Origin of the sequence: Flavobacterium sp., from assembly GCF_043756175.1 — a bacterium.
GTDB lineage: Bacteria > Bacteroidota > Bacteroidia > Flavobacteriales > Flavobacteriaceae > Flavobacterium.
Window position 1 is genome coordinate 1 of the sequence record NZ_JAYURN010000133.1, and the last position, 57,671, is coordinate 57,671.

Genomic DNA, 57,671 nt, shown 5'->3' on the forward strand with positions numbered 1-57,671 from the left:
AAACAACAAATACAATGATGCAAAATCATTTGTTATTGACAAGCTAAAAGATGCTAAAAACACAGAAGACATTCACCCAAAAGATGTTGTTTTATACGGCTTCGGACGTATTGGTCGTTTGTTAGCTAGAGAATTAATGTCAAAAATGGGCAAAGGAAATCAATTGCGTTTGCGTGCAATTGTTACTCGTGACAAAAATGACGCAAGTACTTTAGAAAAAAGAGCTTCTTTGTTACGTTACGATTCTATTCACGGAGATTTTCAAGGATCTGTTGTGGCTGATGTTGAAAATAATGCTTTAATCATCAACGGCACAACCGTTCATATTATTACAGCAAATCAGCCCGAAGACATCGATTATACTGCTTACGAAATTCATGACGCCTTAGTTATTGATAATACCGGAGCTTTTACAACTCAAGAAGCTTTGGCAAGACACTTAACATCTAAAGGAGTTGACAAAGTTTTATTAACTGCACCAGGAAAAGGAGTTCCAAATATTGTACATGGTGTAAATCAAAACGAATACAATCCTGACGAAGTAAATATTTTTTCTGCGGCATCTTGTACAACCAATGCAATTACACCAATTTTGAAAGCGGTAGAAGATACATTAGGTGTTGTAAAAGGACATTTAGAAACGATTCACGCTTATACAAATGACCAGAATTTAGTAGACAACATGCACAAAAAATACCGTCGTGGTCGTGCTGCTGCTTTAAACATGGTAATTACCGAAACTGGTGCTGGCAGTGCAGTAGCAAAAGCATTACCAAGTCTGGCTGGGAAATTAACATCTAATGCGATTCGTGTTCCTGTTCCTAATGGTTCATTGGTAGTTTTAAATCTTGAAGTAGGAAAAACAACTTCGATTGAAGACGTTAACAATATCATGAAAAAATACGCTTTAGAAGGTGAACTTGTTGAGCAAATTAAATATTCATTAAACAACGAATTGGTATCATCTGATATCGTAGGAACTTCAGCTCCTGCTATTTTCGATAGTAATGCAACGATTGTTTCTGCCGATGGTAAAAACATTGTATTATACGTTTGGTATGATAACGAATATGGTTACAGTCACCAAGTTATTCGTTTGGCAAAATATATTGCTAAAGTAAGAAGATATACTTATTATTAGTAACGAGGTCAGAATTTATAAAAATAGAGAATCCGCTTTGAGAAATTGAAGCGGATTTTTTTATAATTTTAATAGAAATGTTTTTTAAATTATGGAAACTAAAAAATATACTTCAATCGATGAATACATTGCCGATTTCCCAGAAAACGTAGCAATTATTTTGAACAAAATTCGAAATTGCATACAACTATCTGCTCCAAATGCGAAAGAAACCATCAGTTACAATATGCCTGCTTTTAAACAAAAAAAGGTGTTGGTATATTTTTCATCATTCAAAAATCATATAGGTTTTTATGCTTTACCATCAGGAAACAAAGCTTTTCAAGAAGAAATATCTAAATATAAAACTGAAAAAGGTTCTATTCAATTTCCATTGAATGATGAAATTCCTTACAAATTAATTAAAAAAATAGTTGGATTTAGAGTTAAAGAGATTGATGACTAAACATTAATTACTCTAAAACTCGATTTATTTTCACAAATCGTTTAGCGTAATATACTTCTTTATTAGAGGAAACAATTACGCCAGAGCTTGTTGATGAATGAATAAATTTTATTTCATCCCCAACTACTTCAACTACCATACCTACATGGCTCACACGACCTTTTCCCATAGTGGCAAAGAAAATTAAATCTCCTTTTTGCGCTTCGGAAGCATTAACATTACTACCAAATCTAGCCATTTCGCTCGAACTTCTTGGTAGTTTTATATCGTAAGTACTAAAAGTATTTATCATCAATCCCGAACAATCGAAACCTTCTTTACTTGTTCCGCCGCTTCTGTACCGAACTCCAATATTCTCCGAAGCTGTGGCTATTAGCAACTCTGCTTTAGTCATCCCTTCTGTCGATAATGGCTTCGCTGTAACTACTTCGTCATCTTTATGAGGAATAATTTCCAATATTTTTATCTGTGAAGTTGCTTCTTTTTTTTCTTCGATTTCTTCATCAGATTCTTCCTCAATTTGAGGTTTTACATCTTCTTTTTCCTTAATTTCTATCTTCTTTTTTATTTCTTTAATTACAGGAACTTCGATAATAACGGTTTCTTTTTTAATTCCATTTTTTATTAAAAGATTAAAACCAATAGGCAGTTCGCGAACAATTTCTGGGTTCAGTTTTTCCAATTCGGAAATAGTAACACCATATTTTTTCGAAATTCCATATTTTGTTTCTTTTGCCAAAACAAGGTGTGAAATTTCTTCTTCGTCAGAAATTATTTTTTGCTTTTCGGGTTCAATATTTTTTATTGGCTTCGATGATTCAGCAACGAGAACTTTTTCTGGTTTGTAATTTTTATCGACAGTAATAATTAATTGAAGTCCAATTTCTAAACCTTCTTTTTCGATAATTGGATTGGCTTTCTTAATATCATCAATAGAAACTTTATATTGTTTCGAAATCCCATAAAGTGTTTGTTTGGGCAAAACTTCGTGAGTAATTGTTGTCTCTTTTTTATCTAAAACAGTTTCCGCTTTTGGTATTAATAAAACCGAATTCAATTTTAATTTGCTTTTAGAATCAGGATTTAACCTAAAAATATCGTCTTGTTTTACGTTATATTTTTTAGCAATTTGGTAAATGCTTTCGCCTTTTGCAACAATATGTTTTATGTTATTTTCTTGTGAAAAAACATTTATAGTAATAAAAAATAGTAATAATGTAATATGTTTCATGATATGCTTTTTTTTCTTCCGAAAATGGAAAACGCTAAAATAACCTTTAAAACCCAATAGATAAAAAGAATAAAGATTTTTTTAACTAAATAAAACAATGAAATTGTAAATTTACATTCTCAAACAATCGAAAAATTACGATGAAAATAAAAGATATTCTTTCCTTTCTTGAAGAAATGGCGCCACTCGCCTACGCAGAAGATTTTGATAATGTGGGTTTGCTCGTTGGCGATTCGAGCAGCGAAACAACAGGCGTTTTAGTTTGTCATGATGCACTAGAAACAGTAATTGAAGAAGCTATTACTAAAAAATGTAATCTTGTGGTTTGCTTCCATCCTATTTTATTTTCAGGTTTAAAAAAGATTACGGGCAAGAATTATGTAGAACGAGCAATTATCAAAGCAATAAAAAATGACATAGCAATTTATGCTGTTCACACCGCTTTAGACAATCATCAGCAAGGCGTAAACAAGATTTTTTGTGATGCATTGGGATTAAAAAACAACAAAATTCTAATTCCAAAACAAAATTTTATTCAAAAATTAGTTACTTATACCATTCCAGAAAATGCTGATACTATTCGTGTTGCCATGCTTAATGCTGGAGCTGGAACAATAGGAAATTATAACAATTGCAGTTTTAATTCTGAAGGTTTTAGCACTTACCAAGGAAACGAAAATAGCAATCCAGTAATTGGCATTAAAGGAGAACTCACAAAAACCAGCGAAATAAAAATTGAAGTGGTTTTCGAAAAACATTTGCAAAGCAAAATTCTAAGCGCCTTATTTGCTACTCATATATATGAAGAAGTAGCTTACGAAATTTATGATTTACAAAATTCGCATCAAAATATAGGATTGGGAATGGTTGGCGAACTGGAAACTGAAATGGACGAAAAAGATTTTCTAGAATTGGTAAAAAACAAAATGCAATGCGGTGGCATTCGTCACAGTCAATTTTTGAATAAAAAAATAAAAAAAGTGGCCGTTCTTGGTGGAGCAGGAAGTTTTGCAATTAAAAATGCTATTATGGCTGGTGCCGATGCTTTTTTGACCGCTGATTTAAAATACCATCAGTTTTATGAAGCTGAAAATCAGTTACTTTTAGCCGATATTGGGCATTTTGAAAGCGAACGATACACAAAAAACTATATATTTGATTATCTTACGAAAAAAATCATTAATTTTGCACCCGATTCGGCTTTTAGTGGAATCGTTTTATCAGAAGAAAATACAAATCCAGTTAAGTACTTATAAATATGGCAGCTACAAAAGAATTGAACGTTGAAGAGAAGTTAAGAGCGTTATACGATTTACAGTTAATCGACACTCGTATTGACGAAATTAGAAATGTAAGAGGCGAATTACCACTAGAAGTGGAAGATTTAGAAGATGAAGTAGCAGGATTAAGCACTCGTTTAGAAAAACTAAAAGTTGATTTAGAGTCTATCGACGAAAAAATCAAGGAAAAGAAAAATGCTATTGATGAGCACAAAGAATCAATAAAAAAATACACAAAACAACAAGATAGTGTTCGTAACAACAGAGAATTTAACTCTTTAACAAAAGAAGTTGAATACCAAGAATTAGAAATTCAATTGTCTGAGAAGCACATCAAAGAAATGAAAGCTTCTATCGAGCACAAGAAAGAAGTTTACAATCAATCGAAAGAAAGATTAGAAGCTAAATCTAATCACTTGAAGCATAAAAAATCAGAATTAGAGGCAATTATGTCTGAAACTGAAAAAGAAGAAACATTCTTATCTGAAAAATCAACAGAATTCGAAGCAAAAATCGAAGAGCGTTTATTAATCGCTTACAAAAGAATTCGTTCTAGTGTAAGAAACGGATTAGCAGTAGTTTCTATCGAAAGAGGAGCTTCAGCTGGATCATTCTTTACAATTCCACCACAAATTCAAATGGAAATTGCTTCTCGTAAAAAAGTAATTACAGATGAGCACAGTGGTCGTATTTTAGTAGACAGCTCACTAGCCGAAGAAGAAAAAGAAAAAATGGAGAAATTATTCGCCAAAATGTAGTATATTAAGTCCCGCAAGAAGCGGGACTTTTTTTATGCAAAAAAATTTAAAATTCATACTCACAAAATCTATCGGGCTTTATATTAACTTACTCAGTTATATCATGCCAGATAAAGCATTGGTTATGGCTTACGGATATTTTAGTGAGCCTAGAGATGGTCGATTGTCACCTGATAATCTACCTGAAATTTTGCAAGAAGCCACAAAAAACACCATCAATCACGACCAACATTATTTCCAAACTTACACTTGGCAAGGAAATGAAAATAAAATATTACTGGTTCATGGTTGGGAAAGTAATGCCGCACGTTGGGAAAAGCTAATTCGTTTACTCATAAAATCAGGAAGTACCATTATAGCTATCGATGCACCAGCACACGGACTAAGTAGCGGCAAAGAATTTAATGTTCCTACTTATGCCGAGTTTATTAATGTACTTTCTAATACACATCAACCAAAATTCATCATCGGACACTCGATGGGCGGAGTAGCTTGTGCCTATTATCAGCACAATTACAAGCAAAACCATCTCGAAAAAATGATTTTATTAGGTTCACCATCAGATTTTAATGTTTTAATGCAAAATTACATTAATCTCTTGGGACTAAACTCTAAAGTGTGTCAACTCATCAAATCCCATATTACACAACGTTTTGGTGTAAATACTGATGAATTCACAAGTCAAAATTTTTTAAAAGACGCTACCATTTCAGGCATCATAGCACACGATATTCACGATGATGTAATCGCTTTTTCGGAAGCAAAAAAAATTGCCTCCGCTTGGAAAAAAGCACAATTTATAGAAACTCAAAATCTGGGACACAGCATGCACGACGATAAATTGAACCAAACCATTTATCAATTTTTATTTGAAGCGTAATTTTTCGGGCATTTCTAGGAATGGTTTTTTCCTGCTCTCGCCTTTATTTTTGTTTGTTCCTCACAAAGGATATCGGCTCCATCAGGGCTAAAGTCAAAACTCAGGAATACTTGCAACCTTTGCAACTTTGAATCTCTGAACCTAACAAGAAATCCTTATCTTTGCAAAATGGAAGAAAACTTAACCCGTATTAATAAATTTCTGTCGGAAACAGGCTATTGTTCTCGCCGCGAAGCCGACAAATTACTCGACGAAGGTCGTATCACGATAAACGGAGTCGTTCCCGAAATGGGAACCAAAGTTTCGCATCGTGACGAAGTACGTGTTGATGGGAAATTAGTTCGAGAAAAAACTGAAAAACCAGTTTACCTCGCTTTCAACAAACCTGTAGGAATCGAATGTACGACAAACTTAGACGTACGTTACAATATTGTCGATTTCATTAATTATCCCAAACGAATTTTCCCAATTGGGCGATTAGACAAAGCCAGCGAAGGTCTTATTTTTATGACCAACGATGGTGATATTGTAAACAAAATCCTGCGCGCAAGAAACAACCACGAAAAAGAATATACTGTAACAGTAAACAAATTGATTACTGACAGATTCATTCAAAAAATGAGCAACGGAATCCCGATTTTAGATACGGTAACTAAGAAATGTAAGGTTGAGCAGATAAGCAAAACCACTTTCAAAATTGTTTTAACACAAGGTTTAAACCGACAAATTCGTAGAATGTGCGAATATCTAGGTTACGAAGTTACTTCGCTAAAAAGAATTCGAATCATAAATATTTCGTTAGATGTTCCTGTTGGTCGTTACCGAGATTTGACCGATGCTGAAATTGAAGAATTAAACAACCTTATCGAACCTTCTAGCAAAACCGAAGAAGCGAGTTTTCCTAAAGTGGAAGCACCAAAAAGAAGAATTGAATTTATAAAACGTGACGATTCTAGGTTTAAAAAATAAACTTTATATTGGTCAATTCACAAGTTATAGGAAAGCTTAAAAAAACTACGAAAAATGGACTTCACTCCTAAATTTATAAAAAATATCTACGATAATTATAGCTTAGAGAATGTTATAATATGGATACAGGAAATTTTTTTGTTTTTGTTTAAGCCTCAAAAGTTTGTAACTGTTTTTTATCATAAAAGCATAAAACTTCAAATACATCAGATAATATTTTATACAACTGTATTATTAATTACGTATTTTACTTTTGGCAATGTTGAAACTCAAAAAGAATATTACAAGTTTTTATTCTTAGTTTTATTCATGACAGCCCCTTTTATCATAATCAATTTTGCTTCATTTACAATATTGTCTGGGATAACAAATAAATACTGGAAAGTTTTTTCATTTATATATATTACTTGGGCTACTTTTTTTATTCCAATTTTATTTTTTCTGTATATATTCATAAAATCTGAAAATTATTCTTTTTATTTTCTATCTAATGTATTTACGATTATTGCAATTATATATAGTCTATTTATTATTTGGAATGTCTTTTTAAACTCCATAATAAAAATCATTTTAGGAAACCTTTTAAATGTCCTTTTTTTAAACATTTTATTTTTATTAATGGGGCTTATATTTCGAGATCCTCATTCAAATATAAATAATCTAGACCCAATTATAAATGAGTTCCAAACTTATGTTGGTGGTTTGGAATCATTTTCTGGAAAGCCTTATATTTTCAGACAAGAAGTTGATATTAAAAATAAAACAATTAAAAAATCAATTGGCTTTATAGAAAATGACACTATTAAATACCATGACAGCGAGAGTATTCTTTTCCTTAGAAAGGTCTACAAAAAAAATATCCATTACATTGACAGCGTAAAGACTACACTACATTTTGAAAGAAACAAAGAAATGTTTACAGACTTATCTGAACATTATAGATTAATAGATAGTTATTTTGATTACCCACAATGTGATACCTGCTTAGTTAGTTTTGAAAAAACCTTAAGCAAAAAAGATAGCTCCTTAATTAAATACAAAGCAGAATATATAATTGACAAACCATACTTTAAATACTATAATAGTTATCAAAAGAAATATGATAAAATTGCGAAAGGAAATGATTATGCTACTTCTCCACAACTATTATTTGATTTTTTATTAAAACCTTTGGAATGGTTTGTTGATTTAGTCGGTTGGAACTCTGATGAATCAGTAACGTTAAAAATACAATGATAAAGCCTTCCTAATAACAGGTTTCACAGAATTGCTAGTCCTTTACTGATTTTTCAAAACAATACCTGCAAGATGCAATTCGGTTTTACAGCTTTCTAAAGTTTCTGAGCAAACTGATGAAAAATCTTCATTATTTACCCAAGGACGAATCGTTAATTTTACTGAAACATCAGTAAGCGCAACAACATCGATTGATGGTTTTGGGTCTTTTAGTATTTTATCATTGGTATCTAAAATACGCTGAATAATTTCTTTTGTTTTTTTCAAATCAGCATCATACGACACTGAAATTTGTATATCAGCACGACGTGTTCCTTCCAACGAATGATTGATAATATTTCCGTTAGATAATGCTCCATTGGGAACAAATATCGTTTGGTTATTTCCTGTAATTAATTTGGTAACAAATATCTGAATTTCTAAAACCGTTCCCGAAACACCTTGCGCTTCGATTGAATCGCCAACTTCAAATGGTTTGAACAATATAATAAGAATTCCTCCCGCAAAATTAGATAAGGAACCTTGTAAAGACAATCCAATTGCCAAACCTGCAGCACCTATAATGGCTACAAAAGAAGCTGTTTCTATTCCTAACTTAGAAATGAAAGTTACAAAAAGTAAAACGCGTAATACCCAAATAAGTATATCTATAAGAAATTTAGAAAGTGTGGGTTCGAATTCTTTTTTTCGTACTTTTCTACTAATTAATTTTTTGAAAATTTTAATAGCATAATGACCTACAAAAAGAATAAAAAAAGCAGTAATTAGTTTAGGCGAATAGTCAATTAGCATATTCGCGTTTAATTCTAAATAACCTATAACATCATTTATTGCAATTGCCATTTTTTGATTTTAAAATTTATCAAATCTACAAAATAATTAAACTTTAATATTAGGAATTTATTGCAACAAACGCTCGCCAATTTTCAAAGCACATTTCTCACCATCAATAGCTGCCGAAATAATTCCACCTGCATATCCCGCTCCTTCACCGCAAGGATACAATCCTTTTATTTGCAAATGCTCTAAGGTGATTTCGTCTCTTGGAATTCGAACTGGCGATGAAGTTCTAGATTCTGGCGCATGCAAAATAGCTTCATTTGTCAAATAGCCTTTCATCGATTTTCCGAATTCAGAAAAGCCTTCACGCAAAATTTGTGATAAAAAACCTGGGAAAACCTGACCCATTTCTACCGAAGTTGTTCCAGGAACATAAGAGGTTTTTGGTATTTCTTTTGATACTTTATTCTGTGTAAAATCGATCATTCGTTGTGCCGGTACTTTTTGAGTTTGCTCAGACAAATGCCAGGCGCGTTGCTCGATACTTTTTTGAAATTCCATTCCAGCCAAAGCACCAAATTTAGCAAATGGCTTAAAATCTTCTAATTTTAATTCGATTACAATCCCAGAATTTGCAGTCGCTTGATCTCGTTTAGATGGCGACCAACCATTGGTTACAACTTCACCAGGGCTTGTTGCGCAAGGAGCAATTACACCACCTGGACACATACAAAACGAATACATACCGCGACCATTTACTTGTTTCACGATAGAATATGGCGCTGGCGGTAAATATTCCCCACGATAATCACACGAATATTGAATCTGATCTATCAAACTTTGTGGATGTTCAGCTCGAACGCCCAATGCAAAAGGTTTGGCTTCGATAAATATCTTTTTTCTGTCTAATAATTCGAAAACATCACGAGCAGAATGTCCTGTAGCCAAGATTATTTTATTAGCAACAATGGTATCTCCGTTTTGAATGACAACCCCTTGCACTTCATTATTCTTGACTAAAATATCCGTTACACGGGTTTCAAAAAGGACTTTTCCTCCCATTTCGATGATTTTCTCTCGAATATCCTGAATAATTTGGGGCAATTTATTGGTTCCAATATGCGGATGTGCTTCTACCAAAATGTCTGGTGTGGCACCAAAAGCGACTAGTAACTTTAAAATTCTATCTATGTCTCCACGTTTTTTAGAACGTGTGTATAATTTCCCGTCAGAATAAGTTCCTGCTCCGCCTTCGCCAAAACAATAATTAGAATCTTCATTTACAATATGATCTACATTAATGGCTTTTAAATCTCGACGGCGACCACGAACATCTTTTCCTCGTTCGATAAGGATTGGTTTTAATCCTAATTCTATCAATTGCAAAGCAGCAAAAAGACCTGCTGGCCCTGCTCCTATTACAATTACTTCTTGAGAGTTTGAAACGTCTTTATATTCTGGAAGTTCTATTTTTTGCTCGACAAAATTTTCTCCTTGAAGATAAATGTTGATTTTTAAGTTGATTTTTATGGCTTTCTGACGAGCATCGATAGAACGTTTTAAAATCGAAATATGCTGAATGTCTTTTACAGAAACTTTTATTTGTTTCGATAAATGTTCTTTTAGCAAATTTTCATTTGCAGCGATTTCGGGAGTAACTTGAAGTAAAAGTTCTTTTGGCATTTAATTTTTCTAAATATTTATGGAAATAATTTATAAATATCATCACGTTTGGCAAATCTAGCTAACTCGACAGTTTCTCCGTCAAAATAAAAACCCAATCTATATTTACCAACCCTAAGTCTATAAGCTTCTGGATGTCCTTTCAGTTTTTTAATATTAGGAACTGAATTTAGTCCTTCAGTATTTTTCAGAATAAGAATAGTTTCAAATACGGTATCTTTCAATCTTTCATCTGTCACTTTAGATAAATCTCTTAAAAAGGGTTTTAAGTATTCAACTTTCATTTACCCAAAATTTTGAAGATTTCTTCTTCGCTTACTTTATCATTTCTATCCACTTCTTGCATCAGCATCAACAGTCCCAAATCTTCCTTTTCCTCATCGGTGAGTTTATCGAAACGTTCTTTTTCTTTGTTTTTAACATAATCATGTACCGCATTTTCTATTAATGCTTTTACACTCAAATGCTCAAAAACAGACAAAAACTTTAACTTGGTTAATGTAGTTTGGTCTAGATCAATTAGTTTTCTCATTGGAATTAAAATTTGACACAAACATACATGATATATACTTTATATACAAATACCTAAATTAAAATAATACTTTGTAAATTTGCATCTTACAAAATAAAAATGTCTAGACAAATAAAACTAATTTGGGATTTTCGTGGACAAGCTGCTGCAAAAACTGCCGAACACCACGAAATTCATCTTAAAGAATATATTGTTATCGAAAAATTTCCTTTGAATATTACAGGTTTTGAAGTGATAAGCGATATGCATGCCATCGCTTTTATGGTCGTTACCGATGATAATATGATTGCTGTTCGTGATACTTTGAAACCGCATCGTGGAGAAGTTTATTTAGTCTAATGTCTTAAAATCGAAAGTCATAAAGTCTAAAAAAATAATTCTTTGAACTTATGACTTTCGATATTTGACTTTTCAACTTTATGACTAATTCGCAACTTCGCTAATAAACTTTATTCGCATGAGTCGCAATTCATTAATATCATAATCGCCATCAAATTCCTTGAGCGCGTCTTCTATGTCATCAGATTCGGATTCCATAAAATAATCATGAATTTCTTCTTGCTGATCGTCGTCTAGCATATCGTCAATCCAATATTTTATGTTTAGTTTGGTACCAGAATTTACAATTTGCTCCATTTCTTTAAGCAAAGTATTCATATCCAAACCTTTTGCTCTGGCAATATCTTTGAGCGATAATTTCCTGTCGATATTCTGAATAATGTACAGTTTATTAACTGAATTTGCTCCAGTAGATTTTACCACCAAATCGTCTGGACGCATAACCTCATTATCTTCTACATAACTAGAAATTAGCTCTATAAAGTCTTTTCCGTATTTCTTAGCCTTCCCTTCTCCTACTCCGTGAACATTACTTAATTCATCTAAAGTTATAGGATATTTTAAAGCCATATCTTCTAAAGATGGATCTTGAAACACTACAAACGGAGGTACACCTAGTTTTTTAGCTACTTTTTTACGCAAATCACGTAACATAGACATTAGTGCTTCATCTGCAGTCCCTGATACTTTCGATGCTGAAACAATAGCTTCGTCTTCGGTTTCATTATATTCGTGGTCTTCGGACATCATAAAGGATTGTGGGTTTTTAATAAAATTTAGTCCTTTATCTGTAACCTTGACAATACCGTAAGTTTCTATATCTTTCGACAATAATCCGTCGACTAAAGCTAGTCTTAAAACTGCCATCCAATAACGTTCATCGTGATCTTTACCACTACCAAAAAGTTTTTGAGTATCGGTTTTATGCGCCTTAATCATGGCATTTATTTTCCCCATAAGCGTATATACAATTTCTTTCGATTTGTAAATATGCTTCGTATCACGAATTACTTCTATCAGTTTTACGACTTGATCTTTGGCTTCAACTTGTACTTTTGGATTACGCATATTGTCATCCATATCGCCGCCGTCACCTGTTTCACTGTCAAATTCTTCACCAAAATAATGCAATAAAAATTTGCGCCTTGACATAGAAGTTTCGGCATAAGCCACCACTTCTTGTAGTAATGCAAAACCAACTTCTTGTTCGGCAACTGGTTTCCCAGACATGAATTTTTCTAATTTTTCGACATCTTTATAAGAATAGTAAGCCAAACAATGACCTTCTCCACCATCTCGACCCGCACGACCAGTTTCTTGATAATAACTTTCGAGTGATTTTGGAATATCGTGGTGTATCACAAAACGAACATCTGGTTTGTCTATTCCCATACCAAAGGCAATGGTTGCTACTACTACGTCGACATCTTCCATTAAGAACATATCTTGGTGTTTGGCTCTGGTCTTTGCATCTAATCCTGCATGATAAGGCACTGCCGAAATTCCGTTTACTTGTAAAACTTGTGCAATCGCTTCAACTTTTTTGCGACTTAGGCAGTATATAATTCCTGATTTACCTTTATGTTGTTTGATAAAACGTATTATATCCGATTCGACATTTTTAGTTTTGGTACGTATTTCGTAGTATAAATTGGGTCTATTAAATGATGCTTTAAATGTATTGGCATCAGCCATATCCAAATTTTTCAGGATATCTTCTTGCACTTTTGGCGTAGCGGTAGCTGTTAGTCCAATGATTGGAACATCGCCGAGCAATTTTATGATGTTTTTTAAATTCCTATATTCTGGTCTAAAATCGTGCCCCCATTCTGAGATGCAATGTGCTTCATCGATTGCCACGAAAGAGATTGTTTCTTTTTGAAGAAAGGCAATATATTCGTCTTTTGTAAGAGATTCTGGAGCAACATATAATAATTTGGTTAAGCCAGAAGAAATATCTTTTTTTACTTGAGCAATTTCGGTTTTTGTTAAAGAAGAATTGAGTACATGAGCAATTCCTGCTTCCGAAGACAAACTTCGTATAGCATCTACTTGATTCTTCATTAAAGCAATAAGTGGCGAAACAACGATTGCAGTCCCTTCTTGCATCAATGCAGGCAACTGATAGCATAAAGATTTACCACCACCAGTAGGCATAATTACAAAAGAATTGTGCTTGGCTACGATACTTTTTATGACTTGTTCTTGTAAACCTTTAAATTGGTTAAAACCAAAATATTTTTTTAACTCCTTGTGAATATCAATTTCGTGTGAATTCATTCTTTAGTAATAGTATTTTATATAAATTTGCGGGAACATAAAGATACAAATTTCTTTAACATACACAAATTTAAAATATTCTGTTTTGATATCAAAAGAAAACATATTGACTTCAGCAAAAAAAACGATATTATCAGAAAGCCAATCAATTGCTAAACTAACTGATTATCTTACCGATGACTTCGCAAAAGCTGTCGAAATTATTTATCAATCTAAAGGAAGGTTGGTAGTTACTGGAATAGGAAAAAGTGCGATTATTGCTCAAAAAATGGTAGCAACTTACAATTCGACAGGAACACCAAGTATGTTTTTACATGCTGCTGAAGCCATTCATGGTGATTTGGGTATGGTTCAGCCAGATGATGTAGTCATTTGTATTTCAAAAAGTGGCAATAGCCCAGAAATAAAAGCTCTGGTTCCAATCTTGAAACGTTTTGGAAACATCTTAATTGCAATTACTGGAAATATGACTTCCTTTTTGGCTAAAGAATCTGATTGTGTTTTAAACACTACGGTCGATGCCGAATCTTGCCCCATTAACTTAGCTCCTACAAATAGCACTACTGCACAACTAGTTATGGGTGATGCAATCGGAGTTTGTTTGATGGAAATGAGAAATTTCAAAAGTGAAGATTTTGCAAAATACCACCCAGGTGGCGCTTTAGGCAAAAAATTATTACTTCGTGTGAGCGACATGCTCGATATGAGTCATAAGCCGATGGTTTCTCCGGATTCATCTATTAAAAATGTGATTTTTGAAATTTCAGAAAAACGTTTGGGAGTGACTGCAGTTGTAGAAAACGAAAAAGTTATCGGAATTATTACCGATGGTGATATTCGTAGAATGCTAAATAATAATGATACTTTTTCGCATCTTACCGCTAAAGACATTATGACTAAAAATCCGAAAACGATTCAATATTCGGCTATGGTAGTTGATGCTTTTAATATTTTGGAAGATTTTGCTATCACACAGTTGGTTGTAGAAAACGAAGGAAAATATGCTGGTGTTTTACATTTACACGATATTTTAAAAGAAGGAATAGTATAATGGTAAAGAAAAATCTCAGCGAAATGTCATTTCTTGACCATCTTGAAGAATTAAGATGGTTGTTAGTACGAAGCACCATCGCCATTATTGTTATGGCGTGTGTTGTTTATTCTTTTAGTGGTTATGTGTTTGACACTATCATTTTTGGCCCAACGAACATTAACTTTGTTACTTATCGTTTTTTTTGTGATGCATCGCATTATCTTGGTTTTGCTGACAGTATTTGCATTACCGAATTACCATTTACCATTCAAAACACCAGCATGGAAGGGCAAGTAAATGTTTTTGTCTGGACATGTATTACTGCAGGATTTATTCTTGCATTCCCATTTATTTTATGGGAATTATGGAAATTTATTAGTCCCGCATTGTATGATACCGAAAAGAAAAATGCAAAATTATTTATATTCTCAGCATCCATATTGTTTTTTTTAGGGGTTTTGTTTGGTTATTTTGTGATTGTCCCGATGTCTATAAACTTTGTGGCAACCTTTCAAATAAGTACTGTTGTAAAAAATGAATTTAATCTCGATTCGTATATCGGAATGATAAAAACATCGGTTATTGCCAGTGGTTTGTTTTTCGAATTACCAATCCTTATTTATTTCTTAACCAAATTAGGATTAGTAACTCCGAATTTCTTAAGAACTTACAGAAAATATGCTGTTGTAATTGTTCTAATTATTGCAGCAATTGTCACGCCACCGGATGTTGTGAGTCAAATTACGGTCGCAATTCCTATGTTATTAATATATGAAGCCAGTATATTTATATCGGTATTTGTAGTAAAAAAAGAAAAGAAAAATGAGCAACTTAGTCAATGAATTCAATGATTACCGTTCTAAAATGAACGAAAAACTATTAGCCGACAACAACAAAGTCATCAAAAGGATTTTTAATCTCGACACCAATACTTATGCCGAAGGCGCACTTGATGTTCGTACCAAAGAATTGTTAGGACTTGTAGCATCAGCCGTTTTACGTTGCGATGATTGTATCAAATACCATTTAGAAACAGCTTACAAACTAGGCGTCACTAAAGAAGAAATGATGGAAACCATGAGTGTTGCCACTTTAGTGGGCGGAACTATCGTAATTCCACACTTGCGTCGTGCTTACGAATTTTGGGAAGCATTAGAAGAAAACTAAATAATTGTTAATGTGTTGATTTGGTCATTTGTTTATTCGTTAATTTACCGAACAAACAAATAACCAAATCAACAAATAACCATAAAGAATGATATTAAGAGCAGAAAACTTAGTGAAAACCTATAAAGGAAGAAGTGTTGTAAAAGGTATTTCGGTCGAAGTAAATCAAGGTGAAATCGTAGGTTTATTGGGTCCAAATGGTGCTGGAAAAACCACTTCTTTTTATATGATTGTAGGTTTAGTAAAACCAAATTCTGGAAATATCTATCTAGACGATATGAATATTACCGATTATCCTATGTACAAACGTGCACAAAACGGTATTGGATATTTAGCACAAGAAGCTTCTGTTTTTAGAAAATTGAGTATCGAAGATAATATTTTAAGTGTTTTGCAACTCACAAAATTGTCGAAAGCAGAGCAAGAAGCAAAAATGGAATCGCTAATTGATGAATTTAGTTTGCAACACATTCGTACCAATCGTGGTGATTTATTATCTGGTGGCGAACGTCGTCGTACCGAAATTGCACGTTGTTTAGCGACTGATCCTAAATTTATTTTACTAGATGAACCTTTTGCAGGAGTAGACCCCGTTGCAGTAGAAGACATTCAGAGAATTGTAGCCCAACTTAAAAATAAGAATATTGGTATCTTGATTACCGACCATAACGTACAGGAAACACTTGCTATTACCGATAAAACGTATTTGATGTTTGAAGGCGGAATCCTAAAAGCTGGAGTACCGGAAGAATTAGTAGAAGACGAAATGGTTCGAAGAGTTTATTTAGGTCAGAACTTTGAGTTAAGAAGAAAGAAATTGGAGTTTTAATGAATCCTAATTTAGAATTTAAAACAACAATTAAACGAAGTTTTTTAGACAATTGTAAAAGAGAACTCATTATTAATTCAGATTTCATTCAATTTGAAGATAAGGATTTAGTAACTGATTATTTTACTAAGTTTTACAATTCCGAAATTACAGATTATCGTTATGGAGTAAAATGGATTCAGGGAGCTAAGTTTACCATTGGCCGAGATTACCAAATTTTCATTAGAAATAACGAAAATAAAATTATTAAAATTAATTTTAAAAGTTTTTACGGAATTAATAAAAATTTACACTTCAATAATTATTTAGAAATTTTAACAACTTTATGGAATTTTCATTTCAATAAAATAGCAACAGACTTTATTGAAAAGTTTCAAAATAAAGTACAATTATCAATTGGCAATGTTCATTTCTCAGATGAAAACATTATAATTGAAACCAATTCTATTTTAAAGAAGAAACAAAATATTATTCTTTGGGAAAATGTACGAACAATAGATTACAGAACCTATTTTGCAATATATTCTCAAGAAAATCCAGTAAATATAAATCAATCTTATAGTTATAAAGATGATTGGAATACTGCAATTCTATATACTGTTATTAGAACTATTCTAAAAAACAAAGAAATCGAAACCTCTTGATTTACTTTATCAACAATTTCTTCAAATCTAAAGAAGTTCCGTTATAAATATTTACATCTACACAGCCTTTTATTCCGGTTACTTTTCCGTTTTCAGTTACTTGCCAAACAGACCAATCGGAATCAATATCAGTATAAAAAGCAGTATAATTTGCAATCCAGAAAGGATAATCTGAAAAATCTTCCTGTAGAAAATCGTTATAATAACTCTCCCCACTATAAATAATTGGTTTTACTCCATAATGTTTTTCGACAACATCGAGCCAACGTTGCAAACCTACTTTTAGTCTTTCGATAGATTGTTCTTTGGGTAATTTTTCAATATCTAAAACTGGTGGAAAATCACCTTTATGCAATCTGACATTTTTAATAAAATTATTCGCTTGTTCTATTGAGTTTTCGTTAGGACGATAATAATGATAAGCGCCACAAATAAGCTTTTTTTCTTTGGCTTTTTTCCAATATTTTTTAAACTTATAATCTCTTCTATCATTACCAACAGTGGCACGAATAAAAACAAATTCGATAGGAAAACCACCTTCTATTTCTTTGGGACTATCCCAATCGATTTTGTCTTGGTATTCAGAAATATCGATGCCAAAGGATTTCTCGATGTGTGCGTCTAATACTTTATCAAGCGGAGCGATTCTGGTTTCTACAACAATTTTATCGGTTTTAAAACCTAAATAATAGGCCAAAACATTTCGCTGACTATATATTATAATCAAAATAAATACAATGAAAATATATACGTAAAATGTATTGCTTTTAAAAAATGATTTTTTCTTTTTAGACTTAACTGATTTTCGTACAGCCATTAAAAAATTATTTTTTATTAATCATATTATTCACAACCGAAAGCAAAACATAAAAAATAATAATCATAGGAATTCCTAAATATCTAAAAACAAGCAATAACAATACCGATGAAGCCAAAAACAAAATTTGTAAGACATTTTTCTTGAAGGTAAAATCTTTTATTTTTAATGAAAACAAAGGAATTTCGGCATTCATAACATAAGCACTAACTATAGAAATCGTGATAAGAACCCAATGATTTTGAAGCGAATTTGCAATAAACTCTAAGTTTGGATTTAGCAAAACCAAAGGCAAACTCAAAATAAACAAAGCATTGGCAGGTGTTGGCAATCCTATAAATGAATCGGTTTGACGGGTGTCGATATTAAAATTTGCCAAACGATAACAAGCACCTAAAGTGATTATAAATCCTAAAAACGGTAAAACCATGACCGAATTATCCCAAGAAGAAACACTAATTACTTTCTCTTCTCCAAATGATTTCAACAACATTTGAAACATAATAACGCCAGGAACAACTCCACTGGTTATCATATCTGCTAATGAATCCAATTGCAATCCAAGCGGACTTGAAACCTTAAACAATCGAGCAAAAAAACCATCAAAAAAATCAAAGAAAATTCCCAAACAAACAAAATAAAATGCCAATAAAAATTCTTGTTGAAATGCAAAAACCAGAGCAATGCATCCACAAAAAAGGTTTAATAAAGTAATAATATTGGGAATATGTTTTTTAAAGTTCATTTTGAAAGGATTTAATTATCGATAACGCAAATTTAGCACAATAAGTTTATACATTGATGCGTTTATTATGTCAGATTTTTATTTAATCTTTGTAGAAATTTATTTTCATTGAAAAAACTCATATTTTTTATAATTTTAATCACGTTTAGCTTTACAAAAGCGCAAACGATTCGTAAATATTCGAACGAATTTATGAATATTGGTGTCGATGCTCGTGCATTTGGTATGGCAAATACTATGGTGGCACATACTAGCGATGTAAATTCTGGTTATTGGAACCCGACGGGTTTACTAAAAATTGAAGACAGCGAAGCATCTCTTATGCATGCTAATTATTTTGCAAATATTGCACAATATGATTATGCAGCTTATGCAAAAAAAATAGATGATCGTAGTGCTTGGGGAGCATCGATTATACGTTTTGGTGTTGATGATATTTTAAATACAACCCAATTGATTGACGCCAACGGTAACATAGATTATAACAGAATTAGTTTGTTTTCGACAGCAGATTATGGTTTTACCTTTTCTTATGCTCGGAAATTGCCTGTGCAAGGATTTCAATATGGTGCCAATGCTAAAGTAATTCGTAGAATTATTGGAGATTTTGCTAGTTCGTGGGGATTTGGTTTCGATTTGGGTTTACAATTCGAAAAAAATGATTGGCAATTGGGACTTATGGTTCGTGATATTACCACAACTTATAACATTTGGAATATTAATGAAAAAGAATATCAAAAAATAAAAGACGCACAAACATTAAGCCCATTACAAAATCAGGATTTACCAGAAAGCAGCGAAATTACTTTACCAAAAGTACAGTTTGGTGTCGCTAAAAAATACGAATTCCACAATGAAACAAGTTTGCTGGCTTCGGCAAATTTGAATATGCAATTTCAACAAACAAATGATTTAATCTCTACTAGTTTCGCGAGTATAGATCCTGCTTTAGGGTTTGAATATGGTTATAACAATTTAGCGTTTTTGAGAGCTGGTTTTGGTAATTTTCAGAAAATACTACAAATAGATGGTAGCAAAAAAATAGGATTTCAACCTAATTTGGGCGTCGGGTTTCAGTACAAAGGCATTGCTATCGATTATGCACTGACCGATTTAGGAAACCAAAGTGCCGCTTTATATTCAAACGTATTTTCGTTGAAAGTTGATTTAAGTATCTTCCGATAAATTTGTTTCGATGACAAAAAAAATACTTTTTCTGTTTTGTTTTATACAATTTTCGATGGGATATTGCCAACAATTTCCCATTTCCGAGAACACAAGAATTAGCATTATCACCGTAGGACTTGCTGACGAAGTGCATTCTTTATACGGACATACTGCATTGAGAATTCAAGATTCTAAATTGAATATCGACTTGGTTTACAACTACGGAATGTTTGATTTTGCTACCGAAAATTTTGTTGCAAAATTTACAAAAGGAGATTTACAATATTATGCAACATCTTATCCTTATATAGATTTTGAGTATAGTTACAGAGAAGACAATCGCTCTATTTACGAGCAGGTTTTAGACTTATCTCTTATTGAAAAACAGAATTTATTTAACAAATTAAACACTTCCCTTTTACCAGAAAACACATTTTACACCTATAAATTTATCGATAGAAATTGCACCACAAAAGTGGTTGACATTGTAAATGAAGTATTGGATAACAAACCCGTTGTTAAGAAAAATATTAATAGTTCAACATACAGAGAAGTTTTATATCCGTATGCAGAAAATCATTTTTACAATGAATTGGGGATCAATCTTATTTTTGGGCAAAAAGTAGACAAGCAAGCAACTACTATTTTTCTTCCGTTAGATTTATACAATAATTTAAAAATAATTTCATACAAGAGCAAACCTTTAGTTTCTGAAACAAATACTATTTTTGAAGCTGATAGAACAACTCCAACTTCTTATTTAGACAGTATTTATTCATTAATAGCTGTTTTATTATTATTTGTGATTTTGAATCAAAAAGCAACTAATATTATTTATTTTTCTGTGTTAGGAATAATAGGATTATTGTTTTCTTTTATGAGTATTTACTCTTTCCACAAAGAATTATACTGGAATTATAATATTTTACTACTCAATCCATTGTTTTTATTTCTTGTTTTTTTTATGATTAAAAACAACACAAAATGGATTAAAAAAGTGAGTTTAATAGGTTTATTATTCTTGGGGACTTATTGCTTTTATATGATAGGAAAAATTCATTTTCCAATCGTTTTACCTATTGTAATGGCAACATTTATATTGCTTTTACGATTGTTTTTTAAATCTAATCCGAGTCTAAAAGAGTCAACTGGCGGGAGCAATCTAAAATCTCAAGTCTAAAATCTTAAATCTTAAATTTATCTACTGTCCTTTATAAAAAAGTACTGTACTAATCGTTTTGACAATAATATTCAAATCAAGATAAACGCTTCTGTGTTTGATGTAATACAAATCATACTGCAATTTTATCAGACTATCTTCAATAGTTTCTCCGTAAGAATAATTTACTTGTGCCCAACCTGTAAGTCCGGGTTTCAAGACATGACGGGTTTCATAAAACGGCATAATTTGAGCAATTTCTTTAACAAAAATAGGTCTTTCTGGTCTTGGCCCAATTACTGACATATCTCCTTTTAGTACATTAATAAACTGCGGCACTTCATCTAATCTCGATTTTCTCAAAAATTTACCAAAAGGTGTTATCCTAGTGTCGTTTGCTGTTGCAAAAACGGCTCCAGAGGTTTCGGCATTGATAATCATAGAACGAAGTTTATAAATTTCGAATGTTTTCCCATTTTTTCCTACTCTTTCTTGAGTGTAAAATAGTGGACCACGATTTCCCAGTAGATTTCCCAGCAAGATAAATGGCAATATAAGAACACCTCCTAAAATCCCAAAAAGTGATATTGAAATCTCTAAAAACCTTGCTACTATTAAGTATAATTTATTTTGATTACTTCTTGAAAACGGAAAATATTTATAAAAATCTCGAGCTAAATATTGTACTGGAATACGTTGGGTAATACTCTCATAAACCTGCGTATATTCCCGTATTACAAAACCATTTTCCAGAAATTTTATGAGTTTATTATACAATTCGACTGTGATTCCTTCAGTTTTTTGTGAGGCAATAACAATTTCTGAAACACCTTTTTGAATTATAAAATCTTCAATATTATCTAAATCGATATGAGATACAAAATTGTATTCAAATCCTTTTGAGTCTCTTGCATCAGAATTTATATAACCTTCAATTTTGTAATGAGGATCTACACTTTGCAATCCTTTAACTAATCCTTCTAATTCTTCTTTATCACAAATTAAAATAACTTTTTTACCAAATCTTGTTGAAGCAAAAAACCTGACATAAATTATTCTCCATAAAAATAATGACAGCAAAATAGAGGTGTAAAAAAGTAATATTTGCAAACGCTTTTCCGGGAGTGTTGGTGTAATAATTGGCGTTAGTAAATACGATAATACAGTCGTAGAGGTTGCCAATACAATGCTTTTGGTGATTTGAAATTGGTTACTGGCTACTTGCAGATTATACATTTCAAAAACAGAACCAAAAAACAAAACATATACAGACAAGATAATCGTCCAATAAAAATTAGTTTCTGAAATTTTAAAATAATGAAAATCAAAAATAATTCCTAATAAATGTAATAATCCTAAAACAAAAACTACGTCAAAAAACCTAAGAAGAATTTTTCTTTCAGAAATTTCGAAATGCATTTTAGCTTTAGAAGTCATACTAACCCGTTTTTACAAATATCTAAAAATATATCTATTTTTCTTCAAAATTCTGATTTAGTTTCTTTTGTTCTTCAATACTATAAACATGCAATAAGGACAAGGCATATACAAAAGCTGGAGCTGCCAAACGCATCGCGGCGTGGTTTATAGTGAGTATCCAAAAAGCAAAGAACGATAATAAATATATATTTTTCCTATTATTCATATACAATGCTAACGGCGTTATGATTAAAATAAGTAATGCCAACACGCCTAACATCCCGTGTTCAGCTAGCATTCTTGTTATCTCGTTATGAGAAGCAACAGTATGCCCAAAAGTTTCCATTCTGTTTTCTTTAGCTTTACCAATACCAACACCTATAATTGGGTTTTCTAAAAACATATTTATTTCACCACCCATAATTTCTTCTCGACCAGTAAGCATACTAGATTTCGCCCTACCAGCCGCATCCTCATTTGCATAACGTTTATCTATAAATCCGTTAGTTTGATTAGAACTATAACTCCAAATAATTAAAAATGCAAAAATAGAAAATACAATAGTCCATAGAAGTTTTACCTTAGCCGAACGATTGGTTACAAAAAACAAGACCGTCATTAGCAAAATGATCATTACAATTGCGCAAATCATACCGCCTCGTGAAAAAGTTACAATACCTCGAAAGGTCATAATTAACAATATAACTATATTAGTAACAATTACCCATTTTTCTTTAGAATGGAATATTAGTCTCGTAAATATTAAAAAAACACCTAACCCTAAAATTGTTGATACCTGATTGGGACCAAAACCGCCGGATGTTTCAAAATTAGAGTCAGTTCCAGTTATCACTTCTTTTATACTAGGTGTATATAAATACATATAAGTAACTGTGGTTATAATAGGACAAAGCATTGCTAACATGACATTGTCTAATTCCTTTAAAGTGATTCTTCGTTGATAACAATACAATGCCGAAACACCCAGGCAAATAGGTCCTGATATGTTAAAGGAAATAGATTTTATTATATTAGCATTTAAATTTAAAGTGATTGATGCAACAATAATTCCGGGTATTAAAATAACAATATAGGTCCAATAGGGGAAAGAGTTTTTTGAAAACCCTGAAAAATATATACCCATAAGCATAAAAAAAATTATCGAATATTTCCCAATTTCATATAAAACAATACCACCTGTCATTCTTAAAATCACTTCACTACCCATAGCATAAGCAGCGATATATAAAACTTGATTTTTTGAATTTTGTGTTTTTAAAATTATTAAAAAACTGATTGATAAAATCCCTAAACCATATGGAACTGATAATTTTGAATAAAAAAAAATAACTACTCCGAATGCTATATGTAGCAATATAATAGAACTATAGCTTAAATTTTTAGTTTTCATTTTGCAACCAATTTATGTATTTTTTTATAATTGTCTCTTTGGAATAATCATCATAAACCGTTTTGTAAAGCGCTTCGCCAAACACATTCATTAAAACATGATCGTCTATTAATTTAACCAATGACGTATAGAACAAGTCTTCATCGTTTGAAACAACTGAGAAACCATTTTGATAATTAACAATCAATAAAGGTATTTCTCCAACATTTGTTACCACAACGGGCTTTTTATAAAGACCGTATTCTAACAAAGCAATAGGCAAACCTTCGGAACTTGAGGTGAGAATTCCTATTTGAGACTGGTCTAGAATATTTTTTATATCTTCTCTTGTTCCATAACAATATACATTGTTTTTCAGTTCATTCTTACTAATTAATTCTTTAATGTATTTTGAATAATCATCTTCAAAATCTTTACCTACAAGATGAAAAGTCCATTCTGTATGTGATTTTTTTAATTTTTCTGCTACTTTAAGTAACAACACATGATTTTTTTGCTCTCTTAAATTTGCCAAACAAACTATTCGCTTTTCATTGTTTCCTTTTAAAATTGTTTTCTCTAAGACTTCATTAGCTATTGTTGGAAAATTTGGTAAATAAACAACTTTTTTAAAATTCAATTTTTGTTCAACCCAATCTTTCAGTTTATGATTTACGGCAATAACTTTACTAAAAAAAGGAATTGTTATTTTTAAAACAAATGAAGGTCTTTTTGATAGAAACTCACTATCACCATAATGATCGTGCCAAATTAATTTTAAATTAGGACATAGTAATTTTAATAAAAAAGCGATAAAAAACGAAGTACTATGAGCATGTATAAACTTTACTTGATTTTCTCTAACAAATTTTTTTAAATAAAAAAGTGATTTAAAATCGAATGTCCCTTTTTTATTTAGACATAAATATTTGACTTTATCATCTATTTGACTTAATAATGGGCCTTCTTTTCTGGTTACAACCAAACCAGAAAAATCAATTTCATGAGCAAGTGCATTAGCATAATTTACTGCCATACGCTCTGCACCACCGGCATCTAAGGAATCTATGATTTGTAAAACTCTCATGATTGCAAAAGTAACTTTATTTCTTGTTCTAAATAATCTAAAGTATACTTTCTAGACCATTGCACTCCATTAGCAATAGTTTCCTGGTAAAATGCTTCATTACTAATTAGCTCTTGAATTGTCTGAGCATCTTTTTCTAAATCAACTTGTAATAACAAACCCCTATTACCATAATCTAACATATTAGGAACACAAGAAATAGGAGTCGAAATGGGAACACAACCCCAGAACATACCCTCGGCAATGACTTTTGGCCAACCTTCACTTTGTGAGGGCAACAGTATAAAATGACTTTCCTGATAAGCTTTTTGTATTATGGAAGTAGTTTTATTTCCATATAAAGTGACAGAATGTTCTAGCTTAAGTTTTGATATATAATCTTCAATATTTTTTCTTTCCACTCCTTCTCCAAAAATGGACAATTCAATTTGGAAACCGTTTTGAATTAATTTTTCTGTCAATTGAATAGCATACAATGGTCTTTTTCCTATCGATAAAGTACCTACAAACATTATTTTTATAATGCCCTGCAAATTCCTAGGCAAAATTGCTTCCTTTTCGAATTCTTTATAGGTTGCCGTAAAAAAAGGCTTGATGTTTCTGGTGCTATTTTCCCATTCGCCATAGACTAAAACTTGTATATTTCGAGTCAAAAAAGCATGACTCAAGATATACTTTTGCAAACGATAACTAAACGGATGTTTTGCTTTCGGATCCCAATTGCCCGCATATTTGGCGGTTTTTATTTTATGCGGGAAAAATAATTGTACTATCGAAGCTAACAAACCAACATTTCCTGGACATCGCAAATGAATATGATCTGCCCAAAACATCGCTTTAAATAGTATAAAAAAATTATAAAAGATTTGAAAAAAAGATTGAATCCCATTTGAAAAGGATTTGATATTAAAATCAGAAAGCAAAAATATTTTAGAAATTTTAAATGGAATTTCAGAAACTAACAGTCCGTTATCTTGCTTCCATTCTGGGCAACAAAAAGCTATTTCATCGGCATATTTTGCCCAAATTTCCATTTCTGTAACGTATGGACTATAAGCAAACCAATGGTTACTTTTATTAATTATCGGCGCATTAGAGACTACTAATAATTTCATTAAATATATCCTTTAGATCCTTTATTTGAAATCATAACCGCTGGAACACCAAGCACAACAGCACTTTCTTCGACACTACTAATCACTAGTGAGCAAGAACCTATTAATGCATTATTTCCAACATGAATTTTGCCAGCAATGACTGAATTTGCCCCTACATATACATTGTTTCCAATAATGGGAACACCGCGATTATCATCCTGACCAGAAACTCCAATAGTTACACCTTGAGAAATATTACAATTATCACCAATAATGGTATTTGCATTAAAAATAACACCTCCAAAATGACCTATATAAAATGAATGTCCAATTTTTGCCGAAGCAGGGATTGAAATTCCTGTTGTTATTTCGATGATTTTTTGCCAAAAAAACAATGGTATTTTAAATAAAACATTTATTGGAAACAAAGTAATTTTAGTCATACAAAAATGCGCTATTCGGTATTGAAAAATAGCCCAAAAACCTTGTGTAAAAAAAACGATGGAAAAGAAATGACCTCCATATTTTTTATATTTTTTATAGTCTGACGTGATCAGTTGGAAAACTGTCATAGTGGTTAAACATTTTATGGAGTAAATATAGCATTTCTAATCAAAAAGAATAAATTAATTATGTTTACTTTTAATTCAAATTAGGAAAGTTTTTATTTTTGAAATACCCAATTATTTCATACAAAAAAATTGAGCAGAAGTTTTTATTTATCACCTATAGAGTTGCTTATTTAATAATTCTCTTTAACTATAATTGATTTTAAAAAAAGACCTTTATATTTACAAAATATTTATTTTACTCTAATCTTATATTCTATGGACATAAAGGAAATTTCATCTTGCGTTGACCAAAATACGCATTGGTATTATCAAAGTAAAAAACTTCCTCTCTTAAATTATTTCAAGAAATTACCCTGTTCAATTAAATATGACATCATTGACGTTGGTTCGGGTTCAGGCTTTTTTGCAAAAGAAATATTAAATACTTTTCCAGATAAAATTAACATTTGTTACTTAATAGATACCGAATACACTGAAGAAGAAATTAATAATTCTTTAAACACACAATTGGTCAAACAAAATACAATACCAAATTCTATTTCTAATTCATTAATCATTTTAATGGATGTTTTAGAACATTTAGAAGATGATATTCAAATGTTAACTGATATAAAAAATAATGCAATCGGTAATAATAATTATTTTTTTATTACTGTCCCTGCATTTCAATCATTATGGTCAGCTCATGATGAATATTTATGCCATTATAGAAGATATACAATAACCTCCTTAAAAAAATTGTTTTTAAAAAGCCAATTTACTTTACAATCTATATATTATCTATATGGAACATTATTCCCTTTAGTGTGGATTAGCAGAAAAATATCTAATTTATTCCCACCTAAAGAATTCACTTCCGAAATGAAGCCTGTTCATCCCCTTTTAAATAAAATACTACTTTTCATCAGTAGCTTTGATGCAAATTATATTAACAAAAATAAATTAGCAGGAGTTTCATGTGTAGCATTTGGAAAAATAGACAAATAAATGATAGAAACTCAAAACATTTCATTTCAGATTGGAATCGTTGTACCATGTTATAATGAAGAAAATAGAATCTCATTACTAGAATTTGAAAAACATATAATTAAAAATAAAAATCATTTTTTTTGTTTTGTAAATGATGGAAGTACAGATAAAACTTTAAAAATATTACAAGCTTTTTTTTCTAAATATCCATTTCAAATCGCTGTTCTTGATAATAAAATTAATTTAGGTAAAGCAGAAACAGTCAGAAGTGGTATTAATTACCTATTATCTCAAAAAAAACATGATATTCTTGGATTTCTAGATGCTGATTTAGCAACACCGTTAGATGAAATAGATAGAATTTCAAAAATTTTTATTAACAATCAAAAACTTATTGTTTTCGGATCACGAATTAAACACGTAGGAGGTAATGTAGAACGAAAATTTATCAGATATGTTTTAGGAAGAATTTTCGCTACTGTTGTTAGTAATTGGCTTTTAAAAACTGCAGTATATGACACACAATGTGGTTTCAAGTTTTTTAGAATTAATATTATCAAATCCCTTTTTAAGGAAGAATTCAAATCCAAATGGTTTTTTGATATAGAATTATTCTGTCGTACAAAAATAAAACATCCTAATGTCGATATCAATGAAATTGCACAAGAATTCTTTGTTAACACATGGAAAGATCAAAAAGGATCAAAAATAAAATTATTAGACTATTTTAATGCTCCCTTAGAGTTAATAAAATTAAAATATCATTACAAAAATATAAAAAAGTAAAGACACGTCGAAAAAAGTTACTCCTAGTTATTAAAATCGGACTTGATTCTATTTGGAAACATATAAATTGAAATTTTATTGATTGCTTTTTGTATCCAATGAATTCGATACAAACCCGCAGCACTCATAATATATAAAGCCACTCTGGAAGGAAAAATATATCTTGGTTCCATATAAGTTAGTCCATGGAAGATAAGCAACGAAATAATAACCCCCCAAAAAATCCAATAATGAATTAAATTTTTCTCATTAAATAAAAATAATATTGCACCTACTACAATAATTAAATTAATAGAATTCACAATCAAAATAAAAATCCAATATCCAACAGGACCTTTTAATGGCCCTAAATCAAATTCATCAGGTTGGACACTGTTAATGAAATAAACGTGGCCATAAAAACACTTTACAAAAAACTGTCTTGTGAACCAATATGGATGTTCAATGGCATCGTCAATTAAAAATTTTCTATATACTTCATTGGAGCTCTTAGATGTTGTCACAACTGCAGACAACACTTCTGTGCTTTTTACCCAATTTTGATAATCTTTACTATCTGATCGAACTTCATTATCCCAAAAACGAAAATCGGTTGGCTCCTCTCTAAACTGAAATCTTCCTTGATGTGCCACATAATAAAGAAGTGAATCTTGACTGGATGAAAATTCATTTCCTGTTATGTTTTTTGCCAATTGCAAAACACCAATACCCATAATTGAAACAATCAAAACAGTGAGCCCCAATTTTTTTCCATATTTTTTGAAAAATAATTTATTCTTAAAAAAAGAATACAAAATCACTAAACAGATTAATCCTAAAAGTAACAATGTGTTCGGTCTGTTTAATATCAAAAACCACATACCTAGTGTTAGAATAATCCAACCAGATATTTTTTTAGGTTCAGCAAATGCAATTGACCATCCGTATATCGCTAAAGCCAAAGAAAAAAACGCAGGAGCTTCTGCTAATATCCCCAAAGAATAATAACAATGAATGGGGAAAATAAAAAACAACAAAACACTTAAAAGGCCTACTTCTTTGGAAAAAAAAGAAAAACCAATTCTAAAAATAAGTATTAAACTAATTGTAATAATAATGGATGTAAATACTACACCATAAACCCAAAGCTGATTATCAGTCGCATCATCTGGCGCCAATAAATAAACCGGTGTGTAAAAAATTATTGGACCTGGGGCTTTAGTTATAACAACTTTATCATAAGAGGTTTTTCCTTTTATAAACAAAGCCAGATTCTTTGATTCAATATGAAATGTTATATCTCCAAAAGGCTTCGCCTTAAAAGGAAGATTTAAGACGATTAACATCATTAAAGATGAGATTATGATAATGGCTAGATTAACCCTTTTAATAGAAAAATCAATTTTATTCATTTATTATTCTTTATTGTTAAATTTAAAAAAGGTGATTATTGAAAGTAGATTAAAATTAGATTGTAAATTTAGTATTTTTAGTGTTAAATTTATTTGAGATTCTGTTTTATAGAATTAAATATTCAGTAGAGATCATTTTAGATGACTTGTGAATTTGCCTTTACGTTCTTTTTTTCTTAAGAGTATGTTTCTTTTTATGAAATTGATATACGAGAGTTTATTCGAACTAATGCTTTTTAATTACATCGAATTTATAGATTTAATTATTTGTTTTTGGTCTATCAAACCACAAACTCCACCAACTAACAGTTCGGCCCAACGCTTCTGTAAATGCTTCTTTTGATTTTGATTTTGCAAATACATTACTAAATCTAATGAATGTCAATAATATTGTAATGCAATTCCATTTTAATTTATCAATTATACTGGGATTAGGATTTTTAATTCTCCATACATACCACCCATTTCTGACCACCATTTTACCGTATTGATATTGATTTGGTCTTCCGGCCGGATCGTGGTAGTGATTTAATTTAGCCGCAGTATTTATATAGAGTTGTCCTTTTTTGGAAACTCGAAGTGTAAAATCCGCATCTTCATACAAACCATATCCTTCGAAGTAGGTTGAAAATTGAAATGTATCAAACACTTCTTTTTTAAATGATGAAACACCTCCCATCAACTGTTCTACCATATATGTTTTATCAGAAGGAGGTAAAAAACCTACACTTCTACCATGTGAATAACCGGAGGAATACCCAGGTGGTTGATTGCTATCTAACCCTAACAATTTCCTTAATACGAATCGGCTTCCTTCTTTAATTTTCCAGCCATCGTAATAAAACTCTTTGAGAGCAGGTTTGTAATTATTACCAACAAAAGTCCAACTATTTTCATTGATAATATAACCTCCAACTCCTAACGCATTTTGATGCTTCGCATATGTCTTAAGAATTTCTTCAAAATAGTTGTGTTCTAAAACCGTATCATCATCTAAAAAACAAACAATTTCAGATGAACTAGCTACTTTTTTAATTCCAAAATTTCGTTGCTTGGTTAATCCTCTGTCATTATAAGAAACCAGAAAATATTTCAAATTTTGAAATGCATTTTTGGTGAGTATACTTTTCGTATCCTCATTTGTTGAACCATCAACAATAAGAATTTCATCAGGATAAACCGATTGCAAATGAACCGATTGCAACAATTTCAACAAGGGTAGTGGACGCTGATAAGTACATATGATTAGTGTAAACTTCATAGAATCGGTTATTTGTATATTATTCCTAAATCTATCAGTTTTTTTGCATAAAATATAGACTTTTTAAACTGCAAGTTTTTATAAGGAAGTCGTAATAATCTAAACAAAAAATACATTTTAGAACCACCAAATAAATAATAGCTAAAGTGTTTGTGTTTATATTCTATTAGTTGCTGTGGTGTAAACTGTTTCATTATTCCGTACATAACCGTAGGACTTGGCACAGGGCGAATAAATTTTACTGGCGTATCTAATTCCCATGGTTGTTGTTTTCTTTTTTTTCCCAGAATTTTAGCTTGTGCTCCCCACCATCTGTAACCACCACTTGGTGGCTTCAAATGCAAATTGGTCGCGTGAGGATTGAACATAACAGTTACTCCAATTTTTGCAAGCGATAATCCAAAATCGCCATCTTCACCATATCCTCCATCAAAATTGACATCGTTCCCTACTAATTTTTCGACATATTCTCTTTTAACACAAGAATTGGCGTTACTAAAACTAGAAGTTACGCCTGCTTTCCATCTAGAACTTCCATAATGTTGCAATTTATTTTCTAAATCGACAAAGTTTTGTTTGTGATGATCCGCTCTAATATCTAATCCGTTACATGCTCCCGTATTATAAGTTTGCAAAAACTTAATATGATTTCCTATAAAACTCGGTAATACTCTAACATCATCATCTCCAAAAACGATATAATCTCCAGTACATAATTCAATAGCTTCGTTTCTGGCTCTGCAACTTCCTTTAGATTGTTGCCAAACCACTTTTAACTCGAAGGGATATTCTCTCAATTGATATAGTGATTCGTCTCTCTCGCTTTCAGGAGTTGCATCGACCACAACCACTTGCGACAATGGATATTCTTGATTTGCTAAATCACCTAACAATTGTAAAGTATAATCTTGCCTGAACATGGTTGGAATAATATAACTCGCTGTTGGTTTTCCTTCAATTTCTTTTAATTCTCTAGAATTTACAACTTGAGATTTTGTGCGTTGTTTGAATAGTCTTTTTGCTCTAAAAAATGCCTTCCATTCGGAAATTTTCCAAAACCCTTTTCTGTAAATCATAAAAAGAGCGTGGTCTACTTTGAAATTTTTTATATAAAAAGCATATCTGTCTTTTTTAGAGATTTCAACAGATTCAGACTGATTGGATTCAAAAAGATTTTTAACATATAAAGGCACTATTCCTAAAAATATTAAACCTATATAGCCAAAATCTAAGGCTTGCATTTGAACAGATTCATAATCAGAATCGAAACCTTTTGTTTTTTCCCATACTGATTTTCTAACGGCAAACTGATGAGGATTAACCTTCCAGCTTACACATTGTTCTAAATTATCAAAATCATTGATATACCAAACAAAAACACATGCTTGATAGACCAGTTCGGGAAATACATTTTTATAACCCTGCTCAAAAGAGGAGTGCCAAACATCTCCAGCTCCATCTGCTAATTCATCTAACATCTTAAAATTAGGTGTTCCCATATACAAAATAGACTCACCTGACTTCGTGCAATATTCTTTTAATTCTAAACTCATTATTTTTTACGAATACTATTTTTATAAAATTCTACATTTTGAATAACCACTTTTTTAGCATCAAAAGCTTCTTCAATTCTCAAACGGGCATTGATTCCAATTTGATTTGCTAAATCCTTGTTTTCTAGAAGCAGATTTATTTTATCTGCATAACCTTGATGGTCTTTTGGGTTAGCCAAATAACCGTTAATTCCGTTTTGAATAATTTCTTCAGCCCAACCAATATCAGACGCTACAATTGCTTTTCTCATAGCCATTGCCTCTAGCCACGAAAGCGGCAAGGCTTCGGCAAAAGTAGGAAAAACACATATAGTGGCTCTGCTAATATATTCTTTTATTTCATTATGAGAAACCCCTCCGATATAAGTTACATTATTTAATGCCTTATTTGAAAACATTGCTTGCATCATAGACCATGTTGAGCTATTTCCCGATATAATATCTGGTGAGTCTCTACCGACTAGTTGTAATTGAACGTTAGGGTGCTTATCCATTATTTTATTAAAAATATAAGGCAATTCTAACAATCCTTTTTTCCGTATTAGTGTTCCAAAATACAATATTATTTGCTTAGATGAATCTTCTTCTAATAAAGTAAAATTAAAATTATTACAATTAATGCTATTAGGTATTATTGTAAATTTATTATTTTGATTAAATAACTGATTGGTCAATGAAGCTGTATATTTACTTACTGAAATATAGGCATCAGCTTTTTGTAAAGCCCTCTTTTCATGAAAACGATTTATCCATTTTACAGGCCTGTTATCTAAGTGACAAAAATAAGTGTCACTCCCATTTAAGCGTATAACGACTGGGCATTTTTCAGGCTGAATAAAAGAGGTAATCCCTGTCCAATCTGGGGCTTCCAACAGATCAATTTCTTTTTCAGCGTAAAGCTTATCAATTATTTTCTCGAGCTTTTTCCGAGTAAAATACCATGAAAGACCTTTTATCTTTACGCTATTTATCCTTTGAACCACAATATCTTTATCTGTAAAAAATTCTTCTTTATCTTGACCATAAACTAAAACACGTACGCTGTGTCCATTAGACACTAAGCTTTCAGCAAGATTTTTTATACTGGTACCTATTCCACCAGAGGCTCTGGTAATTTCATGCGGGTATTCGGGGGTTAGGAATGCTATTTTCATAAAATAGAAATATGTTGGTGTACCATTTTTTCAATGGAAAAATCATTTTTTCTCATATTAATAATAGAAAAATCATGAGGTATATGGTTTGACTCAATTACTTTATATATGATATTTCTTAACTGGCTTGTATTTCTAGCTTCGAATACATAACCATTTTCGTTATCCTTAACTAAATTTAATACATTCCCTTCTTTTTGGGTTGTAATCACAGGCAAATTAGAAAGCAAACTTTCTACCACCGTATAACAGAATGTTTCACCGTGAGATGGATGTATTAAATAGTCATATTTATGGTAGCATTCATATAAGTTACTCACGCTTCCTTCAAAATTAAAATACTTCTGAAGGGAATATTCCTTAATCATTTGCTTCAATACCATTTCATAATCTCCTTTTCCAAAAATGTCAATTTTGAAATCAATATCCTTACGTGAGCAAACAATATCCTTAACGGCTAAAATTAAATCCTGAATACCCTTTTCTTTTCTTAGATGACAGGCTACAATAAAATTGTTCGTTTTATTGAAATTATCCTTGAGGAGATATTTTTCAACATCAATCCCATTATAAATAATTTTGGCTTTTGGCGCTACCTGATTCCCGAAATCAATCATTAAACATTTCAATGTGCTTTCGGAAACACAAACAAAAATATCGATATATTTGGCATACAAAAATCCCTTTATCATTTTATTTATTTTCTTCTTTAAAGCATAACCTCCAATAGGTCTAGGATTATGGTCTACGCAAATGATTTTAGATGGATAATGTGATTTTATCTTTTTATAAAAAGGAGTGCACAACTCCACAAAATGAGTAACTATTGTGTCGTACTTTAAATCATTTTCTTTGATGTGTTCAATAAAGAAAGCTTCTAGCTGATTACCTTTTGAGTCAATCATGTTCAAATTCTCATATTGACCATATGAACTAGTATTTGGAAAATACCAAGAAACAGTATATCCTTCGGCTTTACATTTTTGATCAAAAAGCCAAAAAAAACGATCCATACCTCCTATTCTGTCTGGAGTTAGGACATAATTGCAAATAATTGCTGTTTTTTTATTACTCTTCATCAATTTAACCAATTTCTTAAGGCTTCTGAAATTCTTTTACTTGTATTTTCTAAAGGCTTACCAATTTGCAAATCTAAAAGTGCTTTTTGCTCTTTAAATTTATAATCTGGTGTCTCTAAACATTGATTGATGGCTGAAAGCAATTCTAATTCATTTTTTGCAATGGTCACGGCTCTACTTTCAACTACTTTTTGAATATGTGCATAGTTCAAAAATCGTTGGTCATCATACAGGCCGTTGTTTGCATTTCCAAAAACTGTGTTAATTACAGGTTTATCAAACAGCATATTATCTAAACTCATAGTAGAAAGCATATTGACACTTACATCAGTAAACATCAAAACAGATTTTAAATCTGTAACATCTTCTTCGGAAGGAATTCTTTGAGACCATGATTCTTGATGATTCGAACGTGCTTGTTTCCAATCAGGATAATTCCATTTAATAAAAGGATACTTTTCAGCTAAAGCGGCAAATCGAGTAGGCTCTTCTGCTGGAGAAGTTCGTACCAATAGATTTACTTTTTTAATTATTTTATTATTTTGAATTACTTTTGCTATCGTTTCTATATAAAGTGGGTCATTTTTACTTGTTGAAACATCTCCGCAACTAAACAACATTGTTGGCAAATTCGAATCTAAATTAAATCGCTTTAAGAAATTTTCTTTAGACATACCGTAACGATCTAGAATATAAGGTTCAAATTGAGGTGTTCCTACAATTTCAATCTGATTTGGCTTTATGGATTGATAGAAATGTAATAATTCTTGTTTCATCAAATCGCTCCAAACTAAATAATAATCAAAATTACCAGCCATTCTTCCTTTGGAAGCTAAATTATCCCAGCTAAAAATAAAAGCAGTAGTTTTAATTTTCAACTCTTCTGCAGCCAGAATAAATGGTGCAATATAAGGTGGCCGTTGGTGTGTAAAGAACAACATATCTACATTATATTCTTTTAGCAAATCCTTGTACTTTAAAGTAATGGGGTTAGATTTAAAAGTCAGTTGTTGCCATTTATTGTAACGAAGAATCCATTTTTCTGAATGTACCTTATTTGAAAACTTATGTAGAAAACGAGTCGCAATTCCCTGAGGATTGTTTGCTTTCGATCTTGTTACTCGCAAATTATCTTGTATACCAAAATTTCCTTTAGCATGTAATTGCAAATGTGTTACTTCTTTGGCTTTTCTGAAAAACCAAGTAGGGAATTTTTCTTGAAAAACATCTAATTCGACGATTTCACAATTTAAATTTTGTGATTCATAAACCGATTTTGGTAAACATGAGAATATTACTACTTTATCAAAAGCAACTTTAGATTCTTTGATAAAATCGCTTAAAATAAAATTTCTAAAACCTACTCCATCGGTTATTACAACACCTAACTTTTTCATTAATTTTATTTTACTTTTGCTACAACTTTAGCAATAAACTTACTAATTCTTTTTCTAAAAGCAAATGTATTGTCTTTAAAAATAATAGGTTTTATAAAATTGTCGTTTTTTACTGATAATAAACTGAATATTTTGTCAATTCGTTTGGTGTGTTTCTCATTAACTCCATAAGCTCTGGCATACCATGTATGATACAACATCTTATTCCCTCTATGATCATTTACACTATTGGTGATTATATCTTCTTCAAAAGGAACATTCGCATCTAAAAAAAGAATTTTTTTCCCTTTTCGCCTCAACCAAAGATAAAAACAGTAATAAGGTTCGTAAATACTTGAAACATTATATTCATGAATGAGACTAGAAAGATTGTCATCGAACTCATTTTTTTTGATGTATTGGTTTTTATCAACTTCTTTTTTTTTCCAAATATTTTCGATTTCTGAAAAATGAATAATCGAAAAAAAAGTGTTTATCAGATATGGATTTTGTTTTCTATGTGGAATCATTCCTCCATCTCTCACGCCGCAAACACTATAATCATTGTGTTTCATATGCTCAATAATCTCAAAAATAGCATTTGGATTACTAAAAATAACATCTTCATCTGCCATAACCAACCACTCAATATTTTTATTCTTGAGTTTATTTAACATGTATTTTATACTATCATAACCATGCATACCATTTGTTCCATCAATCACATACTTTTGAATGTTTTGAGGAAATAGTGGTGACGTTTTTTTATACAATTCAAAATTAGCAACTGTTGTTAGTAAAGCGATGTTTGATTCTTTAATCATAAAGACTTAATTTTTCTGTGCGCGAATTAAACCTCTTCTCAAATAGGGCTCTTTGATATCATTATCAAAAACAAATAACATAAAACCGTTAGAGTGTTCGACTTGAAATCCCATTTGACTCAATTGTCCTGTAAAATCTAAACAATCATTTTGTTTATGATATGTACAAATAGCAATTTTAAAATTATTTTTTTCTTTAAACAAAGGAGCACATGCATTTAAAAAAATTTGTTCTTCTCCTTCAATATCAACTTTAAAAAAAGAAATGTCTGGATTTGAATTGTAAAAAGTATTCATACTAATGGTTTCATCGGAATCCCTATCAGTAACATATTTATTTATAATATTCACTTTTTCTTTCCATGGTCTAAAAGTTGCTTCAAGGGCTTCAATCCATTCATCATCCGATTCGAAAAGGTATGCTTTTGACACTTTTTCTATGTTAGAAAGTGTAAAGTTTCCTTCTGCTGAACCTATATCTGCTATTACATCTTTAGATGTTAGTTTAAAACTTTCTGTAAGATAAAGATGTGGAGATTGTGGATCTTGATCAAGTTGCAAACCTTGGTACAAACTTTTTATGCCAATAGTAGACATAGATCGTTTGAAGTACAATCTTTTATTTTCATGAACAACATATTTCAAACCTATAGATTGGTCTAAATAAACATTAATATCTCCTTTTTTATATTTTTTCGAAAATTCATAAGGAAAAACTGAAATTGGATTTTCTTTTAAAAAACTTATAACTTGGTTAGTTTCTATATCATTATTAAGATTTTTATCCTGATAAAAACTTAAAACATCTCGTTTTAGATTAGTTAAAAACTTATCTCTATTTCTGCTTTCTACTTTTGTTTTCAATTTATTGAGTAAAGAAACAGGGAGCAGTATTTTAACAATCTTATAAATGTACTTCTTCATTTTATCTTAAAATTTACAGAAACTATATATTTCTAAATTGCTTTTGGTGATTGAGTTGCCAAATATCGTTTTTTTCTAAAGACTGCAAAAACATTTGATGACTAATCTCTTGACTTAAATCATTTTGAAAAGCTTGTGTTTGGTAAGCATCTACAACAGATAATGATTTTTCAAAAATATTTGTTAAAAAAAAATAACACACAAGAGCTTACAGTAAGCACAAATGTCTTTTTTACAATATCCTTTACAACTGTTTTTAGTTTACAATCTTAGTTTTTCAGTTAGAATTGTTGTAAAAGCAATAGCGCCATCATTATTTAAATGATTATTATTTTGAAAATATTTATTGTGTGGCAATTCATTTGAAAAATTTTTTAACCCGAGGATTTTAGTTTCCAATTTTTGAACAAAACTAAAATCGTTATTTGATATTCTAAATGGTGCTATAAAGTAAACAACTTCTTTATTATTTTTCAAACTATAATTTACAACTGAATCATAATATTTGTTTTTTAAAGCTATTTTTTTAGGCAAACCATATTTACCAATTGAAAAATCACCATACAAAGGTGAATATCCATTATCCTTAAAAACATTAGTTTGTTTTTTAATTAGATTTGAAACTATTTCTCTAATCCCTATTTTTTGAGAAGTTATACTATATCGGTAAAAAGGAATATTGATATTTCTCCAAAAATTATTTTTATCATTTAATTGACAATGATTGGAAATTAATTTATTTTCATTTATGAAAGGTAAAATTTCATAACTCAGAACATTTGAAAATCCGTTTTCTATATTAAAAATATAATCCACCTGGATAAATGCTTTTTTATAATTAATATGATATTCGTCTAAAAGCTGAAGAATTAAATAAATATCTGCCATTTTTGAAGCTTGAAAGCCTAAATTCATTGCTGTTTTCCCTGTTTTATTTTTAATTACTTCAGGGGAAATTCCGTTTTCAACCCGAGATGAACCTAAAAAAACATAATCTAAAGATTTATTTTTTAAAGCTCTTAAGTTTTGAAATTTAGTTCTGGGTAAAGATTTCTCAAAAACATTTGTGTAAAAAAAATCTAACGCATAGGCGCTTACAACCAGTATAAGTAATATTTTTAGAAAATGTTTTATAAATATTCTCATATGTTTAAAATTTAATTATTTTGAGATACCTATTGCGTCGCCTTTTTAACCATAGGTGTCTTTTACGCAAACTTATTATTACTGGCGATTTCAATAATTAAAACTGAAAATAAATAAACTCTTTATAATCAGAAAAAACACCTAAAGCCAAAATAGCCAAAATGCAAAACAACAATTTAATATTTTCATGTTCTCCAGAAATAGGTTCGGTTTTGTATTTATGAAACCATTCAATCATTACAAAAACACCTATTAATAATAGTAATTCTGGAGCGTAACGTTCGTTTGATAAATATTGAATTTCAAAGTTTAAGTTGGTAAACATATTTTTAACGTACAACAACGCTTCAGAAATAGATTTAGCTCTGAAAAAGATCCAAGCAAATGTGGTAATCGAAAAAGTAAGCAAAATATTGATAATGGTTTGTAACCCTTGAACATTCCATTTGAAATTAATATCTTCTAAATTACTTCTATTCCTGTTTAATAACAATAAAGGCAAGAAGTATATAGCATTAATTAATCCCCAAGCGATGAATGTCCAGTTGGCGCCATGCCAAAATCCGCTCACTAAAAAGATAATAAATGTATTTCGTACTTGCATCCATTTTCCGCCTATACTTCCACCTAATGGTATGTATAAATAATCTCTAAACCATGATGATAAAGAAATGTGCCAACGACGCCAAAACTCGGCAATATCTCTTGAGAAATATGGAAAATTGAAATTCTTTAATAAATCGATACCAAATAATTTTGAAGTTCCTAAAGCTATATCAGAATACCCTGAAAAATCACCATAAATTTGAAAAGAAAAATAAATGGCTCCCAAAATTAGTGACAACGAATTCATTTGTTCTTGATTGTTGAATACTTCATTGGCATACATGGCACAAGAATCTGCAATAACTACTTTTTTGACTAATCCCCAAATAATTTGATGAATTCCTTCATTTGCCTTTTGAAAATTGAATTCTCTTTTTACTTTTACTTGTGGTAATAAATGTGTGGCACGTTCAATTGGACCAGCCACTAACAGAGGAAAATAACTTACGAAAAGTGAATAATCTATAAAATTATATTCGGCTTTAATTCTTTTGTAATAGATATCAATCACATAGGATAAACCATGAAAAGTATAGAACGAAATACCAACAGGTAAAATCACTTTTATCAATAATGGATTGACTTGAAAACCAAAACCGTTAATTAATTCGGCAAACGAAATGGCAAAGAAATTATAATATTTAAAAATGCCTAAAAATCCTAAATTAATAATAATGCTTAACCAAAACCAAAACTTACTTTCACGAACCGAATTACTTTTTTCTATTTGAATACCTGAAAAATAATCTAAAAGTGTAGAAAAAACTAATAAAAAGAGAAAACGCCAATCCCAACAAGCGTAAAAATAATAACTAGCGATAATTAACAAACTATTTTGTCCCGATTTATTTTTGTTACAAACAAACCAATATAATATAAAGACTATTGGTAAAAAAGCTGCAAAGTGAAGTGAGTTAAAAAACATTATAAGTAAATATCTTTAAATTGTTTTTGATGATTGAGTCGCCAAATATCGTTATTTAATAATGAATTTAAAAACAATTGTGCGCTATTGCCTGTACCATAATCGCTTTTTGATGGCAAAATCGCATGTGTATCAATAATTTGCAAGGCTTCTTCAATACTTTCTTTAGTATAATCTACATTGATAATATCAGCATGCAAAGCTCTATTTTGCTGGCGGGTTCCTATGTTAATGATAGGCAAACCATAATAAGGTGCTTCTCGAATTCCCGCGCTGCTATTTCCTATAATAAACTGTGCTTTTTTTAGTAAGGTCAAAAAATATTCGAAACGCAACGAAGGAAAAATTCGGAAGCGGTTGTTGTTTTTTAGTTTTTCGTAGGCTTGTAATATAACATTGCTTCCTAGATCATTGTTTGGGAAAATAACCACATAATTATGAGTGTCTTCTAATAAAGATGCTACAAAATCATCTGCATATTGTTGCATGTATTTTGCTTCGGTAGTTACAGGGTGAAACATCACTACAGCATATGCATCAAAAGGAATTTCGTAATAATCCTTTACGGTTTCTAAATCGGGTAAATCGTTAGAAAACATAATATCTACATCGGGCGAACCTATTGTAAAAACAGATTCCGACAACTCCCCCATTTGCATTAATCTATTTTTTGCTAATTCGTTAGATACGAAATGAACATGACTCATTTTACTAGTTGAATGTCGTATGAGTTCATCAATAGTTCCAGAAACCTCACCGCCTTCTACATGTGACACAAGTATGTTATTGAGTGATCCTACTATAGCACCTGCTAGCGCTTCGACTCTATCCCCATGAATTACAATCATGTCTGGGAGACAATTTTTGACATAAGCAGACAAACCCTCGATGGTTTTTGCCAAGGTCAAATCCATTGTGGTTTCGTGAGTGTGATTCTCAAAAGTATGAACGTTTGAAAACCCACAACGCTCAATTTCTAAGAGAGTAAATCCGTATTCTTTTTGCAAATGCATTCCGGTTACAAATACAAAAACTTCAAAATCTTTGTAGTTTTCAAGGATTTGAATAAGTGATTTTATTTTACCAAAATCAGCTCGAGTTCCTGTTAAAAATAAAATTTTTTTTACCATCACTGTTTTTATTGGTATTTAGTTGATTCTACTTGGATAATATTTATCTCTGATTTTTAAAAAATATTTTTCAATATAAAGTGTCATAAACATTCCTGTTAAAACACTTGTAGTAGATGTCATAATAAAAAGCAATATAGGATTTATTTTAAATTTCAGTACATACACGCTAAGAACCGAAAAAAAGAAACCAACAAACCCATGAATAATATATATTGAATAAGATGAAAATCCAATTTTACTTACTATAATGACTACTCTTTCAGAAAAAACCTTGTTCAACTTGTAGTTGATATTATTATCCATCAAAAAATAAATTAAGAAAATACCAAACGCTATATATAGAAATGTGAACCCGAATGTTCTAACAAAAAAAGATTCTTCAAAATCAATAAATGGTGTAAATGATAATAATAGAAAAGCTATTATTATTAATATTCTTTTGTAAGAATTAAAAAATAGCATTAAAATTTCATTTTTAAAATAATACAAATATGAAATAAATACCCCAGCAAAAAGCGAATCCATTCTAAGATGCGTCATTGTAACATTTTTTTCTTCATAATCAGGATGGTAAATATTGTTGTATATTCTTATAATTAGACAGAAAAGGAATGATAAAATTAATATAATTTGAAAAAAATCAAAATTTATTTTTTTCAAATTTACCTTAAAATCAAACATTTTACTTTGAATTAAAAAATAAAGCAGAAGAGCAAAACCAAAATAAAAATGTTCTTCGATTGCTAGCGACCACGTGGCTACATAAGCATATCCCCAACCCCAAACATAATTTTGAACGAAAAACATATCTGCCAAAAATCCTTTTAAAACAAATTGCCCTTTAATAATTTTTGGGGCTAAATATAAAAAATAAGTTAAAAAATAAATTGGATAGATCTTGAAACCTCTTCTTATTAAAAATAATTTTGGTCTTATATCCCCGTATCTTATATACTCTTTAAATAATAATCCTGAAACTAAAAATCCGCTCAAAACAAAAAACAAATCCACTCCTATCCAGCCCATTTTTGTTGTAAACTCAAAAAGATGCAAATGCCTCAACAAGACTAATATGATGGCTATACCTCTTAAAAAATCTAATTCTCTTAATCTATTATTTATCTTAATCATCAATATTTATTTAACAAAATCCTTAAAAAAAATCTCTTTATTTAATTTAGCAAACGAAAAACAGTTTCACTCTTTTGAATTACAATCGTATTGTCTTGAACATCATTATGAACCATAACATGTCCTCCCACAACTACATTATCACCTATTTTTAATTCTCCAATTATAGAAGAATTACAATACATGGTTACATTGTCTCCAATAACATTTCCATTTCCTTCGCCATTTTTTTTATGACCAATTGTACAGCCTTGGTGAATTTTAAATCCTTTCCCAATTTTATTTCGACTTCCTATTACTGTTCCTTCTCCATGAATCAGATAAAAACCTTCGGCAATTTCGTTATTAAAATAAATTTCACACGAACACAGTTCTTTTAGTAACCAATGAATTTGAGGTTTCAAATCATCAAGATTATTTTCATGTAATTCTCTTCCCAGTCGGAATAGAAAAACGGCTAATTCATTGCTATTCGTTTCAATTTTGTGTTTTATTTCTTCTTTTGAAAGATCTGGAAAATGATAATTGACATCCCTAACCGTTTTTTGAAAAGCCTTTTGAATCAAAGTCTCCAATATGGGTTTACTTTGATATACTTTGGTTAACATAAAATCAACAAAATTTTCCATTTATGATATATCCTCCCAAGCTAATTGTTCATCATTTTCTATATCTCTGACCGATTTTTTTCCTAAAATAGAATCAAAATTCTCGGCCAAAATCTTCCCAGTCCCTGGTCTTTTTACCCAAATATTTTCTTTGGTAAAAATAGCTCCTTTTATTATTGGTGCGATTGTACAAACAGTTGCAAAAGCAAAATCGATAGTTACTTGTTCCTCATCGGCAGGATTTTTTGTTCCGCCTCTCATTTGTGCCATTTCAGCACTATTTTTTATTAGTTCACGACAAGAATTTTCGTCCATACTACATACGATATCTGGTCCTGTTCGTTGCATGTGGTCTGTAAAATGTCGTTCTAAAATACTAGCTCCTAAGGCGACAGCGCCTAGACAAGCATTGTTATTTAGTGTGTGATCGCTCAATCCGAAAACTTTATCTGGGAAAGCCTGATGCATTTCTGTCATTGCACCAAAACGAACCAAATGAATTGGTGTAGGATACAAATTGGTAGTATGTAAAAGTGCCACAGGAACATTATGATTATCAAAAATAGCAACGGCTTTGGTAATACTCTCTATAGTATTCATCCCTGTACTTAAAATAACAGGTTTGCCAAAAGAAGCGATGTGTTCTAATAATGGGTAATTATTACATTCTCCCGAACCTATTTTATAAGCTGGAATATCAAATTTCTTAAGTCTTTCTGCAGCGGCACGAGAAAATGGTGTCGAAATAAAAATCATGCCTTTGTTTTCTACATAATTTTTTAGTTCTAACTCATCGTCTTCATTTAGAGCACAACGTTCCATAATTTCATAGATTGAAACATTTGCATTACCAGGAATTACCTTCTTGGCCGCACTAGTCATTTCATCAGCCACAATATGGGTTTGGTGTTTTACGACTTCAACACCCGCGCGTTTAGCAGCGTCAACCATTTCTTTGGCAACTTGTAGTGAACCTTCATGATTAATACCGATTTCGGCAATGACCAAAGGCTGGAAATCTTGCCCTATTTTTCTTCCTGCTATTTCTATATATGGATTCATTATTTTTTTATTAATCTTATCTTTCTTATTATAAATGTTTTTGATTTTTCTTTAAACCAAAGAAATTTCATTTTTAAAGTTGGGTTAACAAAAATTAATTGCCCACCACCAACATAGTGAGTTGGCTTGCAGTCTCCAGCAGCATATTCCTTATTTTTATTCAATGAAATCACATTAACATACAAACTCTTCGGGAAAATCTCCAAAACTGCTTTTGTTTGTCCGCTTCGATCTCCTTCAATAAATATTATAGTGTTCTCATAACAATATTTAACTATTTCCTTTAATGTTTCGTCTAACCCATCAATAATAATAAAATCGAATTTTTGATTTTCAATGTCTTTCAGTTCTGAAAATAATTCGATTTTTTCATAATCTTCAACATATGTTTTTAAGGCATTTAAACAAAACTCGTTTTTTTCTGTTCCAACATATTTAATAGCGATATTTTTACTATTCGCATATTTAAAAACGGTGTCTGAAATTGAACCAATGCCTAGTCCTAATTCTAAAACATTATTTATTTTAAACTTTTTGATTAACTTTAAAATTGTTTCAAGTGCGAACTCACTCGCTATATATTCACTTCCTTCTAAACTACAAAATCTCTTATAGTTATTTAATGCGATGTTATTTATACTCATGTTTTATTTAAAGTTTATTTTCTATTAATCTCCATAAGGTTTTTTAAAAAAACCGCATGATTAAAATCTTCTTCTGTATCTATATCTACAGTTGCAAAAGGGTGATTTATTTGGAATGGAAAGACATTTTCTGAAATAATAATATTTTCTAGAATTAGTTTTCCTTTGCTAATATACAACAAGCCATTTTCGAAATATAGTGGATCTAAATCTTGACTGCGTTGCCCTATTTCGTAATTGAAAGGAATAAACTTGTCGTTAACAATTTTTCCAAATTTCTGATGGTTTCGGGTAACCGTAAATAAACTATCACAATTATTATTTTGAAAAATACCGAAAGCTTCTTTTAATAAACTCACAGGTCTTAATGGGTTTGTAGCTTGCAATAAAACTACGTTTTCTACGGTTTCGATAGTTGAGAGAACATGCTTTAATGCTGAAACAGTTGGTTCGAAGTCACCAGATAATTCAGCGGGTCTGTCTATAACTTTGGCACCAAATTGCATGGCAATTTCTTTAATTTTTTTGTTATCGGTAGAAACGTAAATCTCGCTTATAATGTCTGAATTGGCTTTTGCAAATAAAATACTATGTGCTATAAGTGGTATCCCATCAAGCAATTTGATGTTTTTTTCTGGCAGTCTTTTAGAACCGCCTCTAGCTGGTATTATGGCAATAGTTTTATTTTTCATCTTCAGGTTTCCAATACAGTTTTGTGTATTGAAGTTTACTGTATAAATTATATTCTTCTATAGTTAATCTGTTACTATTTTTAATAATTCGAGGGAAATTTATGACTAAATCTATTAATGCCAAAACAATTGCTTTTAATGCTTTGAAATCTCCTTTGAAGACTTTTAGTTTTACTTGTATATAAAGTGAATATAACATTTTTCTTGGAATAGTTGATAAAGGCATAAATAAGAAAAATAAAAACCAGCCTGCTCGAAGTGATCTACGAAGTCGTTGCACGTAATCATTGTCTTTTTTCCTTGCTTTTATGTCAACTCTATGGTGTGTTAAGATTTCAGGAACATAATGAATCTCTATATATTTTTTAAACAAATGATACGATGCAAAATCTTCTTCTCCATAAAACACAAACCAATCTGGATATTCTGGAATAGATTTCCAAGCGGACATACGCCATACATGAGCACCACCAGCAAAACTTTGCACTCTTATCGCTTTTTGATTTGAATGGGTAGAAGTTGGAGTTAATTTACTCCAAAATATCCTAAAACTAATTAGTCCACAATTAGGGTTTTCATTAAAATAGTCATCAATGATTTCTAAAGGGTTTTCAGTAATAAAATGCAAGTCGTCATCTAAAGAAATCGCAAATTCTGAATTAACTAAACTTAATAATTTATTTCTACTATAAATTAATCCTTTGCTTTGAGTGTTTCTTATTAATTGAATTTTAGGGTAATATTCTTCTAGATATTGAAATGTATTATCTGAAGAACCATCATCACAAATAATACATGCAACATCGTCCCTATTCAATAAAGCAGATAACTTCTCGAGTGTAACCTTGAGGTCATCAATCCTATTTTTTGTTGTTATGAGAATGGAAAACTTCATATTATAATTCTTGTAAATTAACCATTTTTTCAAATGATTTTGATTTTTCCATTAATTCCGTAAAACTTCCTGATGATTCAATAACACCATTTTTAAGCACCAAAATTGTATCTGCATTTTTGATGGTTGACAATCGATGTGCAATAATTAAGATAGTAACAGAGCCTTTTATATTATCTATACTTTCTTGAATTAGTTTTTCGGTTTCGGAATCTAGAGATGATGTTGCTTCATCTAAAATTAAAATCTCATTTTGCTTATATAATTCTCTGGCAATAGACAATCTTTGGCGTTGTCCTCCAGACATCATAACCCCATTATCTCCTAAAACTGTATCTTCTTTTAATTCAGAATTATTTAGAAAAACAGATAAATCTACTTTTTGAATAACTTCTAAAAAGCGTTTATTATTTTCTTGTGTTTTTTCGGCCCAAAAAGTTATATTATTAAATAATGTGTCATTAAAAACAACAGTTTCTTGGGAAATAAATCCTATTCTATTTCTATAAGAGTTTCTATTATATTGGTTTAATTCATTATCATCAATCATGATTTCTCCGTTTACTGGCTCTAACAAACCAGCTATTATATTAACCAACGTTGTCTTTCCAGAACCGCTTTTACCCACTATCGCCGTAGTTGTATTTTTCTTTATTGAATAACTTAAATTGGTAATAATTGGGCTTTTTTCAGAATAATGAAACGATATGTTTTTCAAATCGATAGTATTATTTATTTTTTCGAAATTTAGTCCGTTTATATTTTCATTTTCATTTGTAAGAGAGACTTGAAATTCTTCCAGATTTTTTATAGATCCCACATATTTTAGAAAACCATTCCAGCTTAATTGAACATTCATAAAACTGTTAAACGCTCTGTAAAAAAACAACAAACTCAAAAGTATCGTGCTTAACTGTCCTTTTAACCAATTTACTTGAATAAATATGGCAGAAATTAAAAAAAATATTATTACGGGTTCACGTATAGATAAAATTAGTCCGCTTATCAAACCTAATTTTTTTTGATCTTCTTCAATTTCATTTATTTTTGTTGTCAGCTTGTCAATATATATTGGCATAGTAGCCGTTGCTTTTAAATATTTAAAATTAGTCACTTGTTGCATTACCAGACTTGAAAAATTATTGTTTTTACTTGTAATCGAATAAGATAAACTTTCAGAGTTTATGTAAAATTTTTTCAAAATCAAGTTTGAAAATATCCCGCCAAATATCACAATCAAAGTGAATTTTGCATTTGCAATCAATGAAAGTGTCATGTAAACCACAACAAAAATAATATTTTGAAAAACGGAAAAATATTGAGAGTAAGCACTTATAACATTCGACACTTCTTGAGTAAGAATATTTTGTATGGTTCCTAAATCCGTTTTTACAAATTTTGAGTATTTCAAATTTGCAATTAAATACAATAAATTAAATCTTATTTTTTTTATGAAAAACGAAGTAAGCAAAACCCTAAAATAAACATCTAAGTATCTAAAAACACCTTTAACAAAGAAAAAAACAAGCATTAATAACAAAATATTATTAACAGTAACTTCCATACCAATATATCCAAATAGGGATTGAAAATTAAAACCCTCACCTGCAATTTTTGTTTGTGAACTATTTGAAGCCACATCAAACAAAGGAATAAACATTGATAAACTAATAGCGTCTAGTAAACTAACAAAAAAACTAAATATAATTATCCATAAAATTTTTGTTTTTAAATATCTGTAAAAAAAGAACAAATATTTAAAATTAGCCTTTATAATTTCTATCAATTTATTATTCATTAATTTTTTATTTTTACAAATTTAAGTAAAGAAACATATTTTTTATGAGTTCTAAATTGTATATTTAATGAAATTTAAATTTAAATTATGTTAGGCAATGTATTTCTGGAAACTTACTAATATTTAATATCTTTGTAGTCCAAATTAAAACCTACCTATAATGTTATTTTTTAATAAACACAAAGTCACACTCAAGGACTTAATCCCTGATGGCCACATTGATATTCATTCGCACTTGTTGCCCGGAATTGATGATGGTGCACAAACTATTGATGATACTCAGTTTTTACTTGATAGTTTAAAAAATATGGGGATGTCTAATTTTATAACCACTCCACATATTTTTAATGGTTTTTGGGATAATTCTAAGGATAAAATACAGGCTCTTGAATTAGAAACAAATTTAAATTTAAATAATAATGTCCCATTTAAGGCTGCAGCCGAATACTTAATGGACGATCATTTTGTTTCTTTATTTCAAAAAAAAGAAATCCTTACACTTAAAGATAATTATGTTTTAGTTGAAATGTCTTATTTAAACCCACCTATTCAACTTTTTGATATTATTTTCGACTTACAAGTTGCAGGATACAAACCTGTCTTGGCACATCCTGAAAGATATACTTTTTATCATAATAATTTTGACCAATACTTAAAATTAAAAAACGCAGGTTGTTTATTTCAGATTAACTTACCTTCTACCGTTGGATACTATGGAGCAGCCGTAGCTCAAACTGCCGAAAAATTATTAAAAAAAGGACTCATAGATTTTGTAGGATCTGATGTACATCATAAAAAACATATAGAATCTTTTAGTAATAAAATATTGATAAAAGATTTGCAACCTCTTAAAGAGGCAATTGCAAACAATCAGTTTTTTAAATAAAAAAAGCAATTGCCTCTTTTTTATTTAAATTATTATCCGAAAAATGAAAAATTAAATATTTTTTTGTACCAAGGTTGTTTTGCTTTTTCTTGGTAATAACCGTAACCATATCCTGCTACATTATCGGTATCGTTTAGTAAGACACACATATTTGGTAATTTATTTTCTTTGTATAATAATTCTGGGATTCTTAGCGATGCTTTTTCTAAATAATTAGCTCGAACTACATATATAAACGCATCGGCATTTTTAGATATTAGTAAAGTATCTGTAACCAAACTTACTGGAGCAGTATCTACTACTATGTAATCATATTCAGATTTTAATTGTTCGAACATAGCTTCAACCTTTTTACTCATTAGTAATTCTGCTGGATTAGGTGGGATTGCTCCTGCTGGTAGAATGTCGAAATTTTCGTAACCCTTCTGATTTACTATAAAATCTTTGATATCTGAATCTTTTGTTGATAAAAAATTTGTAAGACCTCTTGCTGGCAATTTTACGTATTCATCTAGTTTAGGATTTCTAATATCCATACCTATTAGCAATACCTTCTTTCCTGAAATAGCTATTGTTGCCGCAAGATTAATGGTTATAAATGTTTTCCCCTCTTTTGGTAAAGTAGAAGTTAGGAATATGGTTTTTGCTTTATCATTTGTTTCGATATTGCTTAAAACAAATTCTAAATTAGTTCTAACAATACGTATAGCTTCTGCCGAACTTGTTCTACTACCTGACTGCATGATTTCGTTATTATCATCCGAATGCGGCACATCACCTATAAATGGAATTGTAAGCTTAGCATCTAAATCATGACGGTTTTTTACTTTAGTATCTAATAAATCTAATAAATAGATTATTGAAAAAGGAATAAGCAATCCAATTATTAACGAAACTAAAAAAATCAGGCTTCCTTTGGGTGATATAGGAATATCTGAGGAATAAGCATAATCTACAACTTTAGATATGGGTGCTGTCGCTGCTAGTGTAATGGCTGTTTCTTCTCTCTTTTTAAACAAATACAAGTATAATTCTTCCTTAATTTGCTGTTGTCTAAAAATTCCTCTAAATTCTCTTTCTTGTCTGGGAATTTGAGAAATTCTGCCACCAACAATGTTTCCTTGATTAATAATTGCATTATTTTTTATTATTAAGGAAGATTTTAGTTTATTTAAACTTTCAGAAATACTGGATTTTAAAAAATTTATTTTATCATTAACTCTAATAACGATTGGATTTTCTAACGTAGAACTTTTAAGGACTCTATTTCTCTCTATTACCAAATTATTATATTCGGCAATTAGAGTCGATGAATTATTATCTTCAGGAACAATATTGGCAGGTATGATATCGTCATTATTGTTTTTCCTCATAAAATCAATCATGATTCCAACAACTTTAAGCTGCGTTCCTACAATAATTTCCTCTTTGTTTGATTCACTAGAATTTTTAAGATACAATTCGGCTTCAGCGGGAAGATCTGTAATATTATTTTTGTTTTTATATTTTTCTACATCTTTTTCTACGCCATCTAACTCATTTGTGATAATTGCTAGTCTGTCGTTTATAAATTGGGCTGTTTTTTCAGATATTAAGTTTTTATCAATTATAGCATCGTTGTTATAAATAACTACTAGTTTATCTAAGAAATCTTCAGATTTCTCTTTAACTGGATCGGTAAATGAAATTTCTAGTACATTTGTAAATTTAGTAATTGTTGCTACTTGAAATTTGCTTTTAAATTTATTAGTAGCATTTTTTAAAGATTCTAATTTTACACTAATTTTGTAATTTATATCTTTTGCATTCTCGTGATTTATATTTACCACATAATCACCTAATTCTTTTGATGAGATTACTTGTCCAAAATTAAAATCTCCTATGCGGCTATTGTTTGCATTAAATAATTCGAATTTTTTAGAGGATAAAATTTTGATACTTAATGTGGTATCTTTTTCGAAGAATTTTTCAGTTTTCTCTTTAAAGTCAACATCAATAGGATTTTCTTTATATGATTCAGAAGACTTAATTCGTCCTTCTAAAACATAGGAGACATTAAATTTCCCTTCCTTTATTGTTTTTGCAATAAGAGATCTCGATTTTAAAACCTCCATTTCGTCATCAATATCTTTTTTGGGTCCAGAGAACAATCCTAAATCTTCAAAAGCAGCAAGTTCTGAAGCCATTCCTCCTGATTCATCTCTCTTTATTAATAAAGTGGTTTGAGATTTGTATTCTGGAATAGAATATCGTAAGTATAATTTAGCTAGAAATAAAAATAAAAAAACACTTAACAAAAACCATTTCCATTGTCGTAAGTACTTAAAAATTTGTTCTTTTATTCCTAAAGAATTGTCTCCTTCTGAATCGGTTATTGAATTATTTAACATTATAAATCTTAATTTTTATTTATTATAAATATTGACAAAACTACTGAAGATATTAATGAGGCAATAGCAATCCAAATTGGACCATTCTGAGTAAATCCTGTTGAAGTTCTAGATTTTGCCTTATTAGGTTCTACATAAAGCAAATCATTTTGGGATAAGTAATAATAAGGTGAGTTTATAAAATCAGCTTTGGTAATATCTATCCTGTTAAATGTTTTTTTGTTGTTTACTTCCCTAACCAAGACGATATTGTCTCTTTTTCCGTAAATGGTTAAATCCCCTGCTAAACTTAAGGCTTCTGGCAAGGTAATACGTTCGCTAGCAATAGTAAAACTTCCTGGCTTTACCACTTCTCCTTGTACGGTAACTTTGAAATTCACAATACGCATATTTACAATAGCGTCATTTATATATTTTTTAAGTTTATTTTTAATAACATCAATAACTTCCGATTTGGTTTGTCCTCCTGTTTTTATTTCTCCCAAAACAGGAAATTGAATAAGTCCATTAGCATCTACCAAGTACAATTGTTGCTGCCTTTGCGCTTGTACTGTTTGTCCGATAGCTGTAGGCACCGAAATAGTTTCAAGATTAAATGGTGATGCTGCTTCAGGATCTGGCGTAGAAACTACAATCATCAACAAATCATCGGGTTGGATTTTAGATTCAAAATTATTTATGCTTGCTTGAGTTTCAAACTGATTGATGTTTTGATAATAAGCTATTTGTTTTTTATCAGCACAAGCCGTTATTAATAATAAGTTTAGTCCTAATAAAAAATAAAGTATTAATTTTCTGTTTTTCATTTTTTTAATTTTCTGTTTAAACCACTTTCTTTGTTAGAAGTGTTTAAACACTGATTCTTTTTTAATTATCTAGAATTTCAAAAGTTGAATTCATACTTTTAAATTCTGGAATCAACATTTTCATTTTTGCAACTATCAAGTTATTATTATATTCATTTGAGGCATTCAGAATTTCTAAAATTGCCTTTTCTACCTCATCATAAACATCTATTTCTTCTTGTGCTACCATTATTTTTTCGTGGTGTGTTGGTAATGTTTTCGAATTATCATTCAGTAATTCTTCATATAGCTTTTCGCCTGGTCGCAATCCTACAATTTTTATTTTTATATCCTTATTTGGAACAAAACCAGCCAAACGAATCATTTTTGTAGCTAAATCATATATTTTTACTGGTTTACCCATGTCGAAAATATAAATCTCTCCACCTTTCCCCATAGCACCTGCCTCAAGAACCAACTGGCAAGCTTCTGGAATTGTCATAAAATAACGAATAATATCCTGATGAGTTATGGTTATTGGACCTCCTTCGGCAATTTGTTTAGAAAAAAGTGGTACTACAGACCCATTAGACCCTAATACATTCCCAAAACGGGTAGTTATAAATTTTGTTGTGTAGTAATCATTATTTTTTTTATCAAAGTATAAAGATTGCACATATTTTTCAGCAATTCGTTTACTAGCCCCCATGACATTGCTTGGATTTACTGCCTTATCGGTAGAAACCATTACAAATTTCTCTACATTATATTTTATTGATAAATCGGCTAGATTTTTTGTCCCCATCACATTTACAAATATCGCTTGAGAAGGATTCTCTTCCATAAGTGGTACGTGTTTATACGCTGCTGCGTGATATACAAGACTTGGTTTAAACTGTTCGAATATTCTTTCCAATCCAACTAAATCTCTTACATCTGCAATTATAGATACTAATCGAGTTTTTAATTTTAGCTTTTGAATCTCTAATGTTAATTCGTGTAATGGTGTTTCTGCTTGATCTAAAGCAATTAAAATCTCTGGATTAAAATCGATAATTTGCCTTACAATCTCACTACCTATTGAACCTGCTGCTCCAGTAATTAAAACTACTTTCCCTTTTATTTGAGAAGAAATTAATTTGTTATCTAAAACTATGGGTTTTCTTTCTAGTAAATCTTCAATTTGAAAACTCTTTATTTTTTTTGATATTTCTTTCTGATTTTCCCAATCTGAAATAAGTGGTACAGTATATACTTTTAGATTAAACTCTAAACATTCATCGACAATTGCGATTTGTTCTTCCTTTGTAAGTCCCTTGTCGGCAATGATTAGTGCTTCAGCATTCATAGAACGCATCAGAACCGAAATTTTCTTTTTCTTATTTAAAATAGGTAAATCAAGGATTCTTTTTGAGGAGTTTGAATTGTGTTTATCTATAAATCCCAACAACTTAAATCGATTTGGAATTTCGGAAATTAACGCATTAGAAACTGAAATAGCATTTGCATCGGATCCGTAAACAATTGCTCTAACTAATTTTTCGCTTTGAATCCCTTTTAGATAAGCTTCAAAAAATTGTTTAACCAATACTCTGTATAAAAACAACAAGCAAAAAGACACTATGATATTAATAACAAGTGCTGTAGTAAGAAATAAATTATATTTGAAATAAAGGAAAAAAACAAAATTAAAAATAACTAAAACAATAAAGGTAGAAACTTGCGAAAAAACAATTTTTATAGCATCTATAAATGAAGAGTGTCTAATAATTCCTGAATAGGTTTTAAACCACCAGAAAAAGAAAATATTTGTCACAAAAAACAAAAGAATTTTATAACCCTCATGATGAGATTTATAATATTGTAAGCCAATTCCTTTAAACAAATAATAGGTTAACACTCCCGATATTAAAATCGTAAAGACATCAATAGATAGTATAATCCACCTAGGCAAATAGCCAAGGTTTTTAATACTAAAACTTGATTTTGAGCTATACCGAAGAATCTGTTTCAATACAGATTTTATTTTTTCTTTTTCTTCTATTTCCAAAGTAGTTTTACTTTAAAACACATTATATTTATTTTTTTTAAGACAAAACATCCCTTAAACCTAGTTTATTTCGAGTTTTTATCTTTCAAAAAGCGTTGCAAAATACTAAAAAAATAGTTGGATTTGGGCAATTATTCTCTTTTTTTCTTCTTCTGTTAGATTTGAACCAGAAGGTAAACACAATCCATTTTCAAATAATTCTTCCGAAACTTTATTTCCGTAGTATGGGAAGGATTCAAAAATAGGTTGCAAATGCATTGGCTTCCACAAAGGTCGACTTTCAATATTGGCTTTTTCCAGCACCAGTCGAAAGTCTTCTCTGGTTTTACCGTTTGTTTTTTCAGGATTTATTATTATGGCGCTTAACCAATGGTTAGAAAAGTAATCGGAATTGGGTTCAGAAAAAACTGTAACACCGGCAATAGTTGAAAAAGTATCAACATACAGCTGATGCATTCCTCGTCTAAAACCTACATGTTTGTCTAAAACTTGCATTTGTCCTCGGCCAATTCCTGCGCAAATATTACTCATACGATAATTATAACCCACCTCACTATGCTGATAATGCGGTGCATTGTCACGTGCTTGCGTGGCTAAAAAAAGAGCCCGCTCTTTTATTTTTTCATTTTTAGCGACTAACGCACCACCGCCTGAAGTGGTTATAATTTTATTCCCATTGAAAGACAAAGCGCTTATTTCACCAAAAGTCCCACATTTTTGCCCTTTATATTCACTCCCTAATGCTTCTGCACTGTCTTCAAGTATTGGAATATCATATTTATTTGATAGGATTTGAATTTCATCAACTTTATATGGCATTCCGTAAAGATGAACTGCTATGATTGCTTTTGGTTTTTTACCTTTTGCCACTCTATCAACAATAGCTTCTTCAAGGGCTATGGGACACATATTCCATGTATCCAATTCGCTATCTATAAAAACTGGAGTGGCTCCTAAATACATTATAGGATTTGCCGATGCTGAAAATGTCATACTCTGACAAATAACTTCGTCCCTAGCCTTAACCCCTAATAAAATCAAGCCTAAATGCAAAGCTCCTGTTCCTGAGCTTAACGCAACCACATGAGAATTTTGATCTATGTATTGCTCTAAATCTTGTTCGAAACCAGTTACGTTTGGACCTAATGGCGCAACCCAATTTGTATTGAAGGCTTCGTTTACAAAATTTTGTTCATTTCCTCCCATATGAGGTGAAGATAGCCATATTTTTGAATTATTCATTTCCGTTTACTTTTATTATTCTACCTGGATTACCAACTATTACTGAGAAATCTGGCACATCATTTATAATAACCGAACCTGCCCCAACGGTAACCCATTTACCAATTTTTATCCCTTGTATTACCGTCGCACCTATTCCTATTTGTGAACCTTCTCCTACAAAAACACCTCCTGCTAATGAAGCGTTTGGAGATATGTGCGCAAAATCCGCAACAACACAATCATGCTCTACAACCGCACCTGTATTCACAATACAATGACTACCTATTTTTGCATCTGGATTAATTATCGCACCGGCCATCACCACCGTTCCTTTACCAATAATAACATCATTTGAAACAATGGCTTTTGGATGAATCGCAGTTACAAAGTTAGCAGTTAATTTACTCGCTAATTTTTTTCTTACTTTGTTATTCCCAATAGACAAAATCATATTTTGAGTATTTGAAAAATGAAACTCACTCGAATTTAAAATAATTAATCCAAGAATGAAATTTATTTTTGGTGCATCGTCAATTATAGCATCTATAACTTGATTGTTAGATTGCAAAATATCAATAATAACTTTACAATGTCCGCTTGCTCCGTATAAAACTATATTATTCTCCATTGAACGGTTCTATTGTTGCTGCATTTGCTGCATTTATGCCTTCTTTTTTTATTACTTTTAGTAACGTTTTAGATAATATTTTTACATCTACTAAAAAAGAACAATGATCTACATACCAAACATCTAATTCGAATTTTTTGTCCCAAGATATAGCGTTGCGACCATTTACTTGTGCCCAACCTGTTATTCCAGGTTTTACTTCGTGACGTCTGTTTTGAAAATCATTATACAAATGTAAATAATTAGTCAACAAAGGCCTTGGCCCTATCAAACTCATATCTCCTTTTAATACATTTAATAATTGTGGTATTTCATCTAATGATGTTTTGCGTACAAAAGTTCCAATTTTTGTTAATCTTTCTGCGTCTGAAAGTAACTTACCATTACTATCCTTCGCATCGGTCATTGTTTTAAATTTTATAATTTTAAATATTTTCCCGTCTTTACCTGGCCTTTCTTGAATAAAAAAAACTTTTCCTTTATTTGCTATCTTTAACAAGAAATATATAATTAAAAAAAACGGCAGAAAAACCAGCAATCCTAAGAGAGCAGATATAAAGTCGAATAGTGGTTTAACAATAGTTTTATACATTCTTATTATTTTGTTTTTTATAATTTTCAACCAGCCTTACAATTCCTGTTTCTACACTTTCAATTGGCTTATAACCGAGTTCTTTTTCTATTTTAGAAGTAACATAAACTGTTCTATTACTTAGTGCATTTACTCTTGCAACTGTAAGCGGATTTTTAGGTATAAAAGAGGTTACTTTTGCTATTACCATTATTATGACAATTGGTATTCTTATCTTAGGTCCTGACTTACCGAGCGTTTTAGCTATATTGCTTATAAAAATCTCAATTGTTGTCCAGCTAGAAACGATATAAATTTGATTTTTTGCATTTAGCTGAGTTCCTGATAAATAAATTGCTTCAATAACATTTTCGACTGGGACATAGTTTGCCGAAGCTCCTTTAGATCCTACAAAAACATAAAAGCCTTTTTCGATAGTTTTTATTAATTGAAAAAGTGATTCGTTTCTCATTTCTGAACCAAAAACATTGGAAGGTCTT

At 30.7% G+C, this 57,671-nt stretch carries 56 protein-coding genes (1 of these 56 running past the window's edge); 18 read left to right on the top strand and 38 right to left on the bottom strand.

Annotation, left to right across the window (positions count from 1 at the left end; translation table 11 throughout):
- Positions 1-1,141, top strand: a 1,141-nt coding sequence (locus ACH2BP_RS10345) for a glyceraldehyde-3-phosphate dehydrogenase (protein ID WP_395059593.1), incomplete at its 5' end; no start/stop codon positions are given.
- Between the two features lie 91 nt (positions 1,142-1,232).
- The gene (locus ACH2BP_RS10350; RefSeq protein WP_395059595.1) at positions 1,233-1,586 is read left to right on the top strand and encodes an iron chaperone; all 354 of its coding nucleotides are present in this window, start codon (positions 1,233-1,235) and stop codon (positions 1,584-1,586) included.
- 7 nt (positions 1,587-1,593) lie between these two features.
- Here the strand turns inward: ACH2BP_RS10350 and ACH2BP_RS10355 are convergent, their stop codons facing one another.
- Positions 1,594-2,817 (bottom strand): NlpC/P60 family protein, encoded by a 1,224-nt coding sequence (locus tag ACH2BP_RS10355; RefSeq protein WP_395059597.1) that lies wholly within the window; start codon positions 2,815-2,817, stop codon positions 1,594-1,596.
- 140 nt (positions 2,818-2,957) lie between these two features.
- Between ACH2BP_RS10355 and ACH2BP_RS10360 the strand changes: the two genes are divergently transcribed.
- From ACH2BP_RS10360 to ACH2BP_RS10380, 5 genes are all read left to right on the top strand, one after another.
- Positions 2,958-4,073 carry a Nif3-like dinuclear metal center hexameric protein gene (locus ACH2BP_RS10360; RefSeq protein WP_395059599.1) on the top strand — a complete coding sequence of 372 codons (1,116 nt, stop codon included), beginning with the start codon at positions 2,958-2,960 and terminating at the stop codon, positions 4,071-4,073.
- Between the two features lie 2 nt (positions 4,074-4,075).
- Positions 4,076-4,855, top strand: coding sequence for a zinc ribbon domain-containing protein (locus ACH2BP_RS10365; protein WP_395059601.1), 780 nt, complete (start codon positions 4,076-4,078; stop codon positions 4,853-4,855).
- A 34-nt stretch (positions 4,856-4,889) separates the two neighbouring features.
- Positions 4,890-5,735 carry an alpha/beta hydrolase gene (locus tag ACH2BP_RS10370; protein WP_395059603.1) on the top strand — a complete coding sequence of 282 codons (846 nt, stop codon included), beginning with the start codon at positions 4,890-4,892 and terminating at the stop codon, positions 5,733-5,735.
- 168 nt (positions 5,736-5,903) lie between these two features.
- The gene (rluF, locus tag ACH2BP_RS10375; protein WP_395046074.1) at positions 5,904-6,704 is read left to right on the top strand and encodes a 23S rRNA pseudouridine(2604) synthase RluF; all 801 of its coding nucleotides are present in this window, start codon (positions 5,904-5,906) and stop codon (positions 6,702-6,704) included.
- A 54-nt stretch (positions 6,705-6,758) separates the two neighbouring features.
- Complete coding sequence (locus ACH2BP_RS10380; RefSeq protein WP_395059605.1) at positions 6,759-7,940, top strand: hypothetical protein; 1,182 nt, start codon at positions 6,759-6,761, stop codon at positions 7,938-7,940.
- 42 nt (positions 7,941-7,982) lie between these two features.
- On the opposite strand, the gene ACH2BP_RS10385 is transcribed toward ACH2BP_RS10380, so the two are convergent.
- Genes ACH2BP_RS10385 through ACH2BP_RS10400 form a run of 4 tightly spaced genes read right to left on the bottom strand, consistent with a single transcriptional unit; the run spans position 7,983 to position 10,935 of the window.
- Positions 7,983-8,783 (bottom strand): mechanosensitive ion channel family protein, encoded by an 801-nt coding sequence (locus ACH2BP_RS10385; protein WP_395059607.1) that lies wholly within the window; start codon positions 8,781-8,783, stop codon positions 7,983-7,985.
- Between the two features lie 57 nt (positions 8,784-8,840).
- Positions 8,841-10,403: an NAD(P)/FAD-dependent oxidoreductase gene (locus tag ACH2BP_RS10390; protein ID WP_395059609.1), complete on the bottom strand. Its 1,563-nt coding sequence runs from the start codon at positions 10,401-10,403 to the stop codon at positions 8,841-8,843.
- Between the two features lie 17 nt (positions 10,404-10,420).
- Entirely contained in the window at positions 10,421-10,687 is a 267-nt protein-coding gene (locus ACH2BP_RS10395) for a type II toxin-antitoxin system RelE/ParE family toxin (protein WP_395059611.1), read from the bottom strand.
- Complete coding sequence (locus ACH2BP_RS10400; RefSeq protein WP_395059613.1) at positions 10,684-10,935, bottom strand: hypothetical protein; 252 nt, start codon at positions 10,933-10,935, stop codon at positions 10,684-10,686. Before ACH2BP_RS10400 ends, ACH2BP_RS10395 begins: the two co-directional genes overlap by 4 nt.
- Positions 10,936-11,034: 99 nt before the next feature.
- Here ACH2BP_RS10400 and ACH2BP_RS10405 point away from each other — a divergent pair, with 99 nt between their 5' ends.
- The gene (locus ACH2BP_RS10405; protein ID WP_395059615.1) at positions 11,035-11,274 is read left to right on the top strand and encodes a hypothetical protein; all 240 of its coding nucleotides are present in this window, start codon (positions 11,035-11,037) and stop codon (positions 11,272-11,274) included.
- Between the two features lie 84 nt (positions 11,275-11,358).
- On the opposite strand, the gene recQ is transcribed toward ACH2BP_RS10405, so the two are convergent.
- The gene (recQ, locus tag ACH2BP_RS10410; RefSeq protein WP_395059617.1) at positions 11,359-13,554 is read right to left on the bottom strand and encodes a DNA helicase RecQ; all 2,196 of its coding nucleotides are present in this window, start codon (positions 13,552-13,554) and stop codon (positions 11,359-11,361) included.
- An 85-nt stretch (positions 13,555-13,639) separates the two neighbouring features.
- Here recQ and ACH2BP_RS10415 point away from each other — a divergent pair, with 85 nt between their 5' ends.
- The 5 genes from ACH2BP_RS10415 to ACH2BP_RS10435 all read left to right on the top strand — a co-directional run bounded on the left by ACH2BP_RS10415 (position 13,640) and on the right by ACH2BP_RS10435 (position 17,227).
- Positions 13,640-14,605 (top strand): SIS domain-containing protein, encoded by a 966-nt coding sequence (locus tag ACH2BP_RS10415; protein WP_395059619.1) that lies wholly within the window; start codon positions 13,640-13,642, stop codon positions 14,603-14,605.
- Positions 14,605-15,429, top strand: a complete 825-nt coding sequence (gene tatC / locus ACH2BP_RS10420; protein WP_395059621.1) for a twin-arginine translocase subunit TatC — start codon at positions 14,605-14,607, stop codon at positions 15,427-15,429. Before ACH2BP_RS10415 ends, tatC begins: the two co-directional genes overlap by 1 nt.
- On the top strand, positions 15,410-15,754 hold the full coding sequence (locus ACH2BP_RS10425) for a carboxymuconolactone decarboxylase family protein (protein WP_395059622.1): 345 nt from the start codon (positions 15,410-15,412) through the stop codon (positions 15,752-15,754). Before tatC ends, ACH2BP_RS10425 begins: the two co-directional genes overlap by 20 nt.
- An 88-nt stretch (positions 15,755-15,842) precedes the next feature.
- Positions 15,843-16,583 carry an LPS export ABC transporter ATP-binding protein gene (gene lptB, locus ACH2BP_RS10430; RefSeq protein WP_395059624.1) on the top strand — a complete coding sequence of 247 codons (741 nt, stop codon included), beginning with the start codon at positions 15,843-15,845 and terminating at the stop codon, positions 16,581-16,583.
- Positions 16,583-17,227 carry a hypothetical protein gene (locus ACH2BP_RS10435; protein ID WP_395059625.1) on the top strand — a complete coding sequence of 215 codons (645 nt, stop codon included), beginning with the start codon at positions 16,583-16,585 and terminating at the stop codon, positions 17,225-17,227. The genes lptB and ACH2BP_RS10435 overlap by 1 nt, the downstream gene beginning before the upstream one ends.
- 1 nt (position 17,228) lies before the next feature.
- Here ACH2BP_RS10435 and ACH2BP_RS10440 read toward each other — a convergent pair whose 3' ends face one another.
- Entirely contained in the window at positions 17,229-17,954 is a 726-nt protein-coding gene (locus ACH2BP_RS10440; RefSeq protein ID WP_395059626.1) for a glycoside hydrolase family 25 protein, read from the bottom strand.
- A gap of 97 nt (positions 17,955-18,051) precedes the next feature.
- Positions 18,052-18,789 carry a CDP-alcohol phosphatidyltransferase family protein gene (locus ACH2BP_RS10445; RefSeq protein ID WP_395059628.1) on the bottom strand — a complete coding sequence of 246 codons (738 nt, stop codon included), beginning with the start codon at positions 18,787-18,789 and terminating at the stop codon, positions 18,052-18,054.
- Positions 18,790-18,981: 192 nt separating this feature from the next.
- On the opposite strand from ACH2BP_RS10445, the gene ACH2BP_RS10450 reads away from it, so the two are divergent.
- Together ACH2BP_RS10450 and ACH2BP_RS10455 are read left to right on the top strand one after the other, a co-directional pair.
- The gene (locus tag ACH2BP_RS10450; protein WP_395059727.1) at positions 18,982-19,974 is read left to right on the top strand and encodes a PorV/PorQ family protein; all 993 of its coding nucleotides are present in this window, start codon (positions 18,982-18,984) and stop codon (positions 19,972-19,974) included.
- A 10-nt stretch (positions 19,975-19,984) separates the two neighbouring features.
- Positions 19,985-21,136, top strand: coding sequence for a DUF4105 domain-containing protein (locus ACH2BP_RS10455; RefSeq protein ID WP_395059630.1), 1,152 nt, complete (start codon positions 19,985-19,987; stop codon positions 21,134-21,136).
- Between the two features lie 21 nt (positions 21,137-21,157).
- On the opposite strand, the gene ACH2BP_RS10460 is transcribed toward ACH2BP_RS10455, so the two are convergent.
- The 5 genes from ACH2BP_RS10460 to ACH2BP_RS10480 are packed head-to-tail and all read right to left on the bottom strand — an operon-like array spanning position 21,158 to position 26,680.
- Positions 21,158-22,552 carry an exopolysaccharide biosynthesis polyprenyl glycosylphosphotransferase gene (locus tag ACH2BP_RS10460; protein WP_395059632.1) on the bottom strand — a complete coding sequence of 465 codons (1,395 nt, stop codon included), beginning with the start codon at positions 22,550-22,552 and terminating at the stop codon, positions 21,158-21,160.
- A gap of 34 nt (positions 22,553-22,586) precedes the next feature.
- Positions 22,587-23,945 carry an O-antigen ligase family protein gene (locus ACH2BP_RS10465; RefSeq protein ID WP_395059633.1) on the bottom strand — a complete coding sequence of 453 codons (1,359 nt, stop codon included), beginning with the start codon at positions 23,943-23,945 and terminating at the stop codon, positions 22,587-22,589.
- The gene (locus ACH2BP_RS10470) at positions 23,935-25,011 is read right to left on the bottom strand and encodes a glycosyltransferase family 4 protein (protein ID WP_395059634.1); all 1,077 of its coding nucleotides are present in this window, start codon (positions 25,009-25,011) and stop codon (positions 23,935-23,937) included. The genes ACH2BP_RS10465 and ACH2BP_RS10470 overlap by 11 nt, the downstream gene beginning before the upstream one ends.
- Positions 25,008-26,126 carry a glycosyltransferase family 4 protein gene (locus ACH2BP_RS10475; protein WP_395059636.1) on the bottom strand — a complete coding sequence of 373 codons (1,119 nt, stop codon included), beginning with the start codon at positions 26,124-26,126 and terminating at the stop codon, positions 25,008-25,010. Before ACH2BP_RS10475 ends, ACH2BP_RS10470 begins: the two co-directional genes overlap by 4 nt.
- Entirely contained in the window at positions 26,126-26,680 is a 555-nt protein-coding gene (locus ACH2BP_RS10480) for a serine O-acetyltransferase (protein WP_395059638.1), read from the bottom strand. Before ACH2BP_RS10480 ends, ACH2BP_RS10475 begins: the two co-directional genes overlap by 1 nt.
- A 255-nt stretch (positions 26,681-26,935) precedes the next feature.
- Between ACH2BP_RS10480 and ACH2BP_RS10485 the strand changes: the two genes are divergently transcribed.
- Both ACH2BP_RS10485 and ACH2BP_RS10490 read left to right on the top strand, forming a co-directional pair.
- On the top strand, positions 26,936-27,667 hold the full coding sequence (locus ACH2BP_RS10485) for a methyltransferase domain-containing protein (protein ID WP_395059640.1): 732 nt from the start codon (positions 26,936-26,938) through the stop codon (positions 27,665-27,667).
- On the top strand, positions 27,668-28,435 hold the full coding sequence (locus ACH2BP_RS10490) for a glycosyltransferase (protein ID WP_395059642.1): 768 nt from the start codon (positions 27,668-27,670) through the stop codon (positions 28,433-28,435).
- Between the two features lie 23 nt (positions 28,436-28,458).
- On the opposite strand, the gene ACH2BP_RS10495 is transcribed toward ACH2BP_RS10490, so the two are convergent.
- The 18 genes from ACH2BP_RS10495 to ACH2BP_RS10580 form a co-directional block, all read right to left on the bottom strand.
- On the bottom strand, positions 28,459-29,826 hold the full coding sequence (locus ACH2BP_RS10495; protein WP_395059644.1) for a hypothetical protein: 1,368 nt from the start codon (positions 29,824-29,826) through the stop codon (positions 28,459-28,461).
- Positions 29,827-30,085: 259 nt separating this feature from the next.
- The gene (locus ACH2BP_RS10500) at positions 30,086-31,087 is read right to left on the bottom strand and encodes a glycosyltransferase family 2 protein (protein WP_395059646.1); all 1,002 of its coding nucleotides are present in this window, start codon (positions 31,085-31,087) and stop codon (positions 30,086-30,088) included.
- Positions 31,088-31,095: 8 nt separating this feature from the next.
- Positions 31,096-32,640 carry a glycosyltransferase family 2 protein gene (locus ACH2BP_RS10505; RefSeq protein WP_395059648.1) on the bottom strand — a complete coding sequence of 515 codons (1,545 nt, stop codon included), beginning with the start codon at positions 32,638-32,640 and terminating at the stop codon, positions 31,096-31,098.
- Positions 32,640-33,794, bottom strand: a complete 1,155-nt coding sequence (locus ACH2BP_RS10510) for a glycosyltransferase family 4 protein (RefSeq protein ID WP_395059650.1) — start codon at positions 33,792-33,794, stop codon at positions 32,640-32,642. Before ACH2BP_RS10510 ends, ACH2BP_RS10505 begins: the two co-directional genes overlap by 1 nt.
- Positions 33,791-34,873: a glycosyltransferase family 4 protein gene (locus ACH2BP_RS10515; protein ID WP_395059652.1), complete on the bottom strand. Its 1,083-nt coding sequence runs from the start codon at positions 34,871-34,873 to the stop codon at positions 33,791-33,793. The genes ACH2BP_RS10510 and ACH2BP_RS10515 overlap by 4 nt, the downstream gene beginning before the upstream one ends.
- The gene (locus ACH2BP_RS10520; RefSeq protein WP_395059654.1) at positions 34,873-36,270 is read right to left on the bottom strand and encodes a hypothetical protein; all 1,398 of its coding nucleotides are present in this window, start codon (positions 36,268-36,270) and stop codon (positions 34,873-34,875) included. Before ACH2BP_RS10520 ends, ACH2BP_RS10515 begins: the two co-directional genes overlap by 1 nt.
- Before the next feature lie 5 nt (positions 36,271-36,275).
- The gene (locus ACH2BP_RS10525; RefSeq protein ID WP_395059656.1) at positions 36,276-37,073 is read right to left on the bottom strand and encodes a hypothetical protein; all 798 of its coding nucleotides are present in this window, start codon (positions 37,071-37,073) and stop codon (positions 36,276-36,278) included.
- Positions 37,074-37,079: 6 nt separating this feature from the next.
- A complete protein-coding gene (locus ACH2BP_RS10530) occupies positions 37,080-37,937 on the bottom strand; it encodes a hypothetical protein (RefSeq protein WP_395059658.1) in 858 nt (285 codons plus the stop codon).
- Positions 37,938-38,258: 321 nt separating this feature from the next.
- Positions 38,259-39,143, bottom strand: a complete 885-nt coding sequence (locus ACH2BP_RS10535; RefSeq protein ID WP_395059659.1) for a hypothetical protein — start codon at positions 39,141-39,143, stop codon at positions 38,259-38,261.
- 97 nt (positions 39,144-39,240) lie between these two features.
- On the bottom strand, positions 39,241-40,674 hold the full coding sequence (locus ACH2BP_RS10540) for an MBOAT family O-acyltransferase (protein WP_395059661.1): 1,434 nt from the start codon (positions 40,672-40,674) through the stop codon (positions 39,241-39,243).
- Positions 40,674-41,804: a UDP-N-acetylglucosamine 2-epimerase gene (gene neuC / locus ACH2BP_RS10545; RefSeq protein ID WP_395059663.1), complete on the bottom strand. Its 1,131-nt coding sequence runs from the start codon at positions 41,802-41,804 to the stop codon at positions 40,674-40,676. Before neuC ends, ACH2BP_RS10540 begins: the two co-directional genes overlap by 1 nt.
- 18 nt (positions 41,805-41,822) lie before the next feature.
- Positions 41,823-42,938 carry an acyltransferase family protein gene (locus ACH2BP_RS10550; protein WP_395059665.1) on the bottom strand — a complete coding sequence of 372 codons (1,116 nt, stop codon included), beginning with the start codon at positions 42,936-42,938 and terminating at the stop codon, positions 41,823-41,825.
- A gap of 41 nt (positions 42,939-42,979) precedes the next feature.
- Positions 42,980-43,567 carry a hypothetical protein gene (locus tag ACH2BP_RS10555; protein WP_395059667.1) on the bottom strand — a complete coding sequence of 196 codons (588 nt, stop codon included), beginning with the start codon at positions 43,565-43,567 and terminating at the stop codon, positions 42,980-42,982.
- Positions 43,568-44,608 carry an N-acetylneuraminate synthase gene (gene neuB, locus ACH2BP_RS10560; RefSeq protein WP_395059669.1) on the bottom strand — a complete coding sequence of 347 codons (1,041 nt, stop codon included), beginning with the start codon at positions 44,606-44,608 and terminating at the stop codon, positions 43,568-43,570.
- Positions 44,608-45,252: a hypothetical protein gene (locus ACH2BP_RS10565; RefSeq protein ID WP_395059671.1), complete on the bottom strand. Its 645-nt coding sequence runs from the start codon at positions 45,250-45,252 to the stop codon at positions 44,608-44,610. Before ACH2BP_RS10565 ends, neuB begins: the two co-directional genes overlap by 1 nt.
- Positions 45,253-45,266: 14 nt before the next feature.
- Positions 45,267-45,944 carry a cytidylyltransferase domain-containing protein gene (locus ACH2BP_RS10570; protein WP_395059673.1) on the bottom strand — a complete coding sequence of 226 codons (678 nt, stop codon included), beginning with the start codon at positions 45,942-45,944 and terminating at the stop codon, positions 45,267-45,269.
- Positions 45,934-46,839, bottom strand: coding sequence for a glycosyltransferase family 2 protein (locus ACH2BP_RS10575; RefSeq protein ID WP_395059675.1), 906 nt, complete (start codon positions 46,837-46,839; stop codon positions 45,934-45,936). Before ACH2BP_RS10575 ends, ACH2BP_RS10570 begins: the two co-directional genes overlap by 11 nt.
- A gap of 1 nt (position 46,840) precedes the next feature.
- Positions 46,841-48,637 (bottom strand): ABC transporter ATP-binding protein, encoded by a 1,797-nt coding sequence (locus ACH2BP_RS10580; protein ID WP_395059677.1) that lies wholly within the window; start codon positions 48,635-48,637, stop codon positions 46,841-46,843.
- 160 nt (positions 48,638-48,797) lie between these two features.
- Here ACH2BP_RS10580 and ACH2BP_RS10585 point away from each other — a divergent pair, with 160 nt between their 5' ends.
- On the top strand, positions 48,798-49,523 hold the full coding sequence (locus ACH2BP_RS10585; protein WP_395059679.1) for a tyrosine-protein phosphatase: 726 nt from the start codon (positions 48,798-48,800) through the stop codon (positions 49,521-49,523).
- A 32-nt stretch (positions 49,524-49,555) separates the two neighbouring features.
- Here the strand turns inward: ACH2BP_RS10585 and ACH2BP_RS10590 are convergent, their stop codons facing one another.
- The 7 genes from ACH2BP_RS10590 to ACH2BP_RS10620 form a co-directional block, all read right to left on the bottom strand.
- Positions 49,556-51,913, bottom strand: coding sequence for a GumC family protein (locus tag ACH2BP_RS10590; protein WP_395059681.1), 2,358 nt, complete (start codon positions 51,911-51,913; stop codon positions 49,556-49,558).
- Between the two features lie 8 nt (positions 51,914-51,921).
- Positions 51,922-52,719 (bottom strand): polysaccharide biosynthesis/export family protein, encoded by a 798-nt coding sequence (locus tag ACH2BP_RS10595; protein WP_395059683.1) that lies wholly within the window; start codon positions 52,717-52,719, stop codon positions 51,922-51,924.
- A gap of 61 nt (positions 52,720-52,780) precedes the next feature.
- Positions 52,781-54,748, bottom strand: a complete 1,968-nt coding sequence (locus ACH2BP_RS10600; protein ID WP_395059685.1) for an SDR family NAD(P)-dependent oxidoreductase — start codon at positions 54,746-54,748, stop codon at positions 52,781-52,783.
- 105 nt (positions 54,749-54,853) lie between these two features.
- Entirely contained in the window at positions 54,854-55,990 is a 1,137-nt protein-coding gene (locus ACH2BP_RS10605; protein ID WP_395059687.1) for a DegT/DnrJ/EryC1/StrS family aminotransferase, read from the bottom strand.
- Positions 55,983-56,600 carry an acetyltransferase gene (locus ACH2BP_RS10610; protein WP_395059689.1) on the bottom strand — a complete coding sequence of 206 codons (618 nt, stop codon included), beginning with the start codon at positions 56,598-56,600 and terminating at the stop codon, positions 55,983-55,985. Before ACH2BP_RS10610 ends, ACH2BP_RS10605 begins: the two co-directional genes overlap by 8 nt.
- Entirely contained in the window at positions 56,590-57,192 is a 603-nt protein-coding gene (locus ACH2BP_RS10615; RefSeq protein WP_395059691.1) for a sugar transferase, read from the bottom strand. The genes ACH2BP_RS10610 and ACH2BP_RS10615 overlap by 11 nt, the downstream gene beginning before the upstream one ends.
- A protein-coding gene (locus ACH2BP_RS10620; protein ID WP_395059693.1) for an NAD-dependent epimerase/dehydratase family protein crosses the window boundary here: on the bottom strand, positions 57,185-57,671 show its 3' portion. The gene runs 467 nt beyond the window's last position; 487 of the gene's 954 nt are visible here — the last part of the coding sequence; its start codon lies off the right edge, out of view — the gene reads right to left on this strand; the stop codon is at positions 57,185-57,187. Before ACH2BP_RS10620 ends, ACH2BP_RS10615 begins: the two co-directional genes overlap by 8 nt.

What these genes read in the sequence shown, in the direction of transcription:
- ACH2BP_RS10580 (WP_395059677.1), bottom strand. Translation starts at nt 48,637, where the DNA reads ATGAATAATAAATTGATAGAAATTATAAAGGCTAATTTTAAATATTTG.
- ACH2BP_RS10395 (WP_395059611.1), bottom strand. Translation starts at nt 10,687, where the DNA reads ATGAAAGTTGAATACTTAAAACCCTTTTTAAGAGATTTATCTAAAGTG.
- ACH2BP_RS10370 (WP_395059603.1), top strand. Translation starts at nt 4,890, where the DNA reads ATGCAAAAAAATTTAAAATTCATACTCACAAAATCTATCGGGCTTTAT.
- ACH2BP_RS10520 (WP_395059654.1), bottom strand. Translation starts at nt 36,270, where the DNA reads ATGAAAAAGTTAGGTGTTGTAATAACCGATGGAGTAGGTTTTAGAAAT.
- ACH2BP_RS10570 (WP_395059673.1), bottom strand. Translation starts at nt 45,944, where the DNA reads ATGAAAAATAAAACTATTGCCATAATACCAGCTAGAGGCGGTTCTAAA.
- ACH2BP_RS10565 (WP_395059671.1), bottom strand. Translation starts at nt 45,252, where the DNA reads ATGAGTATAAATAACATCGCATTAAATAACTATAAGAGATTTTGTAGT.
- neuC (WP_395059663.1), bottom strand. Translation starts at nt 41,804, where the DNA reads ATGGTAAAAAAAATTTTATTTTTAACAGGAACTCGAGCTGATTTTGGT.
- ACH2BP_RS10510 (WP_395059650.1), bottom strand. Translation starts at nt 33,794, where the DNA reads ATGAAAATAGCATTCCTAACCCCCGAATACCCGCATGAAATTACCAGA.
- ACH2BP_RS10455 (WP_395059630.1), top strand. Translation starts at nt 19,985, where the DNA reads ATGACAAAAAAAATACTTTTTCTGTTTTGTTTTATACAATTTTCGATG.
- ACH2BP_RS10500 (WP_395059646.1), bottom strand. Translation starts at nt 31,087, where the DNA reads ATGAAGTTTACACTAATCATATGTACTTATCAGCGTCCACTACCCTTG.
- ACH2BP_RS10365 (WP_395059601.1), top strand. Translation starts at nt 4,076, where the DNA reads ATGGCAGCTACAAAAGAATTGAACGTTGAAGAGAAGTTAAGAGCGTTA.
- ACH2BP_RS10515 (WP_395059652.1), bottom strand. Translation starts at nt 34,873, where the DNA reads ATGAAGAGTAATAAAAAAACAGCAATTATTTGCAATTATGTCCTAACT.
- ACH2BP_RS10525 (WP_395059656.1), bottom strand. Translation starts at nt 37,073, where the DNA reads ATGATTAAAGAATCAAACATCGCTTTACTAACAACAGTTGCTAATTTT.
- ACH2BP_RS10615 (WP_395059691.1), bottom strand. Translation starts at nt 57,192, where the DNA reads ATGTATAAAACTATTGTTAAACCACTATTCGACTTTATATCTGCTCTC.
- ACH2BP_RS10555 (WP_395059667.1), bottom strand. Translation starts at nt 43,567, where the DNA reads ATGGAAAATTTTGTTGATTTTATGTTAACCAAAGTATATCAAAGTAAA.
- ACH2BP_RS10465 (WP_395059633.1), bottom strand. Translation starts at nt 23,945, where the DNA reads ATGAAAACTAAAAATTTAAGCTATAGTTCTATTATATTGCTACATATA.
- ACH2BP_RS10445 (WP_395059628.1), bottom strand. Translation starts at nt 18,789, where the DNA reads ATGAACTTTAAAAAACATATTCCCAATATTATTACTTTATTAAACCTT.
- ACH2BP_RS10495 (WP_395059644.1), bottom strand. Translation starts at nt 29,826, where the DNA reads ATGAATAAAATTGATTTTTCTATTAAAAGGGTTAATCTAGCCATTATC.
- ACH2BP_RS10355 (WP_395059597.1), bottom strand. Translation starts at nt 2,817, where the DNA reads ATGAAACATATTACATTATTACTATTTTTTATTACTATAAATGTTTTT.
- neuB (WP_395059669.1), bottom strand. Translation starts at nt 44,608, where the DNA reads ATGAATCCATATATAGAAATAGCAGGAAGAAAAATAGGGCAAGATTTC.
- ACH2BP_RS10535 (WP_395059659.1), bottom strand. Translation starts at nt 39,143, where the DNA reads ATGAGAATATTTATAAAACATTTTCTAAAAATATTACTTATACTGGTT.
- ACH2BP_RS10505 (WP_395059648.1), bottom strand. Translation starts at nt 32,640, where the DNA reads ATGAGTTTAGAATTAAAAGAATATTGCACGAAGTCAGGTGAGTCTATT.
- ACH2BP_RS10490 (WP_395059642.1), top strand. Translation starts at nt 27,668, where the DNA reads ATGATAGAAACTCAAAACATTTCATTTCAGATTGGAATCGTTGTACCA.
- ACH2BP_RS10540 (WP_395059661.1), bottom strand. Translation starts at nt 40,674, where the DNA reads ATGTTTTTTAACTCACTTCACTTTGCAGCTTTTTTACCAATAGTCTTT.
- ACH2BP_RS10405 (WP_395059615.1), top strand. Translation starts at nt 11,035, where the DNA reads ATGTCTAGACAAATAAAACTAATTTGGGATTTTCGTGGACAAGCTGCT.
- ACH2BP_RS10470 (WP_395059634.1), bottom strand. Translation starts at nt 25,011, where the DNA reads ATGAGAGTTTTACAAATCATAGATTCCTTAGATGCCGGTGGTGCAGAG.
- ACH2BP_RS10610 (WP_395059689.1), bottom strand. Translation starts at nt 56,600, where the DNA reads ATGGAGAATAATATAGTTTTATACGGAGCAAGCGGACATTGTAAAGTT.
- rluF (WP_395046074.1), top strand. Translation starts at nt 5,904, where the DNA reads ATGGAAGAAAACTTAACCCGTATTAATAAATTTCTGTCGGAAACAGGC.
- recQ (WP_395059617.1), bottom strand. Translation starts at nt 13,554, where the DNA reads ATGAATTCACACGAAATTGATATTCACAAGGAGTTAAAAAAATATTTT.
- ACH2BP_RS10475 (WP_395059636.1), bottom strand. Translation starts at nt 26,126, where the DNA reads ATGAAATTATTAGTAGTCTCTAATGCGCCGATAATTAATAAAAGTAAC.
- tatC (WP_395059621.1), top strand. Translation starts at nt 14,605, where the DNA reads ATGGTAAAGAAAAATCTCAGCGAAATGTCATTTCTTGACCATCTTGAA.
- ACH2BP_RS10390 (WP_395059609.1), bottom strand. Translation starts at nt 10,403, where the DNA reads ATGCCAAAAGAACTTTTACTTCAAGTTACTCCCGAAATCGCTGCAAAT.
- lptB (WP_395059624.1), top strand. Translation starts at nt 15,843, where the DNA reads ATGATATTAAGAGCAGAAAACTTAGTGAAAACCTATAAAGGAAGAAGT.
- ACH2BP_RS10550 (WP_395059665.1), bottom strand. Translation starts at nt 42,938, where the DNA reads ATGATTAAGATAAATAATAGATTAAGAGAATTAGATTTTTTAAGAGGT.
- ACH2BP_RS10595 (WP_395059683.1), bottom strand. Translation starts at nt 52,719, where the DNA reads ATGAAAAACAGAAAATTAATACTTTATTTTTTATTAGGACTAAACTTA.
- ACH2BP_RS10435 (WP_395059625.1), top strand. Translation starts at nt 16,583, where the DNA reads ATGAATCCTAATTTAGAATTTAAAACAACAATTAAACGAAGTTTTTTA.
- ACH2BP_RS10575 (WP_395059675.1), bottom strand. Translation starts at nt 46,839, where the DNA reads ATGAAGTTTTCCATTCTCATAACAACAAAAAATAGGATTGATGACCTC.
- ACH2BP_RS10400 (WP_395059613.1), bottom strand. Translation starts at nt 10,935, where the DNA reads ATGAGAAAACTAATTGATCTAGACCAAACTACATTAACCAAGTTAAAG.
- ACH2BP_RS10460 (WP_395059632.1), bottom strand. Translation starts at nt 22,552, where the DNA reads ATGACTTCTAAAGCTAAAATGCATTTCGAAATTTCTGAAAGAAAAATT.
- ACH2BP_RS10385 (WP_395059607.1), bottom strand. Translation starts at nt 8,783, where the DNA reads ATGGCAATTGCAATAAATGATGTTATAGGTTATTTAGAATTAAACGCG.
- ACH2BP_RS10480 (WP_395059638.1), bottom strand. Translation starts at nt 26,680, where the DNA reads ATGACAGTTTTCCAACTGATCACGTCAGACTATAAAAAATATAAAAAA.
- ACH2BP_RS10590 (WP_395059681.1), bottom strand. Translation starts at nt 51,913, where the DNA reads ATGTTAAATAATTCAATAACCGATTCAGAAGGAGACAATTCTTTAGGA.
- ACH2BP_RS10485 (WP_395059640.1), top strand. Translation starts at nt 26,936, where the DNA reads ATGGACATAAAGGAAATTTCATCTTGCGTTGACCAAAATACGCATTGG.
- ACH2BP_RS10350 (WP_395059595.1), top strand. Translation starts at nt 1,233, where the DNA reads ATGGAAACTAAAAAATATACTTCAATCGATGAATACATTGCCGATTTC.
- ACH2BP_RS10605 (WP_395059687.1), bottom strand. Translation starts at nt 55,990, where the DNA reads ATGAATAATTCAAAAATATGGCTATCTTCACCTCATATGGGAGGAAAT.
- ACH2BP_RS10585 (WP_395059679.1), top strand. Translation starts at nt 48,798, where the DNA reads ATGTTATTTTTTAATAAACACAAAGTCACACTCAAGGACTTAATCCCT.
- ACH2BP_RS10360 (WP_395059599.1), top strand. Translation starts at nt 2,958, where the DNA reads ATGAAAATAAAAGATATTCTTTCCTTTCTTGAAGAAATGGCGCCACTC.
- ACH2BP_RS10425 (WP_395059622.1), top strand. Translation starts at nt 15,410, where the DNA reads ATGAGCAACTTAGTCAATGAATTCAATGATTACCGTTCTAAAATGAAC.
- ACH2BP_RS10450 (WP_395059727.1), top strand. Translation starts at nt 18,982, where the DNA reads ATGAATATTGGTGTCGATGCTCGTGCATTTGGTATGGCAAATACTATG.
- ACH2BP_RS10380 (WP_395059605.1), top strand. Translation starts at nt 6,759, where the DNA reads ATGGACTTCACTCCTAAATTTATAAAAAATATCTACGATAATTATAGC.